Source organism: Micromonospora sp. NPDC003241, assembly GCF_053589795.1.
The window spans coordinates 1-57,671 of record NZ_JBSFSO010000024.1; the positions used below are offsets into that span (position 1 = coordinate 1).

The 57,671-nt window shown below is 68.8% G+C and carries 48 protein-coding genes and 3 pseudogenes (1 of these 51 running past the window's edge); 24 read left to right on the forward strand and 27 right to left on the reverse strand.

The window, feature by feature from the left end; genetic code table 11:
- A partial coding sequence (locus ACWDVW_RS19395) for an ArsR/SmtB family transcription factor (protein ID WP_449950880.1) occupies nucleotides 1–317 on the reverse strand: 317 nt, incomplete at its 3' end.
- A gap of 377 nt (nucleotides 318–694) precedes the next feature.
- Here ACWDVW_RS19395 and ACWDVW_RS19400 point away from each other — a divergent pair.
- The 3 genes from ACWDVW_RS19400 (at nucleotide 695) to ACWDVW_RS19410 (ending at nucleotide 2,382) form a co-directional block, all read left to right on the forward strand.
- A complete protein-coding gene (locus ACWDVW_RS19400) occupies nucleotides 695–1,081 on the forward strand; it encodes a hypothetical protein (protein ID WP_449950677.1) in 387 nt (128 codons plus the stop codon).
- A gap of 160 nt (nucleotides 1,082–1,241) precedes the next feature.
- Nucleotides 1,242–1,805 carry an NYN domain-containing protein gene (locus ACWDVW_RS19405; RefSeq protein ID WP_449950679.1) on the forward strand — a complete coding sequence of 188 codons (564 nt, stop codon included), beginning with the start codon at nucleotides 1,242–1,244 and terminating at the stop codon, nucleotides 1,803–1,805.
- A gap of 136 nt (nucleotides 1,806–1,941) precedes the next feature.
- A complete protein-coding gene (locus ACWDVW_RS19410; protein ID WP_350698145.1) occupies nucleotides 1,942–2,382 on the forward strand; it encodes a hypothetical protein in 441 nt (146 codons plus the stop codon).
- Between the two features lie 362 nt (nucleotides 2,383–2,744).
- Here ACWDVW_RS19410 and ACWDVW_RS19415 read toward each other — a convergent pair whose 3' ends face one another.
- Nucleotides 2,745–5,258 (reverse strand): S8 family serine peptidase, encoded by a 2,514-nt coding sequence (locus ACWDVW_RS19415; RefSeq protein ID WP_449950682.1) that lies wholly within the window; start codon nucleotides 5,256–5,258, stop codon nucleotides 2,745–2,747.
- Nucleotides 5,259–5,387: 129 nt separating this feature from the next.
- Between ACWDVW_RS19415 and ACWDVW_RS19420 the strand changes: the two genes are divergently transcribed.
- Complete coding sequence (locus ACWDVW_RS19420) at nucleotides 5,388–7,262, forward strand: RNA polymerase sigma factor (RefSeq protein WP_449950685.1); 1,875 nt, start codon at nucleotides 5,388–5,390, stop codon at nucleotides 7,260–7,262.
- Nucleotides 7,263–7,388: 126 nt separating this feature from the next.
- Here the strand turns inward: ACWDVW_RS19420 and ACWDVW_RS19425 are convergent, their stop codons facing one another.
- On the reverse strand, nucleotides 7,389–8,588 hold the full coding sequence (locus ACWDVW_RS19425) for a pectate lyase (RefSeq protein ID WP_449950688.1): 1,200 nt from the start codon (nucleotides 8,586–8,588) through the stop codon (nucleotides 7,389–7,391).
- A 507-nt stretch (nucleotides 8,589–9,095) separates the two neighbouring features.
- Here ACWDVW_RS19425 and ACWDVW_RS19430 point away from each other — a divergent pair.
- Nucleotides 9,096–9,428, forward strand: coding sequence for a YciI family protein (locus ACWDVW_RS19430; RefSeq protein ID WP_350698136.1), 333 nt, complete (start codon nucleotides 9,096–9,098; stop codon nucleotides 9,426–9,428).
- Between the two features lie 289 nt (nucleotides 9,429–9,717).
- On the opposite strand, the gene ACWDVW_RS19435 is transcribed toward ACWDVW_RS19430, so the two are convergent.
- Nucleotides 9,718–10,179 carry a DUF6924 domain-containing protein gene (locus tag ACWDVW_RS19435; protein WP_449950691.1) on the reverse strand — a complete coding sequence of 154 codons (462 nt, stop codon included), beginning with the start codon at nucleotides 10,177–10,179 and terminating at the stop codon, nucleotides 9,718–9,720.
- Nucleotides 10,180–10,535: 356 nt separating this feature from the next.
- The gene (locus tag ACWDVW_RS19440) at nucleotides 10,536–11,684 is read right to left on the reverse strand and encodes an ROK family transcriptional regulator (protein ID WP_449950694.1); all 1,149 of its coding nucleotides are present in this window, start codon (nucleotides 11,682–11,684) and stop codon (nucleotides 10,536–10,538) included.
- Nucleotides 11,685–12,178: 494 nt separating this feature from the next.
- Between ACWDVW_RS19440 and ACWDVW_RS19445 the strand changes: the two genes are divergently transcribed.
- Entirely contained in the window at nucleotides 12,179–14,908 is a 2,730-nt protein-coding gene (locus tag ACWDVW_RS19445; RefSeq protein ID WP_449950697.1) for a PIG-L family deacetylase, read from the forward strand.
- Between the two features lie 95 nt (nucleotides 14,909–15,003).
- Here ACWDVW_RS19445 and ACWDVW_RS19450 read toward each other — a convergent pair.
- Nucleotides 15,004–15,157 (reverse strand): annotated as a pseudogene (locus ACWDVW_RS19450) (IS5/IS1182 family transposase); the annotation flags it as partial.
- Between the two features lie 243 nt (nucleotides 15,158–15,400).
- Here ACWDVW_RS19450 and ACWDVW_RS19455 point away from each other — a divergent pair.
- The 6 genes from ACWDVW_RS19455 (at nucleotide 15,401) to ACWDVW_RS19480 (ending at nucleotide 19,662) form a co-directional block, all read left to right on the forward strand.
- Complete coding sequence (locus ACWDVW_RS19455; RefSeq protein ID WP_449950700.1) at nucleotides 15,401–16,231, forward strand: alpha/beta fold hydrolase; 831 nt, start codon at nucleotides 15,401–15,403, stop codon at nucleotides 16,229–16,231.
- Nucleotides 16,218–16,844, forward strand: coding sequence for a TetR/AcrR family transcriptional regulator (locus tag ACWDVW_RS19460; RefSeq protein WP_449950701.1), 627 nt, complete (start codon nucleotides 16,218–16,220; stop codon nucleotides 16,842–16,844). Before ACWDVW_RS19455 ends, ACWDVW_RS19460 begins: the two co-directional genes overlap by 14 nt.
- Nucleotides 16,845–16,984: 140 nt before the next feature.
- Nucleotides 16,985–17,431: an ester cyclase gene (locus ACWDVW_RS19465; RefSeq protein ID WP_449950704.1), complete on the forward strand. Its 447-nt coding sequence runs from the start codon at nucleotides 16,985–16,987 to the stop codon at nucleotides 17,429–17,431.
- 37 nt (nucleotides 17,432–17,468) lie between these two features.
- Entirely contained in the window at nucleotides 17,469–18,587 is a 1,119-nt protein-coding gene (locus tag ACWDVW_RS19470) for an epoxide hydrolase family protein (RefSeq protein WP_449950707.1), read from the forward strand.
- A gap of 277 nt (nucleotides 18,588–18,864) precedes the next feature.
- Nucleotides 18,865–19,287, forward strand: a complete 423-nt coding sequence (locus tag ACWDVW_RS19475) for an SRPBCC family protein (RefSeq protein WP_449950709.1) — start codon at nucleotides 18,865–18,867, stop codon at nucleotides 19,285–19,287.
- 105 nt (nucleotides 19,288–19,392) lie between these two features.
- A complete protein-coding gene (locus ACWDVW_RS19480) occupies nucleotides 19,393–19,662 on the forward strand; it encodes a hypothetical protein (protein WP_449950712.1) in 270 nt (89 codons plus the stop codon).
- Between the two features lie 138 nt (nucleotides 19,663–19,800).
- Here ACWDVW_RS19480 and ACWDVW_RS19485 read toward each other — a convergent pair whose 3' ends face one another.
- Nucleotides 19,801–20,952, reverse strand: a complete 1,152-nt coding sequence (locus ACWDVW_RS19485; protein ID WP_449950715.1) for a GDSL-type esterase/lipase family protein — start codon at nucleotides 20,950–20,952, stop codon at nucleotides 19,801–19,803.
- A gap of 480 nt (nucleotides 20,953–21,432) precedes the next feature.
- Here ACWDVW_RS19485 and ACWDVW_RS19490 point away from each other — a divergent pair, with 480 nt between their 5' ends.
- Nucleotides 21,433–25,161 (forward strand): endonuclease/exonuclease/phosphatase family protein, encoded by a 3,729-nt coding sequence (locus ACWDVW_RS19490; RefSeq protein ID WP_449950718.1) that lies wholly within the window; start codon nucleotides 21,433–21,435, stop codon nucleotides 25,159–25,161.
- Nucleotides 25,162–25,345: 184 nt separating this feature from the next.
- On the opposite strand, the gene ACWDVW_RS19495 is transcribed toward ACWDVW_RS19490, so the two are convergent.
- The 3 genes from ACWDVW_RS19495 to ACWDVW_RS19505 form a co-directional block, all read right to left on the reverse strand.
- Entirely contained in the window at nucleotides 25,346–26,011 is a 666-nt protein-coding gene (locus ACWDVW_RS19495) for a class F sortase (protein WP_449950720.1), read from the reverse strand.
- 12 nt (nucleotides 26,012–26,023) lie between these two features.
- Nucleotides 26,024–26,815, reverse strand: a complete 792-nt coding sequence (locus ACWDVW_RS19500; RefSeq protein ID WP_449950723.1) for a hypothetical protein — start codon at nucleotides 26,813–26,815, stop codon at nucleotides 26,024–26,026.
- Nucleotides 26,816–26,920: 105 nt separating this feature from the next.
- Nucleotides 26,921–28,693 (reverse strand): serine/threonine-protein kinase, encoded by a 1,773-nt coding sequence (locus ACWDVW_RS19505; protein ID WP_449950726.1) that lies wholly within the window; start codon nucleotides 28,691–28,693, stop codon nucleotides 26,921–26,923.
- A gap of 190 nt (nucleotides 28,694–28,883) precedes the next feature.
- On the opposite strand from ACWDVW_RS19505, the gene sigK reads away from it, so the two are divergent.
- From sigK to ACWDVW_RS19525, 4 genes are all read left to right on the forward strand, one after another.
- Nucleotides 28,884–29,504, forward strand: coding sequence for an ECF RNA polymerase sigma factor SigK (gene sigK, locus ACWDVW_RS19510; RefSeq protein WP_449950729.1), 621 nt, complete (start codon nucleotides 28,884–28,886; stop codon nucleotides 29,502–29,504).
- Entirely contained in the window at nucleotides 29,501–30,235 is a 735-nt protein-coding gene (locus tag ACWDVW_RS19515) for an anti-sigma factor (RefSeq protein ID WP_449950732.1), read from the forward strand. Before sigK ends, ACWDVW_RS19515 begins: the two co-directional genes overlap by 4 nt.
- A gap of 131 nt (nucleotides 30,236–30,366) precedes the next feature.
- Nucleotides 30,367–30,996: a fasciclin domain-containing protein gene (locus ACWDVW_RS19520; RefSeq protein WP_449950735.1), complete on the forward strand. Its 630-nt coding sequence runs from the start codon at nucleotides 30,367–30,369 to the stop codon at nucleotides 30,994–30,996.
- Nucleotides 30,997–30,998: 2 nt separating this feature from the next.
- Nucleotides 30,999–32,585 carry a molybdopterin-dependent oxidoreductase gene (locus ACWDVW_RS19525; RefSeq protein WP_449950738.1) on the forward strand — a complete coding sequence of 529 codons (1,587 nt, stop codon included), beginning with the start codon at nucleotides 30,999–31,001 and terminating at the stop codon, nucleotides 32,583–32,585.
- A gap of 173 nt (nucleotides 32,586–32,758) precedes the next feature.
- Here the strand turns inward: ACWDVW_RS19525 and ACWDVW_RS19530 are convergent, their stop codons facing one another.
- The 4 genes from ACWDVW_RS19530 to ACWDVW_RS19545 form a co-directional block, all read right to left on the reverse strand.
- The gene (locus ACWDVW_RS19530; RefSeq protein ID WP_449950741.1) at nucleotides 32,759–33,124 is read right to left on the reverse strand and encodes a GntR family transcriptional regulator; all 366 of its coding nucleotides are present in this window, start codon (nucleotides 33,122–33,124) and stop codon (nucleotides 32,759–32,761) included.
- A complete protein-coding gene (locus ACWDVW_RS19535) occupies nucleotides 33,121–33,900 on the reverse strand; it encodes a hypothetical protein (RefSeq protein ID WP_449950744.1) in 780 nt (259 codons plus the stop codon). The genes ACWDVW_RS19530 and ACWDVW_RS19535 overlap by 4 nt, the downstream gene beginning before the upstream one ends.
- A gap of 1,589 nt (nucleotides 33,901–35,489) precedes the next feature.
- Nucleotides 35,490–35,684: a hypothetical protein gene (locus ACWDVW_RS19540; protein WP_449950747.1), complete on the reverse strand. Its 195-nt coding sequence runs from the start codon at nucleotides 35,682–35,684 to the stop codon at nucleotides 35,490–35,492.
- 81 nt (nucleotides 35,685–35,765) lie between these two features.
- Nucleotides 35,766–36,671 (reverse strand): helix-turn-helix domain-containing protein, encoded by a 906-nt coding sequence (locus ACWDVW_RS19545; RefSeq protein ID WP_449950750.1) that lies wholly within the window; start codon nucleotides 36,669–36,671, stop codon nucleotides 35,766–35,768.
- A gap of 96 nt (nucleotides 36,672–36,767) precedes the next feature.
- Between ACWDVW_RS19545 and ACWDVW_RS19550 the strand changes: the two genes are divergently transcribed.
- The 3 genes from ACWDVW_RS19550 to ACWDVW_RS19560 all read left to right on the forward strand — a co-directional run bounded on the left by ACWDVW_RS19550 (nucleotide 36,768) and on the right by ACWDVW_RS19560 (nucleotide 42,685).
- Entirely contained in the window at nucleotides 36,768–37,340 is a 573-nt protein-coding gene (locus tag ACWDVW_RS19550) for a VOC family protein (protein WP_449950753.1), read from the forward strand.
- Nucleotides 37,341–38,932: 1,592 nt separating this feature from the next.
- Nucleotides 38,933–41,143 (forward strand): DUF6055 domain-containing protein, encoded by a 2,211-nt coding sequence (locus ACWDVW_RS19555; RefSeq protein WP_449950756.1) that lies wholly within the window; start codon nucleotides 38,933–38,935, stop codon nucleotides 41,141–41,143.
- 255 nt (nucleotides 41,144–41,398) lie between these two features.
- Nucleotides 41,399–42,685 carry an IS256 family transposase gene (locus ACWDVW_RS19560; RefSeq protein ID WP_449950759.1) on the forward strand — a complete coding sequence of 429 codons (1,287 nt, stop codon included), beginning with the start codon at nucleotides 41,399–41,401 and terminating at the stop codon, nucleotides 42,683–42,685.
- Between the two features lie 193 nt (nucleotides 42,686–42,878).
- On the opposite strand, the gene ACWDVW_RS19565 is transcribed toward ACWDVW_RS19560, so the two are convergent.
- On the reverse strand, nucleotides 42,879–43,787 hold the full coding sequence (locus ACWDVW_RS19565) for an alpha/beta fold hydrolase (protein ID WP_449950762.1): 909 nt from the start codon (nucleotides 43,785–43,787) through the stop codon (nucleotides 42,879–42,881).
- A 113-nt stretch (nucleotides 43,788–43,900) separates the two neighbouring features.
- On the opposite strand from ACWDVW_RS19565, the gene ACWDVW_RS19570 reads away from it, so the two are divergent.
- Nucleotides 43,901–44,401: a nitroreductase/quinone reductase family protein gene (locus ACWDVW_RS19570; RefSeq protein ID WP_449950765.1), complete on the forward strand. Its 501-nt coding sequence runs from the start codon at nucleotides 43,901–43,903 to the stop codon at nucleotides 44,399–44,401.
- A 24-nt stretch (nucleotides 44,402–44,425) separates the two neighbouring features.
- Here ACWDVW_RS19570 and ACWDVW_RS19575 read toward each other — a convergent pair whose 3' ends face one another.
- Both ACWDVW_RS19575 and ACWDVW_RS19580 read right to left on the reverse strand, forming a co-directional pair.
- Entirely contained in the window at nucleotides 44,426–44,734 is a 309-nt protein-coding gene (locus tag ACWDVW_RS19575) for a DUF7677 family protein (protein ID WP_449950768.1), read from the reverse strand.
- A 151-nt stretch (nucleotides 44,735–44,885) separates the two neighbouring features.
- Nucleotides 44,886–45,191, reverse strand: coding sequence for a winged helix-turn-helix transcriptional regulator (locus ACWDVW_RS19580; protein ID WP_449950771.1), 306 nt, complete (start codon nucleotides 45,189–45,191; stop codon nucleotides 44,886–44,888).
- Between the two features lie 175 nt (nucleotides 45,192–45,366).
- On the opposite strand from ACWDVW_RS19580, the gene ACWDVW_RS19585 reads away from it, so the two are divergent.
- Complete coding sequence (locus ACWDVW_RS19585; protein WP_449950774.1) at nucleotides 45,367–46,164, forward strand: SDR family NAD(P)-dependent oxidoreductase; 798 nt, start codon at nucleotides 45,367–45,369, stop codon at nucleotides 46,162–46,164.
- Between the two features lie 178 nt (nucleotides 46,165–46,342).
- Here ACWDVW_RS19585 and ACWDVW_RS19590 read toward each other — a convergent pair whose 3' ends face one another.
- Together ACWDVW_RS19590 and ACWDVW_RS19595 are read right to left on the reverse strand one after the other, a co-directional pair.
- Nucleotides 46,343–46,783 (reverse strand): VOC family protein, encoded by a 441-nt coding sequence (locus ACWDVW_RS19590; protein ID WP_449950777.1) that lies wholly within the window; start codon nucleotides 46,781–46,783, stop codon nucleotides 46,343–46,345.
- A 110-nt stretch (nucleotides 46,784–46,893) separates the two neighbouring features.
- Entirely contained in the window at nucleotides 46,894–47,319 is a 426-nt protein-coding gene (locus ACWDVW_RS19595) for a tetratricopeptide repeat protein (RefSeq protein ID WP_449950779.1), read from the reverse strand.
- Between the two features lie 75 nt (nucleotides 47,320–47,394).
- On the opposite strand from ACWDVW_RS19595, the pseudogene ACWDVW_RS19600 reads away from it, so the two are divergent.
- A pseudogene (locus ACWDVW_RS19600) lies at nucleotides 47,395–47,481 on the forward strand (IS5/IS1182 family transposase); the annotation flags it as partial.
- Nucleotides 47,482–47,570: 89 nt separating this feature from the next.
- A complete protein-coding gene (locus ACWDVW_RS19605) occupies nucleotides 47,571–48,083 on the forward strand; it encodes a SigE family RNA polymerase sigma factor (protein WP_449950782.1) in 513 nt (170 codons plus the stop codon).
- Nucleotides 48,084–48,555: 472 nt separating this feature from the next.
- Here ACWDVW_RS19605 and ACWDVW_RS19610 read toward each other — a convergent pair.
- The 8 genes and pseudogenes from ACWDVW_RS19610 to ACWDVW_RS19645 form a co-directional block, all read right to left on the reverse strand.
- Nucleotides 48,556–48,771: pseudogene (locus ACWDVW_RS19610) on the reverse strand (hypothetical protein); the annotation flags it as partial.
- Between the two features lie 678 nt (nucleotides 48,772–49,449).
- A complete protein-coding gene (locus tag ACWDVW_RS19615; protein ID WP_449950784.1) occupies nucleotides 49,450–52,752 on the reverse strand; it encodes an FG-GAP-like repeat-containing protein in 3,303 nt (1,100 codons plus the stop codon).
- Nucleotides 52,753–52,862: 110 nt separating this feature from the next.
- Nucleotides 52,863–53,345, reverse strand: coding sequence for a hypothetical protein (locus ACWDVW_RS19620; protein WP_449950787.1), 483 nt, complete (start codon nucleotides 53,343–53,345; stop codon nucleotides 52,863–52,865).
- Between the two features lie 155 nt (nucleotides 53,346–53,500).
- Nucleotides 53,501–54,151: a response regulator gene (locus ACWDVW_RS19625; protein ID WP_449950790.1), complete on the reverse strand. Its 651-nt coding sequence runs from the start codon at nucleotides 54,149–54,151 to the stop codon at nucleotides 53,501–53,503.
- Nucleotides 54,144–55,280, reverse strand: coding sequence for a sensor histidine kinase (locus ACWDVW_RS19630; RefSeq protein WP_449950793.1), 1,137 nt, complete (start codon nucleotides 55,278–55,280; stop codon nucleotides 54,144–54,146). The genes ACWDVW_RS19625 and ACWDVW_RS19630 overlap by 8 nt, the downstream gene beginning before the upstream one ends.
- 3 nt (nucleotides 55,281–55,283) lie before the next feature.
- Complete coding sequence (locus ACWDVW_RS19635; RefSeq protein ID WP_449950796.1) at nucleotides 55,284–55,823, reverse strand: hypothetical protein; 540 nt, start codon at nucleotides 55,821–55,823, stop codon at nucleotides 55,284–55,286.
- A complete protein-coding gene (locus tag ACWDVW_RS19640) occupies nucleotides 55,820–56,704 on the reverse strand; it encodes an ATP-binding cassette domain-containing protein (protein WP_449950799.1) in 885 nt (294 codons plus the stop codon). The genes ACWDVW_RS19635 and ACWDVW_RS19640 overlap by 4 nt, the downstream gene beginning before the upstream one ends.
- Nucleotides 56,705–56,974: 270 nt before the next feature.
- Nucleotides 56,975–57,671, reverse strand: the 3' portion of a protein-coding gene (locus tag ACWDVW_RS19645) for an acyl-CoA dehydrogenase family protein (protein ID WP_449950802.1). 482 nt of this gene lie beyond the right edge of the window; the window shows 697 of its 1,179 coding nt (coding positions 483–1,179); its start codon lies beyond the right edge, outside the window; its stop codon occupies nucleotides 56,975–56,977.

The window sequence follows — 57,671 nt, forward strand, 5'->3', positions numbered from 1 at the left end:
GCAGCGATCGCAGACGGCACCAGACGGTAAAACGCCCACACACCACGCTTGTCACGCTCAAGCAGACCAGCCTCAGTAAGAATCCGCAGATGATGGCTCACCGTCGGCTGAGACAACCCCAACGGCTCAGTCAAATCACTAACCGACGCCTCCTCCTCCGGAGCCGACTGAATCAAGCTGAGCAAACGCAACCGAGCCGGATCAGCGAACGCCTTCAACACCCCCGCCAGCCGCTCCGCATCAGCACGCTCGAACGGCTCACCAGCCAGAGGCGAAACAACGGGCGCCACAGTCTTCACAGTTGCCACACCTCGCATCGTTGCAGGAAAACCCATCAATCCGCTGGCGAACGAGGGCAGGATCACCCAGAGATCGGGTGGGAGCCCCGCCGCGTACCTCGCCGCTCGGGTCGATCGCGTGCCCAGCGACGACGTGGCGACGAGGACCGGCGAGCGGTCCGAGAGCTCACGCTGCACACCGTGCGCGCTGTGCGAGCGGCTTCGGGTCGGCCGCTACGCGGCGACCGATATCGCACCGGTGATACCCGGTCCGACCATCGTGCTACCAATTGCAGGGTGTCTCATCAGCGGTGCCTCATCCACTCTGGCCGGCGTCAACCTCCTGTCACCCGACGCCTGCGGCCCCCAGGCCGGCTCAGAGATGCGAGTCCTTGTCACGTCTGGAGCCATCGGTAGTGGACGAGTCCGGCCGTTACGCGTTCTGGTATCACGTGATCCTTGCTTTGGTGTGCACGGGCGGCGGGATACTCCTGCTCAACCTTGGGTATCGCACGTCCGCGGTGGTGGCGCTCGTCGGTGCGACCGCCTGGCTGGGGATGGCAGTTCGATCCGTACGCGACACCGAAACGGCAGGTAGTGACGTGGAAGAAGGCGACCGTAACACCATGCAGGGTCGGAAAGCTTCGACTCTCGTCATCTCCATACTGATCGCCGTCGGTGCCACCCTGCTACTCGTCAACGCCAACGGCAACATCACCGCGTACATCGTCGGTGGGGCGATCCTCGCCATCGTGCTCTACGTCATCGTCAGCGTCATGGTGAATTGGAAGAAGGCCGTCTGAAGTCCCGGTGAGTTGGTGCGAGCACCGCGCCGGTATCCACGCCGATTCTGTTCCTCCTCGCTGGTGGGCATACCCTGACCACGAGCACAGCTTCCGCAGGCACGTCACACGCTCGGGCTCGACCGGTCCGCGCCCGCTGCTCGACCCGAGAGGTACTCCTATGCCCGATTCGACGGAACCCGTCACGTACCTCATCGTGGACGGGGAGAACATCGATGCCACTCTCGGCAACAGTGTTCTGGAGCGCCGGCCGGCACCTGCGGAGCGACCTCGGTGGGAGCGGCTACGGGATTTCGCGCGGGACACGTGGCAGCGGCCGGTGAAGGGACTGTTCTTCCTCAACGCCTCCGGTGGCGCTCTGCCGATGCCCTTCGTCCGGGCCCTCCTGAGCATGGACTACCGGCCCATCCCGCTCGCTGGATCGTCGGATCAGAAGGTGGTGGACATCGGCATCCAGCGGACGTTGGACGCCATCGCCCGACGCCCCGGCAACGTGATGCTCGCCAGCCACGACGGCGACTTCCTCCCGCAGATCGGGGAACTCCTGCGAGGTGACCATCAGGTCGCGGTCGTCGGGTTCAAGGAGTTTCTCAACGCCGGCTTCGCCGACCTGCCGGGCCTGCAGGTGTTCGACATCGAGGACGACGCGGACTGCTTCACCAATGTGCTTCCGCGGGTTCGCATCATCGACCTCGAAGACTTCGACCCGGAGCGCTTCCTGTAAGCCGAACGGCATCCGCGGACCGGCTGACGGCGAGCACCATTTCACAGGCGGACAAGCCGCGACAGATCACCCCTACCTGGTGCTCGCCGTGGCCCGGGTTGTCGTTCGCCGAGGGTTGCCAGGCTAGTTTGCTCGGATGAGTTCCCTCGATGACGTCGCGAGGCGTGACGGTTGGCGATGCTGGGTCTGCGACGAGTTGGTCGACCCGCACATGTCGGTGAATGACCCGCGTGGTCCCAGCGTCGACAGCCGTACCGCCGACAAGAAGGCCAAGGTCGCCGAGCGGCTCGCGCATCGTGCCTGCAACACCCGCAAGGGCGCGGTCAAGGTGGTCATCGCCTGGCCGGAGCGTCTGCACGTGGTGGAACCGGCATCGCTGATCGCCGTCGCCGAGCGACTCGAACGCAAGGGTGGCCGCGAGCTGGTCGCTCGCTGTCCGAGCCGAAAGGATGCCCAGGAGGCAGCGGAATGGCTGGTCGACCGGTTCTCCCGGCTGGTGCCCGGACTGCCGGTGACCGCGAGCGTCGACGCGGGCGGCGGACAATACCTCGTCGCCTTGGCCACCGGCCGCCGCTGACCGACTGCTCTGCTCGACAGGCCGCGCCGACCAGGGCAACCCACTCCGAACCATCACCAACGCCGTCACTCACGCCCCCACTCACAGGGCGTCGATCTCAGCGAACGACTCGCGCGTCCTCAGTGGCATGGCGGAGGCCATCACCTTCAGGCAAGATGCCCGCCATGACCGACAGCTCGCTGACAGGTTTGCTGCACTGATAGGTGACATCTGAGTTGGCTTGCCCGGTCGAAGTCGCGGTCGGCGGTGGACTGCGCCGGTGGACGTCCACGCCACGCCTCCCCGGGCCGTACCGGGCGTGTCCCGCGCCGCCGGAGCGACACGGGACACGCCACCGGGAGCAGGTGGTATCGCAGCCGGGGTCAGGGAGTGACCGACTCGATTCGGACCGGCACCGAATCCACCCCGACCAGACCGGAGGAGTCGAACACCTCCAGCCACACCACCCAGGTGGTGACGGTGGTCCCCGTGTTCAACAGGCCCAGCGGGGCGGTGAAACCGGAGCAGTTCTTCGGCTGCACGACGTCGTCGACCGGGCCGCCGGTGGGCACGCCGCTGCCCTGGCAGAGGACCTTCTTGACACCGCCGTCGCCGTACGCGGTCCACCGCAGGCGCATCCCGCTGATCACCCCGTCCTCGGCGTCGGTGCCGGTACCGGCGAAGGCGACCGACCGGGGAGTGCCGTCGTCAGTGGTCAGCGTCAGGGCCTGCGCCGGTGCGGTGATCGTGGCCGTCGGCGCGGTCTTCCCGGCCGGTGCCGCCACGACGGCGAAGGCGCGGTGGGCGCTGACGCCGTCGGCGGTGAAGGTCACCGTGTACGACCCCGGCGTGATGGTGGCCGCCGGCAGGAGTGCCTGGTGGCCGCTCTTCTGGAACACCACGGTGTTGCCGCGCCGCACCGTCCACGACACCTGCGAGTCGGGTACCGACCCGGGCTCGTCGGGGTCGTGGGAGGTGCCGACCAGACCGACCGACTGCCCGGCGGGAAGGGTCGATCCCACCGGCGGCGAGATGATCGCCACCGTCGTCGGGCTGTCCACCACCGTGACGGTCACGGCGGCGGAGCCGGTGCGGCCGAGGCTGTCGGTGGCGGTGGCGGTGACGACGTGGGTACCCGCCGACAGCGACGCGAAGGTCTGCGACCCCTGGGCCAGCGGGCCGTCGACGCTGCTGGTCCAGGTCAGTGGGATCTCCTTGCCGAGGAAATCGGTCGCCGAACCCCACAGGTCCACCGTCTGCCCCACCCCGAACTGCTGGCCGGTCTTCGGGGTGCTGATGGTCACCGTCGGCTTGCCGACCTTCACTCCCAGCGCCTCGGCGACCGCGCCCAGGGCGTTGATCCGGCGTTGGCTGCCGGTCACCTTGGCGCCCAGCCCACCGACGTGGGCGGTGTCGTTGAGGATGTCCCGGACCTCGGTGGCGGTGAGGGTGGGGTCGGCGGCCAGCACCAGGGCGGCGACCCCGCCCACGAACGGTGCGGCGACACTGGTGCCGCAGGCGTTCGAGCGGGTCGTGTTGTTCCCTGGCGTACCGGGGTCGGCGAGGCCCCTGACGCACATCGGACCGTAGATCTCCACGGAGCGGGTGTGGTCGCTGGTGCCGTAGTTCGACCCGCCCGCCACCGCCGCGTTGTCCCGCATGCCCCCCACACACATCACGTGGGTGCTCTCGCAGGGCACGTAGAGGGTGTCGCCGTCGATGTCCACACCGTTGTTCCCGGCGGCGGCGACGATCAACGCGCCGGTGTCCCGCACGTGCTTCATCCGCCGGTCGGTCCAGGTGCGCGCGTGGGACTTGCCGAGGTCGACGTCGCGGGTGAAGCTGAGGTTGACCACGTCCGGGTGGGTCGCCTCGGCGGCCTTCTCCAGCCGGCGCAGCACCGTCCAGTAGTCGATGCCGTTGCGGACCGCGACGAGTTCCTTCACCACGGGTCCGGCCGGTCCGGCGGTGCCGTAGTCGTTGTCGACCCGGCCCATCCCGGCGAGGACGACGTCGGTGCCGTGCCACGGGCAGGGTGTACCGCCGGTGCAGTCGTTGGTGTTGGCCTTGCCCCACTCCACCGTGTGCAGCGACACCTTGTCCGGGAAGTCGGGGTTGTGGGTGAACCCTCCGTCGAGCACCAGGTACTTCACCTGCTTGGTCAGCCGGCCTTTGGACTGGAGCAGCTGCCAGGCAGGCGCGACGCCGGTGTCCATCGCACCCCCGGCCCGCATGAACGACCAGTCGAAGACGTTGTGCCCGAAGTCGGGCGCCTCGAACACCTCGCCGTCGGCGATGCCGGTCGGCTCCACCAGCCAGTCGAGGACCAGTTCGGTGCCGACCCGCCACTCGGCTGCGGCCAGTGCGAGCAGCCGCAGCGCCCGCTCGTCACCGACCCGGTACACCCCCGACTGTCGGGGCTCGGCGGCGAGCAGGTCACCGACCAACCCCGCCGGGTCGGCCCGGTCGGCGTCCACCCGGACCAGGTGGTCCTGCCCCTGATCGTCGGGGGCGAACGAGTCGAGGACCTGGCCACCCCAGCGCGTCAGGAAGGCGTCCAACTCGGCCTGGTCGGCCATCCGCACCATCACCTCGTCGAGGACCAGCCCGGCGGGGGACCCGCTCGGCCCCGCCACCACCCCGACCTCCCGGTCGGTTCCGAGCCGACCCACCGGGTCGATCGGTAGCCGGGGTGCGGACAGCGCCGGGTCGATTCGGAAGGCCAGGGGCTGCGCCGAGGTGGCGTCGGAGGCCGTGGCCGGGCCGCCGAGGGTGGGCGCGGCGACGGCGTCCAGCGGGGTGGACGTGACGAGCCCACCGGCGAGTGTCGCCACCACGGCGGCGGCCAGCAGGCGGCGGACGGGTGTCCGCCGGTGGACGGAACGTGTCGGTGTCATCGGTGTCTCCTCGAAGTCGGTGATGCGGTGACACCGGTGGGAGCAGCCGCGGGTCGGGATGCCAACAGAAAAGTTCAGAAACTTTTCCCCTTCGCTCTAATGGAATCGTCGACGGGGGCGGGAGCAGGGATGGATACGGCGGCTCAGGACGACAGGAGCCTGGTCGAGGCGGTACGCCGAGGTGACCCGGCCGGGCTGGAGGGCGTGTACCGGCGCTACGCCGACCGGCTCCACACGTACGCCCGGGCGATGGTGCACGAGCCGGAGGCCGCCGCCGACGCCCTCCACGACGCGTTCCTCGTCGCCGGCCGGCGCATGGATCAACTGCGCGACCCTGACCGGCTTCGCCCATGGCTGTACGCGATCGTGCGCAACGAGTGCCTGCGGCACCTTCGCGAGGGGGCTCGTTCCAGGCCGTTGGGAGAGACCGACGACCCGGTCGCTGACCTTCCCGACCCGGGGGCGGGTGTCAACGCCGACCAGGTGCGCGCCCTCGTGCACGCCGCCGCGGCGTCCCTCAGCCCCGGTGACCGCGAGGTGGTCCACCTGGCGATCCGCCACGACCTGTCGTCCGCCGACATCGGCGCGGCCCTCGGCCTGCCCGCCAACCATGCCCACGCCCGCCTGTCCCGGGCCCGCTCGCAGTTGGAACGGGCGCTCGGCGCCCTGCTCGTCGCGCGCAGCGGTGCCCGGGACTGTCCGGCCCTGGCCGACCTGGTGGCGGGTTGGCAGGGCCGGTTCACCCCGACCCTGCGGAAACGGGTCGCCCGGCACGTCGACGACTGTGGGCGGTGCGGAGTGCTTCGGCGGGACCAACTGAATCCGGCGGCGCTGCTGTCGGCCTACACGGCACCGGCGTTCCTCGTCGCCGCCGACGCGACGTGGCCGAGCCCGACCACCTCCGAGACGGCCGAGACCGGCACCGATGCGGTCCCGTCCGGGGAGACGGTGGAGGACGTCTCGCCAGGCGATCCGGTGGGCGACGGTTCGTCCGGGGAGCCTTCGGGAGGCGTCTCGCCGGAGGGTCCGTCGGGGGACGGCTCGTCCGGGGACCCGTCGGAGGACGTCTCCCCGGAGGGTCCATCGGGGGACGGCTCCGGGGACGTGGCGGAGGGCTCCTCGTCGGGGAAGGTGGCGGTACGGTCCGGGGGGTCTGTCGGTGGGGCGGGGCAGGGCGTGGAAGCGGGCGAGGACACCGCCGCCGCGACGGACCAGCCGACGGCCCGTAGCGGCGGGCCGGCCCGAGGCGGGGGTGCGGCGCGTACCGCAGGTTCTTCCGGTCGTCAGGCGTCCGCGAGGTCGCGTCGGCGACGTCGGGTGGCCGCTACCGCCCTCCTGGGCGCGCTCCTGGTCGGATCCGGTGTCTGGGCGCTCACGCCCGGGCCGCTCACCGGTGACCGGGTGACTGTCGCCGGCGTACCGGCCGACGGGCCGACGGGGACTGCCGGGGCTGCGGACCCGGCGGGCCGTCGAGGGGACGACGCCAACGGCGTCTCCGGCGGTGCACCTCCGCCCCGGCAGGACGGCGGGACCGTCGGTGCGGAACCGCCGCCCACGCCGAGCGCGCCGACCACCGCAGGACCGACAGCACTCCGACCGACCACGGTACGGCCGACCACGGTGCCGCCGAGTCCGGTCCGGCCGACCACCCCACGCCCGACCACCCCACGCCCGACGGCGCCCCGACCGTCGGCCACGGCGCGGTTGGTCGCGCCGTTCACTGTCTCGGCCGACGCGCACGTGCGCTGCGGCGCGAACAGCTACAGCCTGGTCGTCCAGGCCACCGGCAGCACCACAGTCGAGGCGGCACAGGTGTACTGGAGGCCGGCGGGTGGCCGTACGGCGAGTCGGGCCATGACCGGACAGGGAAGCTCGGCGCAGGCCACAGTGCCGCGGCTCCGGACGGCGACGGTGACGTGGTGGGTACAAGCAACCGGTGTGGACGGCCAGGCCGCTCGGACCTCGGCCACCACGGTTCCCGATCCCTGTGTACGGCCGGGCTGACCGGCGTACGCCGGCACGGTCGCCCGAAGGAGAAGTGCCCCCGGCCACTCCCCTACCGGTGCAGCAGATCCTGGGGGGCACCCGCCGGCCGGCGGGTGCCCCTTCGTCAACAAGCCTGTCTAGTGACTACCGGAAGGTGACGTCACTCCTGTTGACCTTGCAGTTGGCGTCGTTCCAGCCCTCACCGAGGTAGCTGGGCTCGCTGCCCTTGGCCACACCCCTGTACTTGCCACAGATGGTGGCCGAGCCGATGACGACCACGCGGGTGATCGTCGCGGTGTCGTTCCAGTTGCTGTTGATTCCGGCGAGCATGTCGATGTCGTCGACAAGGACGTTGTCGATCCGCACGTGGCGGGTGTGCGAGGTGGAGCAGTTGCCGCAGGCGCGGTACAGCTTGCCGGTCCCCTTGAGGTAGAAGCCGGAGATGTTGACCGTGCCGTTGCCGTTGTGCTGGAAGTTCTTGTCGCTGCCGTTGCGCGCGCCGCCACCGATGACGTAGGAGGTGCCGCCGTTGGTCTGCTTGAAGGTGGCGGCGTCCTCACCGATGTCGTTCCACCACACGTTGCGCAGTGTGCAGGTGCCCTCGCAGTGCACGCCGTCGCCTGCGGGCGAACCGAGGATGACGTTCTGCAGCGTGCCGCCGTTGGCGACTTTGAACATCGGGTCCTGCGACTCGCCCTGTCCACCGTCACCGATGCAGCAGTAGGTCTTCATTCCGCCGTCGAAGGTGCCGGAGACGCTGACCGTGCCCGAGATGCTCACCGAGCCGGCCGATGACGGCCAGGCGCCAGTCGGGGTGCCTGGGTTGCCGGTCGGGCCGGCCGTCGGACCGCTGGTGGGGCTGGTGGTCGGGGTCGACCCGCCGCTGGAGTACGTCTCGAACTCGGCGATCCGAGGGGTGCCGGACCCGCTGGTGATGACGAAGGAGATCTTCTTCAGCGACGTCGAGGAGAAGTTGATGGTGCTCGGGGCGCTACTGCCGCTGGCCAGGACGGTGCCCGTGTCGTGGTTTCTGAGCTGCCAGCCGCTGATCGAACCACCGCCCGAGGCCTGCACGATGACGGCCGAGGACACCGTGGTGGCGCTGCCCCACTTGACCGAGACCGTGCCGGTGGAGCCGCTCGGCGACCAGTAGGTGCTGGCGTTGCCGTCGATGACGTTGCCATAGCTGGTGCCACTGGCCTTGCTGGAGCCGTCGGCGCCGGCACCGAGGCTCAGGTTGGTGGCGGCCGAGGCGTTGGGGACCTGCAGCGCCAGCGCGACGACGGCACCTGCGACCACAGTGGCACTGCCGGCCAGCCACCGTGTGGCGACTTTGCGTCTCATCGGATGTCACCTTTCAGACGTTGCTACATGGGACGGGAAAGCGCTTTCCGATAACCATAGAGAGCAGTCGATGAAGAGGCAAGGGTCACACCCGATCCGTATACTTATGACGCCAGGAGTCTGATATGGACACCAGAGGCACCGCCGCTTGGGCCCCTCCCGCCACCACAATGACCGGCGGCAACCGGCACGACGTCTCCCAACTCATTCCCTGGTCGACAAGATCCCACCGATCAGAGGAACCTGCGGCCGGTCAGGGCGACGACCGAAGAGGATCTACGCCGAGCGGGGCTACGACTGCCACCGCCACCACTTCGCCAAGGGCATCACCACGGTCATCACCCGACCGCTGGTCGGCGTGGACTCCTCGCGGTTCGCCGTCGGGCCCGCTGTCTCGGTAGTCGAAGGCGATCATGTCGTGTCCGGCGGAACTGCCAGAGCAGGCTGGAAAGGGGTCACGGTGTGGCGGTACGAGCCGGCTGCCAGTGCCGCCAGTACCATGCGGCGATGGGCAGGTTCCTCGCACTCTTCAGCGGTGCGGCTGATGAGGTCGGAAAGGCCGAACTCAGCGAACAGCAGCAGACTGAGTTCATCCACGCCTGGGCGTCATGGGCGCAGGCCAACGAGAAGGCTCTCATCGATCCCGGCGCTCCACTGAACGCGAAGAAGTTGGTCACGGCGCAGGGAGTCGAGGACTTCACCGACGCCATGACCGGCTACACCATCGTGGACGCCGAATCGCACGATGAGGCAGTTCAGATCTTCTCCGGACATCCGCACCTGGGGCTGTTCGCCGGGAACTCGATCGCAGTCATCGAGTGTCCGCCGCCACCCGGCTGATACTCCCACGTGCACGGTGATCCTGGCTGATCTCGTACCTGATGTGAAGGGCAACCACCGTCGATCATGGGTAGTTGCGTGAACCAACCATGACGCAGCGGTGGCTGCCAGTTACAGGGCAGACGCCCGACGATGGCGGACGTTGTCTAAACACCTGTTGATGACCGTTGGGCCACGGTTCCGCAGGCCAGATCCCCGGCGCCGGGTACGAGGGTTCGGGTGCGGGCTGCTGGCGCCGCCATCGACCAAGAACTGCTGGTGTATCGCCTGGCACGCACCAGACTGGGTGCTACTGGAAGCCGCGGAAGATGCCGTCGCCGTCTACGTTGTCGGCGAACTCCTCCCAGTCCATGTTCGCGATCGTGAGATTGTTCTGAACCGACCACATCTCTGACGGCACGACTCGGAACGTGGCACAGCGCTGAGGCCCCTCGCCCTGTTCCTCCACGTCGTCCACGTCGTCGTCGAGGTTCACCACCAGGATCGGACGGTCCGGGTGGGTCAGCGTCTCTGCGTCGACGAGGAAAGCGACGACATGATCGCTGTCTGCGGGCACCATCTCCACCAGTTGCGGCGGCGTAATGTTCTCGAAGGCGCGGTCATCGACGAATGCAACGAACGCCGTAAACTCTTCCTCTGTCTGCGGTTCAGCGATCGCTACCTGAATCTCTTCCCATTCCTGCGAACGGGAGAAGTCAGTACGGATAACCAGGGAAGCGTCGGAGTCCCGGTGCCAGATGCCATCATCCACGCCGGCGAGGATAACCCAACCCGACGACATCCGACGCACCCTCATCGGGTAGATCCATGCCCGCAGGGAACGGCTGACCCGGCAACACTCGTCGCGCAACGACACCGACTCGGGATCGCCAGCGGGCGAGACGACGAGACGTAGGCGTAGACCGAAATCGGCACCTGTGTGAATACCTGCAGCCCGCACCTCCCTCTGCACTCCAGGCCGTACCGCTCGTGCGCAGCTCCGTCGCCGGGAGGTGCAGGGCGAGCACGTCCTCGTGCCTTCCTCGCGAACGCGAGGTAGGGCGTTGCGATCTGCGCGGTACAGGCCACCAGCGTCCTTCCGGCTTCGAGGGCGTTGAAGGCTCCCAGTCAGGGCAGCGCGGGCAAGGGAAGCGCGGCCGACAGCGCGTAGCTGATCGCTCCATGCAGCACGGCCTGGTCGCCGAGGGTGGCTCGGCGCACCTGGGTGGGAGCCGGGGTCCCGGCGGAGACGAGGCTCTGTATCTGTGCGAGTCCCGCGTCGTCAAGCTCGGCGGCGGCACCGCTGAGCAGCACCAGCCCCGGATCGACCACACAGGCACAGGAGAGGATGAGCCGGGTCCAGGCGTCGAGGACCTCGTCGAGATAGTCGCGGGCCGGTTCGGACGCGGCGGCCAGCTGGATCAGTTCTCGTACCGGCGAGTCGGGTCGGCGTCCCGGATGCAGGGCGACCACCCGTTCCGCGATGGCGTTCGCCGACCACCGGGCCTCGAACTCGCCGACACCGCGGTTACTGCGTCTCGGTGCGCTGTCCAGGGGCAGGAAGCCGACCTCGCCCGCCGCGCCGCTGGCGCCCCGGCGGACCTTGCCGTCGAGGACGAGCCCCGCACCGATGCCGTCGGCCACGTGAATCAGCAGCAGGTCGGTGACGTCCGCCCCGGCGCCAGCAACGCACTCGCCCGCAGCCATGAGGTTGACGTCGTTGTCGACGACGACGGGTACGCCGAGCCGCCGCTGCACCGACTCACCGATCGGCCACGCCTCGACCAGTCCCACCGACGGCGCGAGTCGTACCGCACCGTTCGTGGAGACTCCGGGCACGGCGATCGCGACCCCGCGCAACGCCGGCAGGTTGCTGCCGACCAGTTCGAGGACGAACGCGCAGATGGTGTCGACCACGTCGTCACCGAGCCGCGCGGTGCGGTGCGCGATGAGTACGCCTTCGCTGTCGGCGATCTCGCAGCTGATCCGTGGAGGTTCGAGCGAGACCGCGGCGACGAGTTCGGCGCGTGGGTTGAACGCGAGCATCTCCCGGGGTCGCCCGGTGGTGGCAGCACCCGGCCCCCGTTCGATGAGGTAACCCTCGGCGATGAGTTCCCGCACGAGGGCGGTCACCGTGGCCGCGGAAAGGCCGGTCGTCTCGGCCAGGTCCACCCGGGACAGCAGTCGCGCCTGCCGGGCGGCCACGATCACCGAGAGGCGTTTGATCTCCCGGGAGCGTTCGCGGCTGACCGGGCTGGTCGGCGCTTCCTTGGACACGCCTTCCTTCCTACTGAGAAGAAAAGGCGGCGTCAAGTAACGGGATTGTCTCGACGCGCGCCAGCCTGGCCGACGCATCGGACATAGATCCCGGCAACATAACGTTCTAAGCCGGACAAACCTTGCTTATCGACCCGCGTGGCTGGGTTGTCACAGGCGTCATCCCCAGTGCGATCGTTTCTTCAGAGAAGGAAGAAAGTCGCTGCAAACTCTTGACTATGTATCTGACGCATCCCTAGCGTTACCGCCCGAAGGCCTTCCGGTTGATCACCTCCACGGTGACCAGCCGCTATCCCCATCGTGCGTACCGTCCGGTCCGCGACGGCACGCGCACCACCACCGTCTAGCAACCACGACGCACGGAGGCCGTTTCCGGTCTCCAGCGGACAGCTGTCCGCGATCGAGGCCCGGCGCGAGTCAAGCGTCTGTCGACCTTCGGCCCGCCGGTAGCCGCCCTAGACGCAGTACTCGTCCCCACAGGGAGAGGTATGCCCATGAGATGGCGCACCACAGCGACGATCGCCATGTGCGGTCTGTTGTCGCTGGGCCTGGCCAGTCCGGTCCAGGCCCATTCCGAGGGCTCATCGCCCACGTCCAGTTCGAAGAGCCCGTCCAAGAAGTCCGACAAGCCGGTCGACCTGGACATCATGTTCATCGGCGCGCACCCCGACGACGAGGCCAGCCAGCTCGGCACGCTCGGGTACTGGAACGAGTACCAGGGGATGAAGGCCGGCGTCATCACCACCACCCGCGGCGAGGGCGGCGGGAACGCCGTCGGCCTCGAGGAAGGCCCTGCACTCGGCATCCTGCGGGAGGCCGAGGAGCGGCGGGCGGTGGCCTGGTCCGGTATCGACCACATCTACAACCTGGACGCCCTCGACTTCTGGTACACCGCCAGCGCTCCCCTGACCGAGAAGGTCTGGGGCTACGAGGAGACCCTGTCCCGGATCGTGCGGGTCCTGCGCACCACCAAGCCCGAGGTCATCCTCACGATGAACCCCTCGGCCACCCAGGGCAACCACGGCAACCACCAGAAGGCCGCCATGCTGGCCGTGGAGGCCTTCTACGCTGCGGCCGACCCGAAGGCCTTCCCAGAACAGATCACCAAGGAAGGGCTCAAGCCCTGGCGGGTCTCCCGCATCTTCCAGACCGGCGGCAGCGGCTCCGGCAGCAGCGGCCCCGCGTGCGAGACCACCTTCACGCCGACCGAGTCCAGCGACGTCATCTTCGGCACCTGGCAGGGCTACGAGTCGGCGCGTCACGACGGCCAGCGGTGGAACACGGTCCAGACCTTCGCCCGGCGGGAGTACGTGTCGCAGGGCTGGGGCAACAGCGCCTTCCCGACGACCGACGCGGCCAGCATCGGCTGCAACCGGCTGAACCTGATCGACAGCCGCACCCCGTACCCGAACCCCAACGTGGGCGCCGGCATCGGGGCGCTGCAGGGCGCCACCCTGCGGGCCCCCGGTGGGCTGCCGCTCGGCACCGAGATCCACGTACGGCCGCAGAACTGGGAGGTCCTCGCCGGACAACCCATCCGCGTGGACACGGTCCTGTACGCCGAGCGGGCCGTCCCGGGCGCCAAGGTCGCCCTGAAGGTTCCGGCCGGCTGGACGGTGAGCGGCAAGGGTGACGTCGGCACGCTCACCCCGCGCAAGCAGGTGGTGAAGAGCTTCACGGTCACCCCGCCCGCGCAGCTCGAGGTGGGTACGCGGTTCCGCATCGAGGCCACGATGACCAGCCGGAAGGACGGCAGCGGCACCAGCAGCGCGCGGGTGCAGGCGACCGCTCCGGTCCGGGGCACCCTTGAGCCGCTGCCGGAGATCGCCGACTTCCGCGAGTGGACCGTGCGCAACAAGAACCAGCAGCTCAACGCGCTCATCGAGTCCCTGCTGAGCATCCCCAGCGGTGCCACCCGCAGCGTCCGGGTCGACCTGACCAACCACAGCACCCAGGTCCAGTCCGGGATCGTCAAGCTGCACGTGCCGGCCGGCTTCTCGGTGGCGGAGCAGCAGCTGCCGTACACCGGGCTGCAGCCGGGCGCCCGCGGTGCGGTGACCTTCACGGTCACCAACACCGACACCTCGCTGCCGACCGCCAACCGGGCGCCGGACAACGGCGCGTACCGGGTGCGGATCGAGACCAGCTACCACGGTGGCAGCGCCACCGAGCCGGGGGCGTTCAACCTGGTGCCGGTCACCACGATCCCGAGGGCCACCACCGCGCCGTCCGTCGACGGTACGGCCGCCCCGGGCGAGTACACCGGCGAGGTCATCGACATCTCCACGCGCTGGGAGGGCACCGACGCCCCGCCGCAGGACATCTCCGGCACCGCGCAGCTCACCTACACCGACGACGCCCTGTACGCCATCTTCACCATCACGGACGACGTACTCGGCACCGTGCTGCCTCCGGAGGACTGCAAGCGTCCGCGCCGCAACGACAACATCGAGTTCGGTATCGACCCGCGCGGCAACTCGGCGAACACCTCCACGGTGTTCAACGTGGCGCTCTTCCCGGTGACCGACGACCCGGCCAACGGTAACCCGCCGTGCTTCGCCCGGGAGCGGGACAACCACCAGGGTGGCCCGGAGACCGCACCGGGTCTCGAGATCGCCTCTGTCGTCACCAGCAACCCGTACACCGGTTACCGGATCGAGGTCAAGGTGCCGTTCGACGTGCTGCCGGACACCGTCGACCCGGCGCGGATGGGCCTGAACATCCTGGTCAACGACTCGGACACGCAGGACCTGACCGCGCAGACCCGGGTCGGCTGGTCGACCTGGAGCGGCGTGCGGGCCGACCCATGGCGGTGGGGCATCACGACCCTGCCGGGTCTGTCGGCGCTACCGTCGGCGCCGAAGGCTCCGGTCATGCCCGACACCGCGGCGCTGAGCGTCGAATCACCGCAGACGATCCTGCAGTCCGTCTCGGACGGAGTGGCACCGGGTGGTTACGCGGCACTACCAGGCAACACGGTCAAGATCAAGAAGGTCGTCCGGACCTCCTCGAAGGTCTCGGTGGACCTCCAGGTGAAGCAGCGCGGCACCGCCCGCGTCTTCATCTGGGACGGGGAGCGGGTGCTGGCACAGACCACGGCCATCCTGAGCAAGAGCCACACCCTTGTCCTGCCGCTGAACGGGCGCCTGCCGGCCGGCACGTCTTTGCTCGTCTCGTACGAGCACGGCGCCGCCACCACCGGTCTCGCTCACCGGCTGAGCTGACCGAACAGATCAGCGCGTCGACCTGACGCGCGACCCCGATGGGCCGGGCCGCAAGGCCCGGCCCATCGGCATTCCCGCCCGACACCGGCAGCCGCCTACCACAACGCCAGATGGTGTAGGACGAGGATGGCCTGCACGATCGCGGTCGTTCGGGGTGGGCTTGCGGTGCAGCTTGGTCAGCACTTTCCACGTTGTGAGGGTGGCGACGGCGCGTTCGCCTCGGGCGCGGATATGGGCGTGAGCCTGGTTGGAAAAAGGCTCAATGACAGGACCGGGATCGGCAGCCGGCAGTACACGGTCCACGCCGGTGTTGGCGGCGGCGGTTCGTCCATGGCCGCGCACAGTCGGCGCGTCCGGCGGCAGCCGCCCGGGGAACTCACCGACTGAGCCAACTCCCGGCAGTGCCGGTAGGCCCTCTTGACCTAAAAGCTAATCGTGGTAGCTTAAAGCTATGTTATTTAGCCAGCTTTGCACGTCACAGGGGAGATCGCGATGACCGAGTACTTGACCGTTGACGCCGGCCGGATCGCCTATGAGGTAAGCGGCGACGGACCGCTGGTCATCCTTGCTCCGGGGATGGGCAACAGCCGCAACGCGTATCGCTTTGTGACGCCGAAGCTGGTGGCTGCCGGTTACCGGGTCGCCGCGGTCGATCTACGCGGGGCCGGCGACTCTAGCGCGCAGTGGCCGTCCTACACCCGCACGGACATTGCCGGCGATCTAGTCGCACTGGTGCATCACCTCGGCGGCCCGGCCGTGCTGGTGGGTCATTCGATCTCGGGTGGTGCTGCGACCATCGCGGCAGCCAAGAAACCGGGACTGATTTCCGGCATCGTCGAACTGGCGCCGTTCACTCGCAAGCAGGTAGTGACGTTGTCCGACCTGGGTAACGCCGGCTACCGCAAGGGTGCGCTTCGGCTGGCGGGCACCATGATGGGGAGCCTGTCGTCGTGGACGAAGTATCTCGAGCTCGCCTATCCGGGCATCAAGCCCGCCGACTGGTCCGCTGACCTGGCTGCCACCAAGGCTATGTTGCGCGAGCCCGGTCGCATGAAGGCGCTGCAGGGGATGATGAAGTCGACGCCGGCGGATGCTGGTGCCCAGCTGGGCAACGTGCGCTGTCCCGCTTTGATCATCGAGGGTTCGCTCGATCCGGACTGGGCCGACCCGAAGGCCGAGGGCGAGGCGATCGTCGCCGCGATGCCGCCTGGCGTAGCCGCCCTCGAAGTGATTGCCGGAGCGGGTCACTACCCGCACGTGCAATACCCTGACCAGGTGGTGAATCTGGTGCTGGCCTTCCTTGAGGCGAATGCTCGTGCCTAGGGCCGGCCTCGCTCCGGCCACGGTCGTCGCGGCCGGAGCGGCACTCGCCGACGAAGTCGGTCTTGCCGCTCTGACCATGGGTCTGCTGGCGGAGCGGGTCGGTGTGAAGACGCCGTCGTTGTACAAACATGTCGCGTCGATGGAAGCTCTTCAGCGCGGGATAGCTGTCCAAGCCAAACGCGAACTCGGCGATGCTGTGGCTCGCGCGGCAGTGGGCAGGTCCGGTCCCGACGCCATTCGCGCGTATGGTGCCGCCTGGCGTCGCTGGGCCCTGGAGCATCCCGGCCGCTATGCCGCTACCGTCCGCGCCCCCGCAGTCGATGACGACGACGAAGAGGATCGTCGCGCTGCGAACGCCGGATTACAGGTCATGTACGACATCCTCGCCGGGCTCGGCCTACGTGGTGCCCGTAGCGTCGACGCCGCTCGGGCCCTACGGTCGACTCTGCACGGCTTCGCCACGCTCGAAAGCGCAGGCGGATTCGGCCTGCCGCGCGATGTGGACCGCAGCTTCAATTTCCTACTCGACACACTCATCGCCGGCCTGCAGGCCGCTCATCCTGCAGCTCCGGACGATCAGGCCGACGATCAACCAGTCATGCATGAGGCCTGACGCCCGGGGCACCGGGTGGTCCCCCAGCAGGTTCGGAGGCCTCAGGTGAGAACCCGCCTGCGCCGGGATGCGTTCGGGCCGTCGTTGGTTGACGCACGCATGCCGGGCCAGCCCGCATCGACCCGCTCAAGGAGTGGACCGTGAAGACGCATTTTTCGAGAGACGAGCTCGCCGCGCGTCTGATTCGCGCGGGAGAACTCGAAGTGTCAGGAGACGACCTGTCAGAGGTCGAGGGCTACTTCGACGTCGAGAACTTCCGGTTCCACGGGCCGGACGGTCTCGACTCGGACTACGCCGGGCTCACCTCCTACTTCGCATCGATCCGTGCGGCCTTCGACGATAGATCGATCCGTCGCGGCATCATCGTGTACGAAAGCCCGCACATGGCCTGTCAGACCTGGATCGAAGGCACCTTCGTCCGAGACTTCACCCAGTCGCCGGTTGGCCACCTTCCCCCGAACGGCCTGCGCGTCGTCTTCGATTTGATGAACATCTTCCGCTTCGACGAGCGCGGCCGACTCGTCGAGGAGTGGGTTAGCACCGACAACCGCAGCCTTCTACGGCAGCTCGGCGCCTCAACCCGATGAGCACCCATGCCAGCCCGAGAAGACAGGGGATTGTGCCGTGACTCCGAAGCCCTTCGCCTTCAAGGTCAGCGATTCCGCCCTCGATGATCTGCGACGGCGGCTCAGTCTCACCCGCTGGCCCACCGTGATCCCCGCTCCGGCCTGGTCGGCCGGTACGGACATGACGACCCTCAAGCGGCTCGTCGCGTACTGGGCCGACGGCTTCGACTGGCGCAGCCAAGAGGCGGCCATCAACAAGCTTCCACAGTTCACCGTGCAAGTCGGCGCGGAACCCGTGCACTATCTGCACTTGCGCGGAGAGGGCAACAATCCGCGACCGATCGTCCTGACACACGGCTGGCCGAGCTCATTTCTCGAACTGACGAAGCTGGCCGACCGCCTTGCTCAGCCCAGCCGGTACGGCGGAGACGCTACCGACTCCTTCGACGTCGTGGTGCCCTCGCTGCCCGGCTTCGCGTTCTCTCCACAGCGCAGCGACAACGCCCAGACCCATGACCTGTGGCATCGCTTGATGACCGATGTCCTGGGCTACCAACAGTACGGCGCCCACGGAGGCGACCTCGGCGCCGGCGTCACCACACGACTCGCCCGGGCCTACCCCGACTCGCTCACCGGCATCCACCTGCTCGCCATAGCCAACCCACCGGACGTCCCCGTCGATCAACAAAGCCCCGAGGAACAACAGTTCCTGGCACAAGCAGCCCAATGGGAACGCGACGAGGGCGGCTACGAACATCAACAGTCGACACGGCCGATGACCCTGGCATACGGGCTGAGCGATTCACCCACCGGCGTGTTGGCCTGGATCGTCGAGAAGTACCGGGCCTGGTCCGACTGCGACGGCGACCTGCACACCCGCTTCACCGACGACGACATGCTCACCCAGGCCAGCCTGTACTGGCACACGGGAACAATCGCCACCTCATTTCGCCCGTACTTCGATCATCGCCCGGACTGGCGGCGCGTCGAGGTACCAACCGCCGTCGCGGTCTTCCCTCACGACCTGGTACGACCACCTCAATCATGGGCGCAACGCAGCTACCATCTCACGCGCTACACGCCCATGCCCCGCGGCGGCCACTTCGCCGCCCACGAGGAACCCGCACTACTCGCCAATGACATAACGGCGTTCTTCCGCGAGACGCACCTGCGCTGACCCGACCAGAACCGGACTGCCTCACGGCGCTCATGTCGCCGCAGCCGCGCCCGGCGCTCTCCACCATGCGACACATCCACGGTCGGTCATTGGCGCAATGGACCGAGACGCGAACCGCACCCGTTGCGCAAGCTCTGACCCCATCGCTTACACAAGACGGAGACGATCCGGATCCGCACCACCCTGACCGGTCAGCCAATGGGACTCGTTTCGATCAGCTCAGCAGATCTTCCCGAAGGCTAGGCCGTCCGATCTATGACTCAGGAGCCCGACCATCATGGATGCCAAGCTCACCGCCGTCATCGACATCAACGCCACCCCGCAGGCCGTGTGGGCCGTGCTCACCGATTTCGCTGCTTACGGGGAGTGGAGTAACTTCACCGCAGCCGAAGGAAGCGCTCGGGTAGGAAACCGGCTCACCATGCGTATGCCAGGCATGACGTTCCGGCCCACCGTCACCGTCGCAACACCCGACCGAGAGCTACGGTGGGTCGGCACGCTCGTCACGAAACAACTGTTCCATGGTGAGCACTCGTTTGTCCTTTCAGTCAACCCAGACGGCACCACCCGCGTGACGAACCACGAGGAGTTCTCCGGGTTCCTGACCGCCGTGATGCGGCGATTCCTCAGAACACCCAAGAACGACGGATACGCCGCCTTCAACGCAGGCCTCAAGAGGCGAGTCGAAGGCCAGGTTTAAACTAACGCGGAGTTCTGCCCTACCGCGCCGTCCGGATCCGGGCACGAGGCTCACGGGTCCAGACGGCACCCTGGGGCGAGTGTTCAAGTTCCGTATGCTCGCCGCGTGACGTTCGAACTGCAGCGTTCGGCGGATGGCGGTCGCCTGATCAAACGCACTCGGCGGATGGCGGACTGGGTCGGCGAAGAGAAACCGGTGGTTGTTGTCCGAGTCGGGAGTGGCGGCGGACGGTGTTGTAGCGGTGTAGCCAGCGGAACGTGGTCAAGTCGTGCTTCCCGTTTGAAGGTGGCGTTGAACGATTTCGCCGCGGCGTTGTCGGCGGAGCTGCCCAGCTTGCTCATCGACTGTCGGGGGCTGGGCCACGCCGCGGGGTGAGAACGGCCTGCCTCATGACGGCCGCACCGATTCAGGTTCCCCGGCACTTGGAAGGCTTTGATCATGCTTCGATGGAAGGCTGGCGGGAGCCATCCGGCGGCAGGACTGGACGAGGCCGACGGGCAGAACTCCGATGTGTCACGGCATGCAGTCGCGTCCCGCAAAGGGGCCGCCCGTGGTGAATGCCTGCTTCGCGAAGCGTTCGGCGATGCGCCGGTGGGTGGCGGTGTCCGGGTGAAGCTCGTCGGGCAGCGGCAGCTCGGCGAAGTCGGTCTTGTCGTAGAGGTCAAGGCCGTCAAGGTAATGCAGATGCGGATCGCGGGCCGCGCGCTGGGCGGTGATCCGCACCAGTTCGTCGCGGATGACGCCGAGGGTGAGCTTCCCGCTTGCCCGTTCCGCCGGGTCACCGGTGGCCCGGAACCGCACCTGGCCGGCGCTGAGGGCGGCGAGGTCGAACGCACCGGGGCCGGGGGTGTCCTCGTGGATCGGACAGTAGATCGGGGAGACGACCAGCAACGGCGTGCTCGGGTGGCCCTCGCGGATGGTGTCGAGGAACCCGTGCACGGCCGGGGCGAAGGCCCGAATCCGCATCACATCGGTGTTGACCAGGTTGATGCCGATCTTCACGCTGATGAGATCGGCCGGGGTGTCACGCATGGATCGGGCGGTGAACGGGTCGAGCAACGCGCTCCCGCCGAAGCCGAGATTGACCAGGTCGACATCGCCGAAGGACGCGGCGAGAGCGGGCCAGGTGGCGGTGGGACTGGTCGCGTTGGAGCCCTGACTGATGGAACTGCCGTGGTGCAGCCACACCCGGCGTCCCTGCTGCGGTGTCGGTGTCACCGGTGCGTCGGTGCGCAGGGCGACGAGCTCGGTTGTCTCGTTGTGCGGTAGCCAGATCTCGAGGTCCTTCATCCGGTCGGGTAGGCCGGTGAAGCGGACGGTGCCGGGTGGACCGGTCCGACGCTGTGTGGTCCCGGTGGTCATGTCGATGGTCACCGTGTCGCCGCCGGTGGAGCTGGCCTGGCCGGTCAGCTGGCCGTCGACGAGCAGGTCGTAGACGCCGTCGGGGCGGGACGGCAGGCCGGGGTAGGTGTATCGGGTGGGCAGCGTGTCCAGCTCTACTACGGTGGCCTGGGTGCGAACGGCCAACCGCACTCCGGCGGGCTGGGCCTCCACCATGGCGAGTTGTCCGTCGGTGTTCTGGGCGCGGGCCCAGGCGGGCAGCCGGTGCGGCAACAGCCCACGTGCGGTGTGCTCCACGTCGAGTGCGCCGCGGAGGAGGTCCATGCTGATCGGGGTAGAGGTCCAGGAGGAGGTCATGCTCTCAATCCATGGCCGGGATGGGTGATCGCGCAGGGCGAGGAACAGCCGACTGCCGGGTACCGCCAGTCGTGTTCGCGGCCGTACCGGGCCGCCTCGTGGCGGGTCCGGTCGGTTCGGCGGACTTGCTGGCGAAGCCCTGGCATCATCGCCCGTCCTCCTTCGAAGTGCTCGGCCACGTCGACCCGAGCGGGTGGGAAGGACCGCAGCGGTCAACAACCGGGCGTCGGTCGATTCGCCGGCCAGCTCGCCGGCGTCCACCCCCCGTTGCCGCAGTGTAGAGAGTCCCCTGAGCCTGCCGGCTTCGGTCGCCGGTTCCAGACCGGACGACCGATCCGGCCACTTCGACGGTGCGCTTCTCGCCCGGGAGCCCACCCGATCCGGCTGTGGCATCACCCATAGTCGTCGGACCTTCACAATCGGTCCCGACTCCCCGATCCTTCATGCGTGACAATCGATCGCACCACGCTCGCCGCGGTCCTGACCGTCGCGATGCTCGTACCGCCGTGGGTGGCGACCCCGGCCTCCGCCGCCGGGGCCCGCCCCCCGGCCCGGACGTTGCCCTCGGCCGCGATGGCCGACCCACCCGGCCAGCCGGACCTGGGGGTGGCCAACCGGTTCGTCGCCGGGGAGGGGCTGCCCGACTGGTCCCGAGCCGGATACCTGGGCGGCCAGGTCCCGTCTGCCGGGTACGTCACCGGGGCGGCCCCCTGCCGCATCGAACCGGTCCGACTGGCCAGCCAGTTCGGGGTGGTCCCCGACGACGGGGTGGACGACAGCGCCGGCCTGCAACAGGCCATCGACACGATCCGCTCGGACTGCTCCCCCACCGCCAGCCACTACCGGCTCTCCCTGATCGAGCTACCCGCCGGCCGGCTCGACGTCTCCCGGCAGATCTCCGTCGACGCGAGCTTCCTGCTGCTCAAGGGGCAGGGCTCCGGCACCGGAGGCACCCGGGTGGTGTTCCGCCCGGACACCAACACCCGGTACGACACCCTGAGCTCCGACGGCAGCCGCTGGGAACCGACCACCATGACCTGGGGCAGCGGCAACGACACCGGTCGGGGCGGCTGGATCTGGCCGGGCCGGGCCCTGTTCAAGGTACAGAACCGGGAGGTGGCCACCCGGTACGCCGACGAGTGGCAGTCCGCCCCGGCCAACCGCAAGGACCTCTTCGAGGGCTCGGTCAACCAGCACTGGGTCTCCGGGATCCGGGTCGCCGCCCGCTCCACCGACCCCGGGTTCTCCGCCCGGGCCGGGCAGAGCGTAGTCCAGCTGGTGAGCAACGCCGACATGGGCAAGTTCAGCCTGGGTGGGCACGTCTGGGTGGGAGCGGCCAACAGCATCAAGTTCTACGAGGAGCAGGGGCTCAGCTACGCCGAGCACGGCAGCATGTTCGAGAACCTGCACATGCGCCAGCAGATGTTCCGGGTGGTCGGCGTCTCCGGCAGCGCGAAGACCATCACCCTGGACCGGCCCCTGGAGTTCGACCTGCCGGTGGACTCGGTCTCCGACGGCTCCGCCCCGCTGCTGACCGAGACCCCCTTCCAGAGCAAGGTAACCCCCCTGAAGGTGGTCGAGGGGGTCGGGTTCGAGGACTTCGCCTTCACCCAGGACATGACCGGGCTGCCCAAGGTCGGCGGCGGCAGCTACGCCCTCTCCCCCGCCGACGCGGTGCACAACTACGGCAACCTGGCGCCCGAGTACGCCATGCACGGCGTCCTGTTCAAGTGGGCGGCCAACAGTTGGGCCCGGGGCCTCAACGGCACCATGACCGGCTCCCACCCCCTGGTCACCGAGGTCGCCCGGAACCTGCACATCGAGGGGAACACCTTCGACGGGGCCTGGAACAAGGGCAAGGGCGGCAACGGGTACCTGCGCGGCAGCCGGGTCTGGGACTCCCTGTACGCGTACAACACCAGCCGCAACCTGCGGCACTTCACCTTCCAGTGGTCGGCCAGCCGGAACGTCGCCTTCCGCAACGACCTGGACTCCGACCTCAACCTGCACGGCGGCTGGGAACGGTACAACCTCTTCGAGGGCAACACCGTGCGGGTGCCCTACGAGCACCGCTCCGGCAGCTGCACCGCCAACTGCGGCGGGGAGGGCGGTGAACTCGACGACGGCACCTGGTACCCGATCTGGTGGGGGGCCGGACCGAAGGCGATCAAGTGGTCGGGCTCCACCGGGCCGCAGAACGTCTTCCACGGCAACACCCTGACGAAGCAGGCCACCCCCTGGGGGCCCTTCGCGCCCTACACCCCCTATTCGGCGCAGAGCCCCGGGGTGCCCGCCGACGCGGTCCACCAGTTCGGCTCGGACCCGGCGCACCCCGCCCGGTTCCGGCACCTGACCCAGTCCGGCGCGGTCATCGCCGACTGGTCCGGCCGGGAGACCCTGGACTACTCCGGGGGCCAGGGGGTGGTCCGGCTGGCCGACCGCCGCCGCCCCTCCCTGTTCCTGCGCGACGCCGGGCAGCTCGACCCCCGCCAGGACGAGGCCCACCGGGCGGCGACCTGGAACATGCAGGGCGCCGGGTCGAACGACGGCGGCTCGTACGACAACAAGTACACCAGCGGCCTGCTGCCCCTGCTGCGCGACGCGGAGGTGGTGGCGTTGCAGGAGGCCGGCACCCCGCCGGGGGGAGCGACCCACCTCGCCGACCACCCGCAGAACGACTTCGTGCGCCAGAGCCCGCAGGGCCTCGTCGCCCCCGACGTCATGGAGTACCGGTACGGCGGCACGGTCACCCGCCCCGGGGGGTACCTCTACTGGCTGCACACCGACACCAGCCAGGTCAACGAGGGCCGGGTGAACATGGCGATCGCCACCCGGCACCAGGTCGACCCGGCGGGGATCGTCGTGGTGGCCAGCCCGCTGGGGGGACGCCCCGCTCTGGGGGTCACCATCGGCGGGACGGTCTTCTTCAGCCTGCACGGCTGGTCCCCCGGGGGCAACGACCTGCCGGGGCTGCTGGAGGCCATCCGGGTCCGGATGCTCACCGCCGGGCCGAACAACACCCCCCGGGACTGGGTGGCGATGGGCGACTTCAACCGACACCCGGACAACCTCGCCGCCGTGCTGGACGCCGCCCACTTCGCGGTCCACACCCCCGCGGCCGCGACCCACCCCAGCACGAACCCGACCGCACTGCTGGACTACGCGGTGGTACCCCGCGGAGTGGGGGCGCCCCGGGTCACGGGCAGCACGGTGGTGACCGAGATCCGCACCTCCGACCACCTGCCGGTGCGGTTCGACCTGGTGCTCCAGGCCGCCGCCGAGCCCCCGCCCCCGGTGGCCGAGCCCCCCTCCGGGCGGGGGATCCTGCTGCGCAGCGCGGACACCACCAACGTCATCGACATCGCCCGCAACGGCACCAGCAACTTCCTGGTGGACGCTCCGTACCACAGCGGCTTCCAGCAGAGTTGGTCCCTCATCCGCAGCGGGGAGCACCCCGGGTACTACCAGATCATGAACGTGCTGACCAGCAGCCTGATGGGGCAGGCGGAGGGGGCCCGGGACGGCTGGGTGGTCCAGTGGCACCAGGAGGCCCTGGACCAACTGTGGTGGCCCGATCCGCAGGAGGACGGCACCTGGAACCTGCGTAACCGGGTCACCGACCAACTGCTGACCGTCGTACCGGAGCTGGGGCTGCTCGCCGGCCGGGACCCCGACGGGTCGGCCCGGCAACGCTGGTTCCTCCAGCCCGAGGCCGAGATGACCGACCTGCAGGAGATCACCCACTACCCGGTGGAGGGCCCCCACGACCTGGTCGCCGACGTCTCCGGGGAGGGCACCGGCGTCAACACCCCGATCATCCTGTACCAGGAGACCGACGGGCCCAACCAACGGTTCATCCGGATCCGGGCCGGGTCCACCGGGGACACCCCCTGCTTCTACCTGGTCAACGGGGGCCGGTACCTCAGCTCCTCGGCGACCGGGAACGCCACCTTCGGGGCGGGGGTGACCCTGCAGGACTTCCGCCCGGACACCGACGAGTACCTGTGGTGCGTGCGGCAGCAGGGGGCCTCCTTCACCCTGGCCAACCGGACCGAGGTCAACGGGGTGCCGACCGACCTGTACCTCACCGAGCACGGGTACGGCCAGCAGCTCACCGTCGACCCCTCCGGCCCGGGGCCGATCCAGACCTGGGTCTGGGAGGCGGCCACCAGCTGATCCCCTCCCGGCCGGGCCTCCACGACGGGGACCCGGCCGGGGTGGGCTCGTCCGGTCCGCACTCCACGGTGCGCAGCCGGCCGTAGGTTCCGGTCAGCGGGATGTTCCACAGCCGGGTACCCCCGCAGGGCGGCCACGGAAAGCCGGTAGAGCGTGGCTGCGGGTCATCGGCTGGTTGGCGTGGCTATGCGGGCTGGGCGTGTGTCAGTGTGGCGTAGACGATGACGTTGTCGCGGTAGCTGTCGCGTGCGGTGTCGAATGGGCCGCCGCAGGTGATCAGCCGCAGGGCGGCGTGGTCCACGGGGCCGTAGACGGCTTCGGTGGGGAAAATGTCCTTGGGGTGCCGTTCGGTTCTGGTGACGGTGAACGTGGCCCGGCTGCCGTCTTCGCGGTCGACGGTGATGGTGGCGCCGGGCGCGAGTGCGGTGAGGTCGTGGAAGCTTCCGTCGTGGCCCTTCCAGTTGACGTGGCCGGCGAGGATTGCGGGCCCGAGGGCGCCGGGTGTGGGAGCTTTGGTGTACCAGCCGACGTCGGTGGCGGTGTCGGGCACCTGCATGGTGCCGTCGGGTTGCAGGCCGAGCGGCACCGTCGGGGCGCTGACCTTCAGCGACGGGATGGACACCCGGGTCGGTGGTGAGCTGGGCATCAGCGGGCCTGTGGTGAGTTCGTCGCGCTGACCGCCGGATGAGGCGGGGGCGTCGGCCTGGGGTGGCGGTGCGCCGGTGGGTACCTCGCCGGACGAGCATGCCCCGGCACTGATGGTGGCTATCGCGGTGAGGATGGCGGTGACCGCCGGGAGCGTACGCCTCCGGCGGTCACCGCCACGCGGTGCGAGCCGTGTGATGGTCATCGTGCGTTCCGGTCAGTTCTGTCGCGCCAGGCGGCGACGCGTCACGGCCAGGCCGGCCACACCGAGCAGCGCCAGACCGCCGATCGCATACAGGCTGAGGGCTCCGGAGCTGATGCCGGTGCTGCCGTCGCCGGTGGCGACACCGCCGGCGGGGACGGAACCGGCGGCGGCGCCGCTGACCATGCCGCAGGTTGCCGGGTCGGTGGCTTCGGCCGGGATGCCGTTGACTCCGACCGATTTGGCGAAGGTCGATTCGCCGAGGGCTTCCATGTCGTACGTGCCGTTGCCGTTGGCGTCGATGCCGTGCTGCACGATGTGCAGGTCCTTGAGGTGCTCGATGGTGCCGGCGGGCAGTTCCGCCGCCGGGATGGTGCGTTCGTAGGTCAGGTTGCCGTCGGCGTCGGCGGTGGGCATGCGGTCCACGGCCAGGCCGCTGGCCTTGGTCGTGTCTCCGGTGGTGGTGAGGGAGATGAAGATGTCGCCGTACATCTTCAGGCCCTCCTCGGTGCTGACGTATCCGTTGCCGTCGGCGTCGGCGGACTTGTCGGGGCAGTGGAAGTCCATGCCGTTGGCCGCGCCGTGGATGTGCTGCGCGTGTGGCGAGTTCGGTGTCATGCCCTGCGATCTGATCTGCACCTTCAGGTCGCCGCCGCTGGTGGCGGTCAGCGTGGCGGTGCCGGTGGCGCCGGTTTCGTTGAGGTCCAGCAGCTTCACCTGGACGCTTTCGTCGGCATACGCCGTCCCGGGGAAGGCGAGGATCAGTGCCACCGCGGGCAGGGCGAGCAGGCTACGGGTCAGTCTCACGGCAGATCTCCTATCAGCTGGTCCCAGACACAGCGCCGTGTGTCGTCGTCGTGGGGCATTCGATGCGGCGGATGGGTCGGATGGGTCCGATCCCGCAGAAGGCGTTCACGCGGGACGGCGGAAGCTGCCGGACAAGACGCGGTAGACGGATTCGCTGTCGGTCCAGGTGGCGTCTGGGGTCACCCAGGTCAGTGCGTACGCCTTCCCCGGGCTGGTGCCGTTGACCAGCAGTCGACGGGCGTGCCGCCGTTCGCCGTCCGGTCCGTCCCAGGTGTATTCCCACTCGGCGGCGCCGCCGGGCCGGATCAGCGGCCCGATGCTGATCTTCAGGTAGCCGGGCAGCGCGCCGGCCTCGGTCAGGCGGTCGGCCTCGGCGCTCCAGTGGTCGCTCGGGATCGTCCGTCGCTGCACCGTGAGATCCACGGCCAGTAGTCGATCCTGGTGTGGATCCTGGAGGCAGACGACGTCACCGTCGGTGAAGCGGAGCCATCCCGGTGGTACCGCGATGCCGAAGCCCTCCTCGTCGGTGTGCCACGACCAGTCCGGCGGCACGGAACGGTCGTCGCGTGCGGACGCATCCTCGGACACCACGCGAGGTGGTTCCTGAGCAGGGGCCAGACACGCTGCCGCGGGTATCGTGCTCGCCGAGGCGCCGACCGGAGCCTGCCCGCCGTCGCCGGCGGGTGTGCCGCCGCCGGTTCCGGTGACGGCACTGTGGAGGCCGTCGAGGGTGCGCTGGGCACCGACCACGGCCAGGCCGCCACCCGCTGCCAGGGCGGCCACCGCGACCACGAGGGTCAGCGCGCTGCGCAGGCCCGTCCGGCCGTCGGCCGTGGCGAGTGCCCGCAGCCGCGCCGGCTGTGTGTTCCGGTCGGCCGGAGTGCCGCTGTCGGGTAGCACCTGCGTCGTGTCGCCGGACCTTGGGGCGGGCAGCCGGGTACGGTCGTCCGGCCAGGTGGTGGGCAGTGTGCGGGTCGCGTCGTGGGCGGTGTCCGGCAGTCCCGGCTGGGGGCCGGGTGCGTCGGCGGGTGCGACGTGTCTCGCGTGCGGGTACGACGGCGCCGTCACCGGCCCGGTGATCTTCCGCAGCCTGCGGGTCACCTCGGCGGCACCCATCCGCTGGCGTACGTCTCGTTCGAGTAGTCCCTCGATGATCCGCGCAAGCGGGCCGGCGTGCTGCATCCGGTCCGGTGGATCGGTGGCCAGCGCCATCAGCGTCTGCACCAGCCCGGGTCGGTTGTAGGGCGGGCGGCCCTCCACGGCGGCGTACAGGGTCGCCCCGAGCGCCCACAGGTCCGCCCCCGGCGAGGAGACGCCGTCGCGGACCCGCTCCGGTGCCACGTACTGCGGTGAGGTGGTAATGCCCCACGACTGGCTGACCGCCGCCACGCCCTCGATCACCGCGGACCCGAAGCCTCCCAGCACTGCCCGCCCGTCGGTGGCGATGAGCACGTTGCGGGGGGTGACGTCGCGGTGCAGCACCCCCGCCCGATGCGCGGCGCCCAGCGCCCCCACCAACTCGATCCCGATCCGCGCCACCGCGTCGACCGGCAGTGGCCCGTCGTCGGTGAGCACCCGATGCAGGGATCGCGAGGGAACGTGCTGCATCACGATCCACGGCCGGTCCTCGACTGTGATCACGTCGTAGACCCACACCACGTTCGGGTGCACCAACTGGGCCGCCGCCTGCGCCTCCCGCAGGGTCCGCTCCCGCAGCTCCGCGCCCTCCCGCTCGGTCAGACCGACACGGAACAGCACCTCCTTGACTGCGACGTCGCGGTCCAACAACTCGTCCCGGGCCAGCCACAACCGGCCCGCGACACCCTGGCTGATGCATCGGATCAGCCGGTACCGCCCGATAAGCTGCGCATCCTCCATCACGAGAGGTCTTCGTAGCCGACAGCTAGCCGGATGGGTGTCGAGGTCACGTCGACTCCATCAGGAAAGATGTGGCGGATAGTGACCCTGCCGACACCAGCGGTGCGGCAGGTGGTGGCGACCCATCCGACCGGGCGTGCCGCCTCGAACACCACGGGAGCGGTATGCGTGCACGGAGAGGGGACAGACGATGGCGGAATCCGGCCCGGAACGGGTTCGGCGATGGCGACCGGTGTCGGTGACTCCGCCACGAGCCCCGACCGTGGAAGACCTGCTGCGACAGGTCGGCCGAGGCGACGAGGCGGCCTTCGCCAGCTTGTTCGACGCGGTGGTGGGCAAGGTGCTCGGCCTGGCCCGGCGCATCCTGCGCGATCCGCAACTCGCCGAGGAGGTCGCCCAGGAGGTCATGGTGCAGGTGTGGCGTACCGCGGCCCGCTTCGACGCCGATCGTGGTTCCGGCCTGGCCTGGGTGCTGACGCTGGCGCACCGGCGTGCGGTGGACCGGGTCCGTTCGGAACAGGCGCTGGCCGACCGGACGCAACGCGTCGCGGCGACGGACGTGGACGTGCCACACGACCAGGTGGCCGAGGCGGTCAGCGCCCGGCTGGATCGGGAGCAGGTCCGCCGGTGCCTGGGGAGGTTGACCGACCTGCAGCGCGAGGCGGTGACGCTGGCCTACTACGGCGGCTACACCTACCGACAGGTCGCCGAACAACTGGACACCCCACTACCCACCGTGAAGACACGCATGCGGGACGGACTGATCCGGATGCGCGACTGCCTCGGCGTCACGATGGGAGAGCAGGCATGAGCAGCGACATTCACACCCTCGCCGGCGCCTACGCCCTCGATGCCGTCGACGAGGTGGAACGGGCCGCGTTCGAGCGGCACCTCACCGCATGCGACACCTGCCGTCTGGAGGTGGCCGAACTGCGGGAAACCGCCGCCCGACTCGCCGACGACACACCCGACGGCACGGCGCTGCCCGCAGGACTCCGAGAGCGGACCCTGGCGCAGGTGGCCCGGACTCCGCAGGAACGCGTCACCGCCGTCGAGAGCCGCCGCACCGCCTCGACGCCCCGATGGCGGCAGTGGGTCGCCGCCGCCTCGATTGCCGCCGTCGCAGCGACCGGCGCGAGCGTCATCACCTGGGCGGTCGTCGACGACCGCGATCGGCAGGAGCAGCCGGTCGACGACCGTACCCGCCAGATCGCCGAGGTGGTCGCTGCCGGCGACGCGCGTATCCACCAGGAGGCCATCGACGGCGGCGGCAGCGCCACCGTGGTGGCGTCCGCGCAGCGAGACCAGGCAGTTGCCGTGCTGCGGGAGCTACCCGATCCGGGTGTCGGCCGGGCCTATCAACTGTGGCTGATCCCGTCGGCCGGAGCACCGCGTCCGGTCGGCCTGCTTCCCGCCGGAAGCACGGCCACGACCGCCCTCGTCGGCCCGCTGACCGACGTGGCGGTGTTCGGTGTGTCCAACGAGCCCGCGTCCGGTTCGCCGTCACCGACTGACGTCATCGTCCAGGTGGCGCTGCGGTGATCGGGGCGGCACTGGCCTGAGACACCGTGGACGAGCCGGCAGAAAGAAATTCGCGTTCGGCGGCCATCCGCTCGACGTCGGGCTCCGAAGCACCGGTGAACGCACCACCAACCCGGATGTAGGGAGCTCACATGTCTCGGCGCACGTTCGTCGCCGCCGGCGCGATCGCCGTTCTTGCCCTGTCCGCCTGCGGTAACGGCGACAGCAGTACCGACACCGCCGACACCGGCACCGCCCCAAGCATGTCGGCAGGTGCCCCCATGGCGTCGCCGTCCACGGCTGCGGCGCAGTTCGGTCCCGGCTGCGCCGCCGTGCCCACCGACACGGCGAACCCGGGCAGCTTCGAGGCCATGGCCAAGGTGCCGGTCGCGACCGCCGCCTCGGGCAACCCTCTGCTGTCGACGCTGGTGACCGCCGTGGACAAGGCCAACCTGGTCGACTCGCTCAACAGCGCGCAGGGCATCACGGTGTTCGCACCGACCAACGACGCGTTCGGCAAGATCCCCAAGGCCGACCTGGACAAGGTCCTCGCCGACGACGCCACCCTGAAGGATGTGCTGACCTACCACGTGGTGGAAGGCCAACTGTCCCCGGACACCCTCGCCGGCACACACGAGACCCTGCAGGGCGACGAGATCACGGTGACCGGCAGCGGCACGTCGTTCACCGTCAACGACACCTCGATGGTGGTCTGCGGCAACGTCTCCACCGCCAACGCCACCGTGTACATCGTCGACACCGTCCTGATGCCCACGAGCTGACGATGTCCACACCGACCGGGCCCCGGCCGGCAGACCGCCGGCCGGGGCCACGCCCCACACCGCACCGGTGGCGTCCACGCGCCGTCCTGGTCGGCGTGCTGACCGCCGCCGTCGCACTGGGCGTCGCCCGGCTGGCCGCCGCGTTCCTCGGCCCGGCCTCCGACCCGGTGCTGGCCGTCGGCGCCACCGCCATCGACGCCGCACCCCAACCCGTCAAGGCGTGGGCGATCCGCACCTTCGGCACCGCCGACAAACTCGTTCTCCTGACCGGTGTCTACACCGTGCTGACCGCCGCGGCGGCCGCGATCGGGGTGGCGGCATTCCACCGGCGCCGCTACGGCCTACTCGGACTGGCCGCGTTCACCGGCATCGGCGTCACCGCGATCCTCACCCGCCCCACCGCCACCGCCCTGGACACCCTCCCCACGCTCGGCGGCGCGGCCGTCGGCGCCGCCGCGATGCTGGTGCTGCTGCGCACCGCCACGACCCGCTCACCCGCAACCGCTGGACGACCCCGACTACTCAATCGCCGTCAGTTCCTCGCCACCGCCGCCGGCACCACCGCGACCGCGGCCGGCGCGGCCACCGCCGGGACGGCTCTCGCCGCCCGCAACGCCGCCGGCAGCCGCTCCCGCGCCACCGTCGTCCTTCCCGCGCCGGTCCAACCCGCGGCGACGCTGCCCGCCGACACGTCCGCCGGGGTGGACGGCGTGGCACCGTTCATCACGGCGAACCGGGACTTCTACCGTGTCGACACGGCCCTCACGGTCCCGCAGGTCGACGTCGACCGCTGGCGGTTGACCCTGGACGGCGCCGTCGACCGACCCGGAACGTGGCGTTTCGACGAACTGCTGGCCCGGGGCCTGATGGAACGCGACCTGACCCTCAACTGTGTCTCCAACGAAGTCGGTGGTCCCTACATCGGTACCGCCCGCTGGAGCGGAGTGCCACTGGCCCCCCTGCTCCGGGAGGCCGGCATCCGACCCGGCCAGAACCAACTCGTCAGCCGGTCCGTCGACGGCATGACCATCGGCACCCCACTCGCGGCGATCCTCGACGGCCGCGACGCCATGCTCGCCGTCGCCATGAACGGCGAACCTCTCCCCCTGGACAACGGATTCCCGGTACGCATGCTCGTCCCCGGCCTCTACGGCTACGTCGGCGCCTGCAAATGGCTCACCGCGATGACCGTCACCACGTTCGACGCCTTCGACACCTACTGGGTCGAACGCGGCTGGGCACACGATGCACCGGTCAAGACCGCCTCCCGCATCGACGTCCCCAAACCCTTCGCCCGACGCCCCGCCGGACCAGTCATGATCGCCGGGGTCGCCTGGGCCCAACGTCGCGGCATCACCGCCGTACAGGTGCAGATCGACGACGGGCCGTGGCAGACCGCACGCCTCGCCGCAGGACCGTCACCAGACCTGTGGCGGCAATGGGCGTATCGCTGGAACGCCACACCCGGCAGCCACACCATCCGCGTCCGCGCATCCGACAGCACCGGCAGCACCCAGCCGGAGCAACGCACCACCCCGTACCCCGACGGCGCCACGGGCTGGCACAGCATCACCGTCACCATCACCTGAAACCCTCCTCCCCGCTCACCGAGTTCCGGGCTCCATCAACAGAACGGGCGCGAGCTGAAGAGAGACCCCGACCGGCATCCACCGCGGAATCTCGAATTGCCTGTCCCGCTGAAATGCAGCGGGCCGGTACGTGCCGGCTTCGCCAGTGCCTGCCCAGTCCGCGCGGCGGTGGCTCACGGCATCGGAGGTCGGCCCAGCGCCGCCTCGACGATCCGGATCGCCTCGGAACGGTCGATGCCGACGCTGGAGATCACGGCCGCGTATTCGCGGGCGGCCTGGTGCGCCTGCTCCAGGGCCTGCTCGCCGGCGGCGGAGACGAACGAGCCGGCCCGGCCACGGGTCTCGATCAGCCCGGCCTCCTCCAGTTCCCGGTAGGCCCGACCGACGGTGTTCACGGCGAGGCCAAGGTCGGCCGCAAGCCGGCGGATCGTCGGCAGTCTCGTGCCGACGGCGAGCGAGCGTTCCTGGATCTGCCTCGCGAGCTGGGCCCGGAGCTGTTCGTACGGCGGCGTCGGCGAGCCCGCGTCGATGACGATCATCGGGCGGCCAGGGCCCGCCGTGCCGCCGTCCCGACACCTGCGGTGCGCATCTGGATCATGCCGAGCGCGATCACACCCGCCACGACGAGCGCCAGGGCGGCGGCGTTCCACCAGCCGAGCGACTCCCCGTACAGGAAGATGGGCGGCAGCGACCACACCAGGCTGGGTGTGGCGAGGGCACGGGCGTCCTCGACCCGCATGATGACGTCGGCCGTGAGTGACGCCTCGTCCTCTGCCACGGCCGGGCTGGCCAGCACCTGGCGCAGTTGCAGGGCGGTCCCGGCGCCGGCCCCGGCGAGGCCGATCAGGACGACGATTGCCCCGTACCGCAGGCCGGGGTCCGACATCGGCAGTACGCTCACCGCCAGCAGCAGCGCGGCGGCGAAGGTGGCGGCGGTGAAGATGGCGTACGACCGGCCCACCACCGCCGGCCAGCCGAGATCGACCGGGTGGGCCACCCGCTGGGGAAGCTGGGCGCCGGCCCGCCGGTCGACCCGCCGTACCCACCAGCCGATCAGCCACTGCCCCACCAGCAGCCCGACGGCCAACGCCACCAGTGCCAGCAACGGTGGCCAGGAGAACACCGGTTCGGCGAGCCGCCCCGCAGCATGCGTGACCGCCGCACACATGAGGAACCCGGCCAGCAGGACACTGTCGGCCAGTTTGGCGTGCCGGCGGACCGCCAGCCGTGTCGTGATCAGTGGGCTCGGCTCGACGTCGGTCAGGCCGTGCCGGGCCAGCCACCGCCTCGCCTCCGGGACATCTGCCTGGCGCATGCCACCACCTCCGAATGTCGCAAGTCTTGTCTCAGCAGGATGCGTCATAGCATGCGACAAAGTCAACGGCGGCGGATGCTCTCGGTGCCGCTGGCGGGGTCCCGGGATCCCGCCACCATCCGGCCCGCGCCCGCCGGTATCGCCACCGATCCAGACTGATCAAGTAACGAAGTGCGGCGGGAGCAGTACTCGGTCCCGGGTGGACTGGCGTTCATCACCGGTGGTCGGTGATGCATGGTCACCCGTCCTGCTGCTCAATCAATTCGAGACTCAGACACCACCTGCACAGCGTCCTAGGAGGATGACCTCGGTCGCCTTTGCTTTGATGCTGGCCGCCAAAGAGTTGCGGCGAGGCCTCGTACTCGGACCCACCTACCGCGTCGCCGCCGCGCTGGCCAAAGACCTCACCGGCCGATATCGCGGCGATCTCTCGACCCATCGCGGAGTTGGACGGTCCCGGCGCTTCTCAGCATCACCGCCCGGACTGCTGCTGAACGAGACCGTCCTCCGGCACGGTCGTCGACCCGTCCCCTTGACCGCTCGACCTCGACCGGCCCCGCCACCAGCATCGTCATCGGAATCACCGGTCGGCAGCAACCAGGCAACCGACAGCGCAACCTGACGCCCTCTGGGCAGCCCCACCGCCACTGTCTAAAAGAGGTTCATACGGTTCAGCGATGGGCAGGCCGCGCCTGCGGTTGGGCCGGGACCTATAGATCGCCTGCGGCGTGAGGTCGCGACCGGGGCCGTGACTGACTCACTACCGACACGTCAAAGATCGACCATTGAACTGATCAAAACATTTCGATAATGTCTTATCTCGCCGAACTTTCCTGCACGCAGGGGGGATCATGCAGGAAGCACCCAAGATCAGACGCCTACCCCGCCGCACCTTTCTAGCTGGAGGGCTTGCGGCAGGCCTCACGACAGCAGTAGGCGGATCCGTTCTTTCCGCCACACCGGCCTCTGCGGAACCACGCTGGACGCTGAATGGGTGGAGGTTCTGCGTCAACTGTTTCGAACTCTTCCTCTACGACCTCACCGTGAATGAGAACCGCTGTCCGCGCACGGGCGGGCCACACCAAGCAGCAGGGTGGACTTTCCGGCTGACGTACAACGACAGTCAACCTGGCGTGGGTGAGAGTGCGAACGTGCAGGCCAACTGGAGACACTGTTACCGGTGTGCGGCGCTGTACTGGGCACCCAGCTCTGCGAAGAGATGCCCCCTGGGTGGGAGCCACCAGTACCTGAATCCCTATTCTCCGTACCCTCCTCGGCAGTTCCTGCTGTCTCACGACATCGGCGAGCCGGCTTGGACACAACGCCAATGGCGGTACTGCTTCAAGTGTTCCGCACTGTTCTTCAACGGCTACGCCTACAAGGGCGAATACGGCCTATGTCCGTACGATTACATTTACGGTCACACGGCAGCAGGGTTCGATTTTGCGATCACTGTCTCAGCCTACACATGACGACGTTATCAGCTAATCGACGCGCATCTCAGAGTGATTCGTCGTAGTCGGCGACCTCCTCATCCGCACCGATACCACAGGACCGGCTCGATCTGGCGCGGATCGTGCTGCTGTCGGTCAGCCGCGGTGGCCGACCACGCCACCGGGGCATGCGGCCACAACTGCGGCACACCTCAGGCCTGGGATGGCGAGATCACCGACGAACCTCAAGACCTTGAGAAGTGTGATGTTCTGGAATTCGTCACGGACCAGGTGGTAGACCGTGTCCACGGCTACCTCCTCGTGGCGCTCGTACGAGTAGCTGAACCCCATGACTCACAGCTGAGGGCAACGCCGCAACACGGTGTGTCGACCTGTTCCGCTCAGGTCACCTTCCTGCCTTCGTGGAACCGATCATCGGTCACTCGGCCGCCGGGCGTCCGCCCGGTAGCCGGTGGGGGACGCGCCCACCTGGCGGCGGAAAGCCTTGGCGAAGTGCGACTGGTCGGCGAACCCGCATCGGTGCGCGACCGCCGCGACAGTGAGCGAGGTGGTGCGCAGCAGTCGCCGGGCGAGATCGAGGCGAAGGCGCTGGTGGAGCCGGGCCGGAGTCTCGCCGGTCTGCTGCCGGAACAGTCGCAGCAGGTGGAATCGGCTGAGGCCGGCTTCGGCGGCCAGTTCGGCCAGGGTCACCGGGCGGTCAAGCCGGTCATGCAGCAGATCGACGGCGCGGGCGACCCGGGCGTCGTCGCGCGCCGGCCGAGGCGGGGCGGGTGCGTTGCCGTGGTTGGTCAGCAGGTGGACCGCGATGAATTCGGCGGCCGTGGCCGCGTACAGTTCGGAAACCCCGACCCGGGCGGCCCGGTGCAGGCGGGTCAGCAGGGCGCGCAGCACGTCGTCGTCGAACGCCAACCCGTCCGGCGGACGGAACCGGCCGGCGCTGTCGCCGAACGCCTCGCTTGCGACCCGGGTCATGGTCGGCGCGGGAATCAGCAGCCGGATCTGGGTGACGTGGTCGTCGCCGGTCGGTGAACTCCAGCGCAGGCTGCTGGTCGCGCCGGGCGCCGTCGTGGACAGCGATCCGGGACCCAGCAGGCCCGTCGCCCAGCCGCTCCTACGGCGGCTGGAGACCAGCCGGGTTCCGTGGGTCTGCAGGTCGATCAGCTGGGCGCCGATCGCCGGCAGCTCGACCCGCTCGGCCTCGGCGTCGACCGACAGGAGTTCGAGGTCCAGCGACCGCCAGCCCGCCCCGCGACTGTCGAAGTGCACGCGGGTCAGCCGCCGGAATTCCTCACCCAGTTCGATGACACACCTCAACATCTGCCGCAGATGACCGCAACTTCAGACCGAACGATCGCCGGCTTCCCGCCTAGCTTCGATCATGACTCGCAGCACCCCATCCCCGAGGAGGCCCCGATGCCGGAGACCATCGAGAAACTGACCGTGTTCGACCTGGCTCGCCCGGCAACCAACCAACTGGCCCAGGGCTTCTTCCAGTGGTGTGTGGTCGCGCCCGACCTGCATGCCAAGTGCGCCGAGCTGGAGAAGGTCTACGGGCCCGCCGGGTTCTGGATTCTCGAGAACGCGCCGCTGCTGGCGACGACGCTGCGCGGTAAGCCAATCGACCTGCGCGTCGACATGGCCCTGGGCTACATCGGCGACGTCAACATCGAAGTCATCAGCCCCCGCCCCGAGGGCGATCCCAACCTCTACACCGAGTTCCTCGACGAACGACCGGCCGGTGGCTTCCACCACCTCGGTTTCCAGGTGTACGACTTCGACGCCGCAGCCGCCGATCTGGCCGCCGTTTTCGGCCCGGCCGAACAGGCCGGCGACTTCTCGACCGGCGGCACCCACTTCGCCTACTTCGACTCACGCCCGCTGACCGGCATCTACACCGAGATCCTCTGGTTCGACAACGGGACGATCGCGAACATGGCGAACCTCCGCGCCGGAAACCCTCCTTCAGTTCAGGGCGACCGGCCATAGGTGTCGACCGCGACCGCACAGCCGGGCCAACTCCGCCTCACCCCGAGCTAGTGCGGTGTCCAGGAACGTTCACCCACTGGGTTCGGGCCGAGCTCGCACGAGGGGCTGCTATTCGTGAGGTCCCACGGTGGCGATGAAGACAAGGAACACGATGAAACCGGCTGTCAACCCCAGGATGCCACCGGTCAACGCCTGGCCCGCGTTGGTCGCTTGTCCCCTGTCCGCGCGGCCTAACCCGAGCATCCCCAGGACGACAGCTGACACGGCTGCGGGAGCAGCCACGAACTCACCGATCACCGGTACGAAGGCAAACGCCAAAGCGACCGCACCCACAAGCAGAGCTAGCGCCCCGAGCCCGTTACGAGGCTGCGGTGCCACTGGACCGTCCTCCGCCACGCGTGCACCCCCGCAACGAGTTCCCATCATGAATACGGGAACTCGGCAGCGAATAAGATCGATATCCCCATCCATCGGAAAGCCTAGCGGACCCGCCCCCGTCAAATAGCGGAGACAGTCGCGCCAGCACCATCGCCGTGTCCGGCTGCGGCGCGTCGCGAGAGCCCACGACGATGGTGCCCGCATCACCCGTCACCACCCCGCACCCACCTACCGCACGTCATGCCGGGACCACACCGCTGCCGGTCTGGGACTCGGGCTGCCACCCCGAGCCTCACCACCGGCTGAGCGATGGCGCAACCGCCAATTCCGGCAGATCCCGGACCAATCGCTACTTGAGCCGCCTCAGGCTCGCACCGCCGGCATTCGGCCGGGCCCAGCGGAGGCAGATCTGGGCCGTGGATCCTCAGATAGTGGGGCGGCCAGCCGGAACTACGGGTGCGCCGACCAGCGTTCGGGTTCATCGATCCGAGCGCAGCGCTTGACGGCGCTGCGGCCGAAGTGCAGCCAGCACCCGCAGCAGGCCAACGCCCCTTGTGCTCTGGAGGCTGTGGACCTGGCGCCCGTGATCGTCAAGGGATGGCGCTGTGTCGACAACACACCGGACGACTCGGCCTCGGCGCGGGCCCGTCCGCCGCCCTGAGGGGGCGCGCTCCCGCTGACCCGGGCTGCCTGCACGAAGTAACCACCCTCATCGGTCGCATCGCGCCGCGGCCGCCACCTGCACGAGAGCGTTACCGTCGGCGACCCCGGTCACGCCCGCGTACATCCCGACAAGCCGAGTCCTGAGGCCGGTCCGCAAGCGTCGTTGAACCCTCGAAGCCCGGGGCGAGAGCCGGTGCGCCCAGGGAGCTCTGGCGGTGATCGACGGTGTCGCGATCCTCACCCAGGTGTCGTCGTCAACGGTGTCGCGGGTCGGTCAACGCCCCCGGCCGCCCGCCGGAAACCCGGGCGCGGGTCCCGGCCGCGATAGGTGGGGCGCGGTACCCGCCCGACGTGGTGGCCCGGACACTTCTCGATGTCATCTCTCCGAAATGTTGCCGAAATGGTTTTCGTGGTGCAGGGTAACTCCATAGACAGTCGACTATGCAGCTCGACGGCCTATCGCGATTGCCTACGCCAAGCGTGATCCGAAGGTCACCGAAACCGTCGAAACGCCTTGGATCACCGACTCTCCGACAGGTGGTATCACCACAATGCTGCTTCCCCGTGCGCAAACACGGCGATCCTGGCTGATTGCCCTTCTCGCAATCACGCTGCTCGTCGGCGCATCCCTCACGCCGCAACTCGCGACTCCGGCCGCCGCGGCCGCAAAGACCGTCTACATCCCTGCCCGGTGGACCCAGACCGGCGAGGTGCCGTGGGCTGCCAACCGCACCCGAGAGTCGACCAACTTCATCCTGCTCTGGGGTGAGAAGTCGGGTACCAACCCACCGTCGGCGCCCTCGCCCTACAACTTCGACCCGGCGAGCATCATCACCCAGTTGGAGAACCTCTACAGCTTCTACGTGAACACCATGCAGTTCACGCCGGAGACGGGGCTCCTCGCCCAACACAAGATCATCGTGATCATCACGAACACCTGGAACCGCACCGAGTTGAACGCCTGGGCCACCGGCGGCTCGGTGGACGGCCGGGTCGGGGTGATCAACGTTGCACCAGGCGCCGCCCTGCCCCGCTCGTGGGGACTGGCCCACGAGCTCGCCCACGTCTTCCAGAACTACACGTTCCTCGGACGGTCCGGGTACGGTTTCACCGCCGCCTGGGCCGGCACCTTCTGGGAGGCCAGCGCCGAGTTCATGGCCATGCAGGCGCTGCCGACCACGGCAGCGGGCGATCTCACCCGCTGGCTTCGCTCGGAGAACCTCTACTACAGCTCCAGCCGGCATCACTACGGCGCCTGGATGCTCTTGCAGTACATCAAGGACCGCGACGGTCTGGCCATGTTCAACCGGATCTGGAACGAGGCCCGCAACACCGAACACCCGCTCGAGACGTACCGCCGGATCGCCGGCATCACCCATACCGAGCTGAACCGCCGCCTCGGCGAGTACGCCACCCGCACGGTCACCTACGACTTCGGCAATCGGTCCACCCTGATGCCGTTCATCAACAACGTGTACGGGCGCGGCTTCCTCACCGCCTACAACGGCGGCAACGTCGAGGCCGTCGACCAGGGGCAGAGCCACTACCGGATGAACCCCCGGCAGGCTCCGTCCGACTACGGCTTCAACAAGATCAAGCTGGTGCCGTCGACCGACGGCGGGATGGTCCGGCTCCGTCTCAAGGGGCACGCCGAGACCGGTGCCACCGGCTGGACGTTCGGCCTGGTCGCGGTGCGCAACGGTACACCGCGCTACTCCCCGCTGCAGACCGGCACCGACGGGCAGATCGACTTCCCGCTCCAGTCCGGCGAGAACGAGGTGTGGCTGGTCGTCACCGCCACGCCGAACGCGGTGCCGCGCTACGCCTTTCTCGACGGCTACACCAAGTCGCGCCGCTTCCCGTACGAGTTCCGGGTCTCCGGGGCGACCCCGTCCGGCTTCGAACCAGGCCACGTGAAGCCGGCCGCGACCAACGGCGGCCGCTGGCACTCCAACGGTGGCGGCTGGGTGGCCGGCAACGCCAGTGTCGCGTCCACCGCGTACGTCGGGCCGAAGGCGGCCGTGATGGCCGGCACCGTCACTGGCAACGCCCGCATCGAAGGCCTTGGTTGGGTCAACGGCGGCACCGTCGGCGGCAACGCGGTCGTCAAGGACAACGCCCTCATCCAGGGCGGTGCCAACCTGTCCGGCAACGTCGTTGTCGGCGGCGACGCGGAGGTGGCGTTCGCCTGCTCGTCCGGCACCTACCTGCTGTTCAACCCGGATCGCCGATGTGACGGCGCCGGCGGTGAGCCTGACATCAACCCGTCGTTCAGCGCCTTCCCCAGCGCCGACCTGCCGATCAACGGCACCACCCCACCCCCGCCGACCGGTGACAACAAGGCCCGCACGGCGGCCGTATCGGCTTCGTACACCTCCCCGTGGGAATCAGTGAACGCCATCAACGACGGCATGGAGCCGACCTCGTCCAACGACACCACCAATCCCCGCTGGGGCACCTGGCCCGAGACCGGCCAACAGTGGGCGGAGCTGACGTGGCCGAGCACGCTCACGCTGAATCGGGCGCAGATCTACCTGTTCGACGACAACGGCGGCGTACGGCTGCCCACCTCCTGGAAACTCCAGTACTGGACCGGCAGCGCCTACGCCGACGTGCCCGCCACCAGCGGATACCCGACCAATGCCAACACTTACAACACCGTCACCTTCTCCCCGGTCAGCACGACCCGACTCCGTATCGTGATGCAGGCCAACGGGACCGCCTCGGTCGGCCTCCTCGAAGTGAAGGCCTTCACCCCGTAACTCCCCGAAGTGCGCGGCGTCGTCGCGGCCGCTCACGCTCGCGCCGCACGGCCGCTCCCGGCGACCGTCGCCGTGCCTGCCGACCGACCGCGACGGCCTCCGACACGTCCCCCTGGTGATCGGTCGCGGAGGTCAACGACGGCATCGACCCCATCGTCTCCAACGACACCACGATCCGGCGCTGGGGGCCTGTGGATCTAAGGGTGTTTCCGGCCTGACCTGCCGGGCGTTGTGCCTGGTGAGGAGGGTGCCGTGATGACCGCGACACTGAACGAGCAGTCCGGGCGCAAGAAGCGGCCTGAGCCGTCGGCGGAGGCGAAGGCCGCTGCTGAGTTGGTCCGGGCCGCGAAGGAACAGGGCCTGTCGTTGACGGGTCCGGACGGGCTGCTCAGGCAGTTGACGAAGACGGTCTTGGAGACCGCGTTGAACGAGGAGATGACCGATCACCTCGGCTATGCCAAACACGAGTCCGACGGTGTGGTGTCGGGCAACATCCGCAATGGGACGCGGCCGAAGACGGTGCTGACCGAGGCGTCGGGGCCGGTGCAGATCGACGTGCCGAGGGACCGGGCGGGCACCTTCGAGCCCCGGATCGTCCGCAAGCGGCAGCGCCGGTTGTCGGGGGTCGACGAGGTCGTGTTGTCGCTGTATGCCAAGGGTCTGACGACGGGGGAGATCTCGGCGCACTTCGCCGAGATCTACGGGGCTTCGGTGTCGAAGGAGACGATCTCGAGGATCACGGACAAGGTGATCGAGGAGATGACCGACTGGTCCCACCGCCCGCTGGATGCCGTCTACGCGGCGGTGTTCATCGACGCGATCGTGGTCAAGGTCCGTGACGGGCAGGTCGCGAACCGGCCGTTCTACGCCGCGATCGGGGTCACCCTCGACGGGGAGAAGGACATCCTCGGGTTGTGGGCCGGCACCGGTGGTGAGGGTGCGAAGTTCTGGATGAGCGTGCTCACCGACCTACGTAACCGGGGCGTCAAGGACGTGTTCTTCCTCGTCTGCGACGGCCTGAAAGGCCTGCCGGAGGTGGTGACGAACGTGTGGCCGCAGACCGTGGTGCAGACCTGCATCATCCACCTGATCCGTAACACGTTCCGGCTCACCTCCCGCAAGTACTGGGACGCGCTCAAGCACGACATCAAACCGATCTACACCGCCGTCAACGCCACTGCCGCGAGGGCCGCGTTCGACGGCCTGGCGGAGAAGTGGGGCGGGCGGTATCCGGCGGTGATCCGGCTGTGGGACAACGCGTGGGCGGAGTTCATCCCGTTCCTCGACTACGACCTGGAGATCCGCACAGTCATCTGCTCCACCAACGCCATCGAGTCGTTGAACGCCCGCTACCGACGAGCCGTGAAAGCCCGCGGCCACTTCCCCAACGAGCAGGCCGCGTTGAAATGCTTGTACCTGGTGACCCGGTCCCTGGACCCGACCGGCACAGGCAGGACCCGATGGACGATCCGCTGGAAACCCGCCCTGAACGCCTTCGCCATCACCTTCAGCGACCGCTTCCCGACCGCTGAAACCTACTAACCAAGATCGCCGGAAACACCGTTGGCGAGACAGGCCCGGCGCTGGGGCACCTGGCCGAACACCGGCGACACACTCCCACGCCGTCGGGTGCCGCGCACACTGCGGGAGATCCGGATGGTGTCGACCGGTCGCGGTCGTCGTTCGCGTCATGGCCTTCGAGGTCCAGCAGGGGTTCCGCTGTCGGTAGCTTGTGTCACCTGCGGACGCGGTTTGCCGGTGTGGTGGTCCGGGATTCGGCTGCTGTCTTGATGAGCCTCGCCGCTTCGTCGGGGTGAGAAACCATCGAGACATGACTGGCAGGGACCTCGATGCTGGTCGCGCCCATCCGGCTGGCGAACATGCGCTGTGCCTCCGGGGGGATCGCCTCGTCCTGCGTGCCGATCAGGTACCAGGATGGTAGGGACTTCCAGGCCGGCACCCCCATCGCTTCGGAGAAGATGGAAGCGGCGACGGGCTGCTGCACTGCGTGCATCACCGTGGCCTTGATGGGGTCCACGTCAGCGGCGAAGTGCCCGACGAAATCGTCCTGCGACAGCCACACAAAGCCCTGCTTGTCGGTGACCAGGTGCGCCAGCGCCGGTGGTGTCGGTCCCTGCGACTGCAGGGCGGCGAGAGACTCGCCTTCGTCGAGACCGAACGCCGATATGTACGCCAGGCCGACCACGTTCGGCGCGTCGGTGCCCAGGGCGGTCATGATGGTGCCGCCGTACGAGTGTCCGGCCACGATCGTCGGGCCGTCCTGCATGTGCAGAACCTGGCGTAGCCGGCCGACGTCATCGGCCACCGACGTCAGTGGAAACTGCGGGGCCGTCACCTGGTAGCCGTCGGCCTGAAGACGCTCGATGACGCCGCTCCAACTGGAGCCGTCGGCCCACGCCCCATGGACGAGCACGATCTTTGGTCGGCCATTCATGTAGGTTCCTTCCCGATTATGCGCAGCGTCCTGTCTGCCGTAGTCGACATACCCGAGAACGCCGGGCACCTCGTCGACTGCGGGCATGTCGGAGGTGCAGGAAGCTGTCGTATACCAGAACGCCGCGAACCTAAACATGCGCCGCAGGCTCGCCGGTACGCGCGACCGATGACGATCGATCAGCGGCATGAGCGGACGTTGACTTGATCGGGTGGGCAGGCTGGCTGTCGGCAGAGCGTTCGGCGCTACCGGCCTGCCGCTGGCTGCCGTTGGTGCGTGACAGCGGCTCATACGATGGGCGAGTGACCGAGTCGGACCTGGGCCCTGCGAAGAAGCCGTGGTTGCCACCCCGTTGGTTCATTCGGCTGTTCTGGTCGGTCCATCGGGGCGTGTTCCGGGGTTCCGGCGGCCGGGTCGGACTGTCGCGTCCGCGCGGCAAGCGGTATGGAATGCTGCGCCTGACCACCGTCGGGCGTCGCACCGGCCAGCAGCGCAGTGTGATCCTCGGGTACTTCGAGGACGACGGGAATCTGGTCTCGCTGGCCATGAACGGGTGGGGGAAGCCTGAGCCGGCCTGTTGGCTCAATCTGCAGGCGCACCCGGACGCGATCGTTGACCTGGTCGACGGGCCGCGGCCGGTGCGTGGTCGTGCGGCGACGGGCGACGAACGGTCGCGGCTGTGGGCACGCTGGCGTGAGATCGACCAGAACCTGGATGGCTACGCTGCGCGGCGGTCATCCGAAACTGCGGTGGTGGTCCTGGTGCCCCGGCCCGGCTCGTCTGAGGCGTCGCGGGGCACCTGATCGACTGGCTCTCGCTGGATGGGCTCAGTAGAGCTGGACCTCCCACGAGGCAAGGTCTACTTCTCCGGGGGGAAGCTGGCCAGTGCAGTACTGGTAGAGCCACGTCGCGGCGCGACGCTCGGCGTACCTTTCGTTGATTGGAATTCCGTGCTCGTCGAGTTCGAGGACGTTAGCGAAGATGGCGAAACAGGTCTCCATCTGGGACGGTGAATCCTTCAACTCGTCCCAGTAGTTGATTCCCTCCAACATGGGATAGCCGACCGAGCCACGCGCGACCCATCCGGCGAAGCGACGGATCGCTCCCGATGCACCCTCACTCAGACGGGAAGACATGCGCGGAACCTACCGGTCACGCCAGGCCGCGATCTACGTGGTGTCACGGCCCTGCGTCCTCAACTTGGCAGTTCCGGTCGACGCGCGACAGGCAGCACCCTGACGCTACGTGACGCGTGAGTTGCGGCAGATGGGTGCATCGCGTGGTGTCTCAGGTGGGTCGCTGACGTACCGCAGCGATCTCGGCGTGGTGGTCGACCGCCCAGTCGGCCAGCGCGGAGAGCGGTTCTAGAAGGCTGACGCCGAGCGGTGTCAGCCGGTACTCGACGCTCGGCGGCAACGTCGGAAACACTTCACGCTCAACCAGGCCGTCGCTCTCCAGCGTGCGTAACGTCCGGGTGAGCATCCGCGGGCTGATGCCCTCCACGGCCCGATGCAACTCGTTGAACCGGTACGGATGCCGGCCGAGCAGGGTGATCAGCAACAGCGTCCACTTGTCGCTTACCCGCCCCAGCACGTCGGTGACCGGACAGCGCTCGAATTCGCCGACCGGACGGGCATCGGCAGCCGATGGTCCCGCAGGGAGGCACTCACACCGATGTTACTTGTGGACATGAAAATGCCTTCTTTCGCCTCCGCCGACCGGATGCCCAGAATGAGCACGTCAATGAGCAACGATACTGGGGGACGACATGGGCGTCGTGGTAGTCGGTGGCGGCACGAACGGGATGGGACGTGAGTTGGCCCTGGGGCGGGCCGAACGCGGCGACCGCGTCCTGGTGCTCGGCCGCAGCCGTGAACGCGGCGAGGCGCTGGCCGGGGGGTCGATCGCCTTCCTTCCCGTCGACCTGTCCAGCGTGGCCGAAACGCGGCAGGTCATCGAGCACATCCTTAGCGAGTACGAGGTCGTGGACGCGCTGGCGCTGTTCGCCAATGCTGTGGCGCTGCGTCGCATCGTGACAGTCGAGGGCCTGGAGCGCACGTTCGCGCTCTACTACCTCAGTCGATATCTGCTCAGCTTCGGCCTGCGTCCGGCCCTGGACCGGGCTACCACGCCGGTGATCGTGAACGTCGCTGGTGTCGGGGTCACCAAAGACGAGGTGCACTGGGCCGACCCGCAGCTGGCGTCGGGCTACTCGGCCGTCGCCGCACAGCTGCAGGCCGGTCGAGCCAACGACCTGCTCGGCGTGGGCTTCGGCCAGCGGTCCGGCAGCCGCGCCCGATACGTGCTCTACCATCCTGGATTCACCAAGAGCGGCGACCGTAGCCCGCTCCCGCTGGTGGTCCGCGGACTGCTGACGGTGGCGACGGCGGTGGCGGCCCGACCCGTCGCAGACGCGGTAACGCCGATTCACCGGTTCCTGGACGCGCCGCCAGCCGCGCCGGTGACCGCCGTCGACCGAACGAAGCGACTTTCGCCCAGTTTCCCGACCCTCGACCCCCACGACGCCGAGCGGTTGATGGACCTCACGGAGAAGCTTCTGAATTGAGGCGCACTCTCTGCCCCACACAGCGCCTGCCGGCAGGAAGACCTTCCGGCGTCACGCAGCCGCTCTCCGCAACTGTGCGAGCTCACTCAATTCCGCAGTTCAGGATGCCGGCGCCCCGGAGTACCGAACATCGAGCGTGACGGCTCATCGTCCGCCTGCGCGCACGACCAGCGGCAGATCAGGATGTGTGATCTTGGCGGCTTGGCTGGCAAGCGCGGTGACGTGAGGTCGTGCCGAGGAGGTCCCACCGGTTGCCGGCTATGTCGAGGAAGACCGCGACCCGACCGTAGGGTTCGGTCCGCGGTTCCCGGACGAAGGTGACACCGGCCTCGGTCATCCGCCGGTACGCGGCGTCAAAGTCGTCGGCACGGAGGAAGAACCCGACCCGGCCGGCTAGTTGGTTACCGACAGCGGCACGCTGGTGTTCTCCGTCGGCGCGAGCGAGCAGAATCCCGGTCTGGGCACCCGGGTGCCGGACGACGACCCACCGCTTGAGGCGTCCGCCATTCGTCAGCGATGGAGAGTCCTCGACGAGGTCGAAGCCGAGTACGTCGGTGAAGAACGCGATCGCCGGGTCGTACTCGTCGACAATCAGGGCAACCAAGTCGATCTGCACCACGGCAGCGTACGCGCGGTCGTGTCATGCTCGCCGCTCGCGCGCCAGCGGAGGAAGACGCGCAGGGCGGGCTTGCTTCGTCGGACTGTTGATCATCCGTCGGTGGTGGGTCGTTACTTCTGGTGCTTGGCGAGCAGGTTCATGGATTTGCGTGTCTGGGTGGTGTCCGGGTGGTCGGGACCGAGGACCTTGGTCTGGGTGGCCAGCACCGCCTGGAGTTCGGTGGCCGCCTCGTCGTACCGACCCTGGTCCGCCAACATCCTGGCCAGGTTGTGACGGGATTGCAGAGTGGCCGGGTGATCGGGGCCGAGAACCTCGGCACGGGTAGCCGATACCCATCGGTATTCGTCGGCTGCCTCGTCGTGACGGCTTTGCGCTGCCAACAGTCCGGCCAGGCCGTGGCGGGTGCCCAGGGTGTCGGGGTGGTCGGGGCCGAGGACCTCGGTCTGAATGGCCAGCACCGCCTGGAATTCGGTGGCCGCCTCGTCGTACCGGCTCTGATCCGCCAACACGCTGGCCAGGTTGTGGCGGGAGTGCACTGGGCGCCTCGCGTTCAGGCCTGCCGGCTGTCCCCCGGCTTGCCCTGTCCCGCCTGCGACCGGTACTCACTCCATGTCCTTACCAGGCTGCGCTGCTGCCCGCACCGCGTGACCGCGATGGTGACGGCCATCCTCGTGCTGCACGACATCGACATCGGCCGCTCTCGAGATGGCGGCCCTTTCAGGGATAGTGGGCGCGGTCCCGGGCGTCTGTGGTGGTGGATGAGGCGTGAACGGACGGAGCTCGACAGTTGGACGACAAGGCGAGAGCCAGGTTCGGCGAGTTCGCGCAGAGCCGGACCGCCGCCCTGATCAGGGCGGCCTACCTGCTCACCGGTGACCAGCATGCCGCCGAGGATCTGGTGCAGTCGGCGTTGGCCAAGACGTACGTCAAATGGCCGACGATCCGGCACGAGGACCCCGAGGGGTACGTGCGCGCGGTGATGTACCGCGAGCGGATCAGCTGGTGGCGACGCCGGGGACGACTACGGGAAACGCTGGTCGGCTCGCCGATCGAACGGGAGCACCCGGACGACAGCGGCCACGCCGACCTACGACTGGCCATGCGGGCAGCCCTGCTGCGCCTTCCCGTGACGCAACGCGCGGTGCTGGTCCTGCGGTACTACGAGGACCTGCCCGAACAACAGGTGGCCGAGGTGCTCGGCTGCTCGATCGGGACCGTCCGCAGCCGAACCCACCGGGCGATCAGCCGGCTGCGTGAGGTACTACCCGGTGCCGAACTCGTGCTGGAGCTGAAGCGATGAACACCCCGATCGACGACCTCATCCGATCCACCCTCACCGACCTTGCCAAGGAGGCAGTTCCGATGAATCTGGCAGATTCCGCCGTCGCTCGGGCACGCAGACGTCGCACCCTCACCGTCTCCGTGGGAGTAGCGGGCGTCGTCGCCGCCCTCATGATCGGCACGCCGCTGGCGATGGCGGCGGTAAACCGGGACGCCACGCCGCCGTCCGCTCCCGCCGACCAGCCGCCAGCAGACTTCCCCAGCCCTTCCCCGATCAACCCTGGCCCCTCCGCACCGCAGGACCTCCCCGGTATTCCCCCGATCAGTCCTGACCCGTCCTCACCGGTGGCCAGTCCCGTCCCGATCAGTCCCGTCCCGTTCCCGCCGGTGGATCCGAAGGGCCCAGGCACGGGTTCCTGACTCCAGAACCGTCAGCACACGGTCTCACCCTGAACAGGAGTCGACCACCGCCAGGCTTGCCGGACGAATCGTCAACCGTCCGGCAAGCCCGGCCTCGGCGACAGGGCCCGAGATCCGCGTCGACGTGCCGTCCGACACACGTGCCGCACCCCGGTAGCAGGCCCTCTGCTGATGTAACGCTTGAGGCTGCGCTTGATCTCGCGTTTGGTGCGGCCCTCGCTGGTGCGACGGGCGACGTAGTCGCGGGTGCCTGGGTCGTGTCCCATGCGGACCAGCGCGACGGTGTCGAGCGCTCGGTAGATGACGCACTGGGCTCGGTGGTGAGGTAGGTGCCCGGCGTCTGGCCGGTCACCCGCTGGAAGACCGCGATGAACGCGAAGGAGTACGGGGACTTCGTCTACGGCGCTAGCATTCTGCGTAGCCCCCTATCTCGGCGCCTCCGTCGCCAGCGGCCTAGTCTTGATGCTGTTCCACCACGCGAGCTTGATTGCCGACCCACCACGGCTGGCCTCCGTTGCGGGACGTGGGCCGATACCTCTACATCGGATCTCACCGTTGCGTATTGGTCTCATGTTCTGGCCGTTCGGGGCGGGTGGCCCGGCCTTCACCGGCCTACGACGACCGGTCACCTGCGGGACGCGGGCGGATATTTCCGCACCCTGACCTGAGACGTACCTTTACCGGTCGCGGCCATGCCGGATCCATGAATCGACGCACCACAACTGGAGGCGTTGCGAGGCAGGATCTACGTAGCGCGGGTCGTCCTCTGGAGCAGCGGCACGCGCGTGAGCCAGATGACCCATCGGAGGACGACCCGCCGACGGCGGGCACATCGTCTTGGCTGCCGTCGGTACCCATGACGACCCTCGCCCCCGCCGAGCGTCCCGGCGTGGAGTTAGCACAGTTCGTGGCGCGACCGCCACCCGTCGGACGGGGGCGGGTGACGGTCGCGCTCGCCAGGAGAATCAGCAGGGCAGCCGGTTGGCCACCTCCAGCAGACACGGATCGAAGGTGATGTCGACGTCCGGGGCGGTCGGCGCGCCGGGCATCGGCGTCTGCGACGCCGGCTCGTTCACCACGTACCCGTGGAAGGTCCACGCCTTGATCCGGCCGTCCGGGCTCTCCACCAGGTAGTCGGCCCGACGGTCGCCGTTCAGGTCGGCGAACCTGACCTGCGAGCCGCTCGCTCCGACCCCGGAGGCGACCAGTCCGTCGAAACGCCAGGTGAAGCGGTTGTTGCCGTACGCGTTGAGCCAGGCCCAGGCGCGTCCGGCGGCGTCGACCAGCAGGTAGTCGGCCCGGAAGTCACCGTTGAGGTCCGTCAGGTGGATCTCGTCGCGCACCGGGTGCGGGCCCGGCGCGATCGACCCGGCGTAGTCCCAGCCCCACCCGGATGCGGTACGCCGGTTGAGCCAGGCCCTCACTCCGCCGTCGTCGCCGAGGACGAGGTAGTCGTCCTTGCGATCACCGTCCATGTCGGCGAACCGCACCTGTTCCTTCGGTGCCTGGACACCCGGGGCGATGACACCGACGTAGTTCCAACCGAAGCCGCCGTCCGGGGTGTACCTGTTGAGCCATGCCCGGGTCGCGCCGTTGTCGTCGAGGACGAGGTAGTCGTCCTTGCCGTCGCCGTCCACGTCGGCGAACCGGAGCCGGTCCCGGCCCGGAGTGGTGCCGGTGGTGATCGCTCCGGCGTAGTCCCAGCCGTAACCGCCGCCCTGGCCTACCCGGTTGACCCAGGCGGCGACGCTGCCGTCCGCGCGGATCGCCACCCAGTCCGCTCGGCCGTCGCCGGTCAGGTCGACCATGCCGCTGCGGGTCGTGGGATCCGGGTTGCGGCCGATCACGCCCTGCCAGTCCCACACGTCCGGGCGGCCGTACCTGTCGTTGAGCGCGGCGGCGGCCCGGCCGGCGGAGTCGACCAACAGGTAGTCGTCCTTGCCGTCGCCGTTGATATCGGCGAACCTGACCTGGTCACGGTTCGCGCCGGCGGCGGTCAGGGTGCGGCCGTGGTTCTGCCACACGATGCTCGGGGGACGGGTTCCCGGTGCCTGAACGGTCAGGGCGGGAAGCGTGTTCAACCAGACGTTGACGTGCCCCTCGTCGTGCACGACCAGGTAATCGTCGCGGGCGTCGCCGTTGACGTCGGCGAACCGGACCCGGTCCCGGGTCGCGTTCACGCCGCTGGCCACCAGCCCCATCGAGGACCACCCGTACGCGCCGCCGGTCGAGTACGCGTTGGCGTACGCGGTGACCCGGCCCTGATCGTCGACGACCAGGTAGTCGTCCTTGCCGTCGCCGGTCATGTCGGCGAACCGCACCTGGTCGCGGGTGGCGCCGACGCCGGTGGCGATCACCCCGGCGTACGACCAGCCGAACCCGCCCGCCGGGGTGAACTGGTTGATCCACGCCGACACCCGGCCGGTGCCGTCCACCACGAGGTAGTCGTCGAGTGCGTCCCCGTCGACGTCGGCGAACCTGACGTTCTCCGGAACCGCCCCCACCCCGGTCGCGACCGTCCCGCGATACTTCCAACCGTACCCGCCACCGAGGGTGTGCGCGTTGGTCCACGCCTTGACCCTGGCCTGATCGTCGAGCACCAGGTAGTCGTCCAGGCCGTCCCCGTCGACGTCCGCGAACTGCACCCGGTTGCGGGGCGCGCCGACGCCCGGGGCGACGATGCCCTCCCAGCGCCACCCGGTACCGGACGCAGTGCTGCCGTCCGAGATCGAGTCGGGGGCCTTGCCGACCTCGCCAGCGCACGCGTCGGCTCGCCCACCGACCGGGTCGACGATGGTGCCGGCGGCGCGGGCGGCCCGGACGGCGCCGAGGAACGCATCGGCCATCTTGCGGTAGCCGTCGGCGTTCGGGTGGACCGAGTCGGTCAGGTCGTCCCGCGTCACGGCGCTCATGTCGACCACTCGGACCCGCTTGCCGGCGGCTGCGTGCTTGGCGACGATGCCGGGGATAGCCCGGTTGTACGCCTGCACCTGGTTGTTGGTGCCCGCGTTGTACGCCGGCACGAGCTGCGCCACCAGCAGCGTGGTCTCCGGGGCCAGCCTGACGATCTTGCCGATCAGGGCGTCCAGCCGAGCCGGAGCGCCGGCCACCTCGAAGTTGCGCGACATGTCGTTGGTGCCGATGTGCAGCAGCACCACGTTCGGCCGGTAGCGCGGGATCGCACACTCCACCAGCCGGTCGATCTGGTCGATCCGCCAGCCCGGATGGCCCTCGTGGTTCTTGTCCGGCAGGGTCCCCGAACTCTGCGAGCCGACGAGGTCCAGCACCGCGTCGTCCTTCAGCCCGTCGAAGAGTCGTGCGCGATATCCCGTGCCGTCCGGGTTGTCGACACCGACGCCGTAGGTGATCGAGTCACCGAGTGGCATCACCCGCAACGCGGCCAGCCCGCGCGGGATCGCCGGGACGGGCGGGGCGGACCTGATGAACTTGTCGTACAGCCCTTTGTAGACGGAGCCGAGGTACGTCTTGCACAACGGGCAGACCCGGCCGACACCACTCGCCATCCGGTCGATGACGACCACGATCTGTCGGAAGAACTCCCCCTCATTGTTCACCACCTGGCCGAGAAGCCTCCACTCCCACAGGCCGGCAACTCCAGCGGCGACGAGCACGGCAAGGACGTCAGCGCCCCAGGCGTTCAGGTCGTTGATCAGGCCGGTCCTCGCGTTCTCCGCCGTTCGACTGATGAAGTTGGACAGTGCCTCGCCGAAGGTGGCACAGGTGGCCACCACGACCGGGTCAGGAACGGGGTGCCCCCGGTTGGCGCGGTAGTCGAGGCAGGCCGCCTCCAGGAAGACCCGCAGGACAGTACCGACGATCGACATTCCGGCCGACGCCCACTCTCCTCCGTTCGCGTCCGGTGGCGTGGTGTCCTTGATCTCGATCGTGGTCGTGTCCGTGCCCTGATGGAGCTCGATCTCCACCTTCTTCGGCAGTTTGCCATCCGGGTTCGCGTTGTACTTCTTCCTCAGGCCGCACAAGATGAGCTCATCGGCGGTCTTGTCGGCGATACTGCCGACATCGCATGTCAGGTCCCGCTTGACCAGCTCGTCCGGGTCGAGCGGCATGTCGTCGGCATCGAGGTCGTAGTAGCGGGCGGGGTAGGCGCTCGCGAGCGCCCGCTCGACAAAGCGTTCCTGCTCGGCCGGGTAGCGGACGTCGAATCGCCAGGTGAAGTCAGCGGCGGCACGCGCCGGAACCACGACGGCGACCGGGGCCAGCACCACGGCGAGAAGCGCACTCAACACGCTGCGGACAAATAGGGGGATTTTGGTTTCATCGGACTTCCTGTCTGTGGAAAGGGGCGCGACTGGGCCGCGGACGTCGGTGGCGCCCGTCAAGCGACTCGGGTATGGGGCTAGTCGACCGGGGCAGCGGTGGCCGGACTGGCCAGAGCGACGACCGCGACCGCGGTGCTGTCCTGCACCAGCAGGACGCGGGTGGTGTGCTGTTCGGTGCCGGCGTCGGCCTCGGTGGCCCAGACCTTCAGCGCGGTCTGCGACGCGTCGGGCAGCGAGATCTGCTTGTCCCTGGTGTTCACGACGACGGTGCCCTTCGGGCCGTCCAACGCCGCGCACATCGCGGTGCTGTTCGCCTCGACGTACCACGCGTCGGTGCCGCACGGCAGGCCGAGACCGCCGAACCAGCCGTCGGTCTGGCCGCGCTCGGCCGGTTCGCTCAGCTCGTCACTGATCAGATAGACGTCGACGGTCGAGGCGCCTTCCGGCAGCTGGGCGGGCCCGACCGGCCAGCCGATCCAGGCTACGAACGCGGCGACGAGCAAGGCGATCGAGACCGGCGCCCAGATCACGAGGGGGTTGACGCGGGTTCTGGTGGTCATGACACAGTCCTCTTCCGGCGAGACGCGGGGTGGGTTTCTCCTGGTCAGAGGCCGTTTTCATCGACCTCGTTCATGGGAATGACACTACGGACGCCCCGCCGGGCAGCCATCCGACCACGGTGCTCATCCTGTGTGGTACCGCGGTACCACACGACTCAGACGAGCCCGTTCGTGTGCGCCCAGATCACCGCGTGCACCCGGTCGCGGGCCCCGAGTTTGGCCAGCACCCGGCCGACATGGGTCTTCACCGTCGACTCGGACAGGAACAACTCCCCGGCGATCTCAGGGTTGGACAGTCCACGGCCGATCGCGACCAGCACCTCGCGCTCCCGGGCGGTCAGTTCCTCCAGCAGGCTCGTGCCCGCCGGGTCGGGGGCCCGCCCGCCCTGGTAGTGGTCGAGCAGGGCGCGGGTGATCCGGGGCGATACCACCGCCGCGCCGGCTGCGATGGTGCGGACCGCGTCGATCAGGTCGGCCGAGGGCGCGTCCTTGAGCAGGAAGCCGCTGGCCCCGGCGCGCAGGCCGGTGAACGCGTACTCGTCCAGGTCGAAAGTGGTCAGGATGAGGACCCGGGTGCCGGGACAGTTGGCGACGATGTCCCGCGTCGCCTCGATCCCGTCCATGATCGGCATCCGGACGTCCATCAGCACCACGTCGGGGCGGCGTTCCCGGGCCAGCAGAGCACCGGCCCGGCCGTCGCCGGCCTCACCGACGACACGCAGGCCGGGTGCCGCGCCGAGGACCATGGCCATGCCCTCGCGCAGCAGTTCCTGGTCGTCCACGAGCAGCAGGGTTATCTCAGACATCGGCGCCTTCTGCGGGATGGGGCAGGTTGACTCGGACGGTCCACCCGACCACCTGCCGGCCGGCTTCGACGGTGCCGCCGTACATGGCGACTCGTTCACGCATCGCGTTCAGACCCTGCTCGCTGCCGACCGACGGGGCCGGCGTGGTGCCCCGGCCGTCGTCGGCGACCATGATCCGGATCGGGTCGTCGCCGTAGTCCAGGTCGACCAGGACGTCGGTGGGCCTGTCGGCGTAGCGCAGCGCGTTGGTCAGCGACTCCTGCACGACCCGGAACACCACCCGCTGCAGACCCGGTGAGGACGGATCCGGCCCGTGGCGGCGCAGGGTCACCGGCAGGCCGGCGATAAGGAACGTCTCGATCAGGCTCTCCAGGTCACCAGGAGTGTCCGGGGTGTCGTCGCGCAGCACGCCGAGCAGCCGGCGCATGTCGGTCATCGCCTCCCGTCCCAGGGCGGCGACCCGCTGCACGGCCTTGCGGGAACGCTCCGGGTCGGTGTCGGCGACCGCGGTCGCGCCGTCGGCCAGGCGGACCATGATGGTCAGGTTGTGGGCGACGATGTCGTGCATGTCGTGGGCGATCCGCACGCGCTCGCGGGCGGCGGCCAGCTTGCCCTCCTGTTCCTTCTCACGGACCAGCCGGGCGGCCCGGTCCTCCAGCGACCGCACGTGCCGGCGGCGGGTGGCGACGGTCGCGCCGACCAGCACCGGAATGATCACCGCGAGCCCGTAGAGGCCGATGAAGGGGCCGAGCCCGGGGCGGCCCTCATGCTGGAAGGTGACCACCCCGAGCACGGCCACCGAGAGCACCGCGCCGATCGTCGCGGCCTGCAACGAGCGGTGTACCACCAGCGCATACATCACCACGGCGAACGCGATCAGCTGAGTGTCGCCGGACAGGACGTCGCCGGTCACGGTCACCGCCAGCACCGCCCACGGCCACGACCGCCGCCAGATCAGCGCCAGCGAGATCACCGTGTTGACGGCCACCGCCCACCAGCTGGCCCAGGTCATGTCGCCGGTCAGCATGTCGACGTCGAGGCCGGCCGTGAGGCTGACCACGACGACGATGACGGTGGCCAGGTGGGGATGGTGGGCCCAGAAGACCCGGATCCCGGTGTCGGGCTCCACGGGTCAGAGGTTCCAGAGAGCCGTCGCCGGGTCGGCCCCGAACATCATGCTCACCACCATCAGCACCAATCTGACCAGCAGGACGGCGCTGAGGGCGAGGCTGACAGCGGACGCCGTGTGCTTGACGGCGAACGTGACGGCGAGCGCGAACAGCGCGACGAGCACGCAGTATCCGATATCGACGGCCGACCGGCCCACGACTGTGCCGTAGTGCACATCGGCCGGCGTCACGACAGCGTACGCCAGCATCAGGCACACGGCCCCGAGCACCGCCGCGACCACGGTCACCACCACCGCCTTCGCGGTCACCACGGCGATCCGGCGGGGCGTGGCCAGGAAGGTCGTCCGGATGGTGCCGCTGGCGTACTCCGCACCGGGCACGACAGCCGCCAGCACGATGATCACCGTCTGAAGGACCGCAGCGGCCAGGAGCCCGGACAGCGCCGCGGCCGCAGGGGTGAGGACCAGCGCGGTTCCCGCGCAGATCCAGAACGATGTCAGGGTGCGGAGTTTCAGCCACTCGGCGGCGACGAGGCGGATCATCGGCCGCGGGCCAGAGCCAGATAGACGTCATCGAGCGAGGCCTGCACCGAAGTGCTCTCGATCAGCAGGATCCCGGCGCGGGCGGCCAGCCCGGCGATGTCGGCCGAGGTCAAGCCGGTGATCTCCAGGCGGCCGTCCGGGCGCAGGGCGACGGCCGCGCCGTGCCCGCGCAGCAGCTTCTCCAGGTCGTCCGGGCGGTCCGGGCGGGCCCGCACCGCCGGGACCGTGTTTCGTGAGATCACCTCGGCCGTCGGAGCGTCGGCGAGCACCCGGCCCCGCCCGAGAATGATCAGCCGGTCGATGTCGCGGGCCAGTTCCCCGGTCAGGCGGCCGGTGACCAGGACGGCCCGGCCCTCGCGGGCGAGCGTGCGGAGCAGGGCGCGCAGCCAGGCGACACCGTCCGGGTCCAGTCCGGCCGCCGGATCGTCGAGCAGCAGGGCCGGCGCGTCGCCCAGCAGCGCGCCGGCCAGGCCGAGCCGCTGCCGCAGGCCGGGGGAATAGACGCCGGCCCGCAGCCGCGCGACGCCGGCCAGCCCGGTCATCTCCAGGACCTCGTCGGTGCGGCGGTCCGGGATCCCGTGGGTCCGGGCAAGGATCCGCAGGTGGTCGCGGCCGGTGCGGCCGGGATGAGTCGGCGGCGGGGCGAGCAGGACGCCGACTTCCCGCAGCGGGTACGCCAGATCACGGTAGGGCCGGCCGTCGAACAGGCACCGTCCGGACGTGGCCCGGTCCAGCCCGACCATCAGGCGCAGCGTCGTGGACTTGCCGGCGCCGGCCGGGCCGAGGATTCCGTGCAGGACACCGGGTTCCAGGCGGAACGACACGTTCCGCACTGCCGAGACGCCGCCGTACCTCCTGGTCAGGTCGTGAACTTCGATCACCGGGCCGACGTTACGGACGGTCGGGCGGCCCGCCATCCGACCACGGTGCTCATTCCGCGTGGTACCGCGGTACCACGCGGAGGGGAGGTTCCAGGACCGGCTTGCCAGCAGCACCGAGCCACTGGTGGCCGACGCCCGTGACCGTGATCGGCTCGCCGCAACGGCCTCCCCTGGAGGTGGCGACCGAGATGGTGGCTGCGCCCCAGGTGGCAGTCGCGGGTGGTACGCGGTCGTCGATGAGGCTCGGGGCGAGCAGACCGGCGGCGGCCCTCACGTGAAGGCGGCGTGTCCGGTCAGCATCTGCCCGATGATCAGTTGGTGCACTTCGGAGGTTCCCTCGTAGGTGAGAACCGATTCGAGGTTCGCTGCGTGTCGGATGACCGGGTAGTCGAGGGTGATTCCGGCCGCGCCGAGGATCGTCCGGCATTCCCGGGCGATGGCGATCGCCTCCCGTACGCTGTTCAGTTTGCCCAGGCTGATCTGCCGGTGGTCGAGAGTCCCGGCGTCCTTGAGTGCGCCGAGCTGCAACGCCAGGAGCATGCCCTTGCCCAGTTCGAGCCCCATGTCGGCGAGTTTGAGTTGGGTGGCTTGGTACGCGGCGAGCGGCTTGTCGAAGATCTGCCGGCTACGGGAGTACGCGATGGTCGTCTCCAGGCAGTCGTGCGCCGCGCCGAGCGCTCCGAAGACGATGCCGAAGCGGGCCTCGTTGAGGCAGGACAACGGCCCGGAAAGGCCGGCAGCCTGAGGCAGCATCGCGTCGGCGGGAAGCCGCACGTCGTCGAGGACGAGTTCCGACGTGACCGAGGCGCGCAGGGAGAGCTTGCGCTTGATCTCCGGGGCGGTGAAACCGGGGGTGCCGGCGGGCACGAGGAAGCCCCGCACTCCCTCGTCGGTGTATGCCCAGACCACGGCGACGTCCGCCACCGATCCATTGGTGATCCACATCTTGGTGCCGTTGAGTACCCAG

What these genes read in the sequence shown, in the direction of transcription:
- ACWDVW_RS19545 (WP_449950750.1), bottom strand. Translation starts at nt 36,671, where the DNA reads ATGTTGAGGTGTGTCATCGAACTGGGTGAGGAATTCCGGCGGCTGACC.
- sigK (WP_449950729.1), top strand. Translation starts at nt 28,884, where the DNA reads ATGGCGGAATCCGGCCCGGAACGGGTTCGGCGATGGCGACCGGTGTCG.
- ACWDVW_RS19425 (WP_449950688.1), bottom strand. Translation starts at nt 8,588, where the DNA reads ATGAGACGCAAAGTCGCCACACGGTGGCTGGCCGGCAGTGCCACTGTG.
- ACWDVW_RS19405 (WP_449950679.1), top strand. Translation starts at nt 1,242, where the DNA reads ATGCCCGATTCGACGGAACCCGTCACGTACCTCATCGTGGACGGGGAG.
- ACWDVW_RS19520 (WP_449950735.1), top strand. Translation starts at nt 30,367, where the DNA reads ATGTCTCGGCGCACGTTCGTCGCCGCCGGCGCGATCGCCGTTCTTGCC.
- ACWDVW_RS19560 (WP_449950759.1), top strand. Translation starts at nt 41,399, where the DNA reads ATGACCGCGACACTGAACGAGCAGTCCGGGCGCAAGAAGCGGCCTGAG.
- ACWDVW_RS19445 (WP_449950697.1), top strand. Translation starts at nt 12,179, where the DNA reads ATGAGATGGCGCACCACAGCGACGATCGCCATGTGCGGTCTGTTGTCG.
- ACWDVW_RS19410 (WP_350698145.1), top strand. Translation starts at nt 1,942, where the DNA reads ATGAGTTCCCTCGATGACGTCGCGAGGCGTGACGGTTGGCGATGCTGG.
- ACWDVW_RS19505 (WP_449950726.1), bottom strand. Translation starts at nt 28,693, where the DNA reads ATGGAGGATGCGCAGCTTATCGGGCGGTACCGGCTGATCCGATGCATC.
- ACWDVW_RS19575 (WP_449950768.1), bottom strand. Translation starts at nt 44,734, where the DNA reads ATGTCTTCCCGTCTGAGTGAGGGTGCATCGGGAGCGATCCGTCGCTTC.
- ACWDVW_RS19550 (WP_449950753.1), top strand. Translation starts at nt 36,768, where the DNA reads ATGCCGGAGACCATCGAGAAACTGACCGTGTTCGACCTGGCTCGCCCG.
- ACWDVW_RS19460 (WP_449950701.1), top strand. Translation starts at nt 16,218, where the DNA reads ATGCTCGTGCCTAGGGCCGGCCTCGCTCCGGCCACGGTCGTCGCGGCC.
- ACWDVW_RS19585 (WP_449950774.1), top strand. Translation starts at nt 45,367, where the DNA reads ATGGGCGTCGTGGTAGTCGGTGGCGGCACGAACGGGATGGGACGTGAG.
- ACWDVW_RS19565 (WP_449950762.1), bottom strand. Translation starts at nt 43,787, where the DNA reads ATGCCGCTGATCGATCGTCATCGGTCGCGCGTACCGGCGAGCCTGCGG.
- ACWDVW_RS19530 (WP_449950741.1), bottom strand. Translation starts at nt 33,124, where the DNA reads ATGATCGTCATCGACGCGGGCTCGCCGACGCCGCCGTACGAACAGCTC.
- ACWDVW_RS19420 (WP_449950685.1), top strand. Translation starts at nt 5,388, where the DNA reads ATGGATACGGCGGCTCAGGACGACAGGAGCCTGGTCGAGGCGGTACGC.
- ACWDVW_RS19415 (WP_449950682.1), bottom strand. Translation starts at nt 5,258, where the DNA reads ATGACACCGACACGTTCCGTCCACCGGCGGACACCCGTCCGCCGCCTG.
- ACWDVW_RS19495 (WP_449950720.1), bottom strand. Translation starts at nt 26,011, where the DNA reads ATGACCATCACACGGCTCGCACCGCGTGGCGGTGACCGCCGGAGGCGT.
- ACWDVW_RS19515 (WP_449950732.1), top strand. Translation starts at nt 29,501, where the DNA reads ATGAGCAGCGACATTCACACCCTCGCCGGCGCCTACGCCCTCGATGCC.
- ACWDVW_RS19485 (WP_449950715.1), bottom strand. Translation starts at nt 20,952, where the DNA reads ATGGACCTCCTCCGCGGCGCACTCGACGTGGAGCACACCGCACGTGGG.
- ACWDVW_RS19625 (WP_449950790.1), bottom strand. Translation starts at nt 54,151, where the DNA reads ATGTCTGAGATAACCCTGCTGCTCGTGGACGACCAGGAACTGCTGCGC.
- ACWDVW_RS19535 (WP_449950744.1), bottom strand. Translation starts at nt 33,900, where the DNA reads ATGCGCCAGGCAGATGTCCCGGAGGCGAGGCGGTGGCTGGCCCGGCAC.
- ACWDVW_RS19455 (WP_449950700.1), top strand. Translation starts at nt 15,401, where the DNA reads ATGACCGAGTACTTGACCGTTGACGCCGGCCGGATCGCCTATGAGGTA.
- ACWDVW_RS19430 (WP_350698136.1), top strand. Translation starts at nt 9,096, where the DNA reads ATGGGCAGGTTCCTCGCACTCTTCAGCGGTGCGGCTGATGAGGTCGGA.
- ACWDVW_RS19555 (WP_449950756.1), top strand. Translation starts at nt 38,933, where the DNA reads ATGCTGCTTCCCCGTGCGCAAACACGGCGATCCTGGCTGATTGCCCTT.
- ACWDVW_RS19620 (WP_449950787.1), bottom strand. Translation starts at nt 53,345, where the DNA reads ATGACCACCAGAACCCGCGTCAACCCCCTCGTGATCTGGGCGCCGGTC.
- ACWDVW_RS19475 (WP_449950709.1), top strand. Translation starts at nt 18,865, where the DNA reads ATGGATGCCAAGCTCACCGCCGTCATCGACATCAACGCCACCCCGCAG.
- ACWDVW_RS19540 (WP_449950747.1), bottom strand. Translation starts at nt 35,684, where the DNA reads ATGGGGTTCAGCTACTCGTACGAGCGCCACGAGGAGGTAGCCGTGGAC.
- ACWDVW_RS19635 (WP_449950796.1), bottom strand. Translation starts at nt 55,823, where the DNA reads ATGATCCGCCTCGTCGCCGCCGAGTGGCTGAAACTCCGCACCCTGACA.
- ACWDVW_RS19525 (WP_449950738.1), top strand. Translation starts at nt 30,999, where the DNA reads ATGTCCACACCGACCGGGCCCCGGCCGGCAGACCGCCGGCCGGGGCCA.